Raw genomic sequence first — 40,653 nt, forward strand, 5'->3', positions numbered from 1 at the left:
TTAGCATTAGATATGGAAACGCCTAACGCAGTGCATAATAGAAAAGGCCAGCTTCGAGAGCTGGCCTAATAACTGTCAACCTATATTAGGACGACACATGTATTTTACGCTTAAATTAGCCCCAAATGTCCTGCATGGAACTCCAGGTGTTCTTCAATAAATGATGCAATAAAGAAGTAACTATGATCGTAACCTTCATGCATGTTAAGCGTAAGTTGCGTATCTGACTGTTGCGCAGCATGAACAAGTGACTGAGGTTTCAGCTGCTCGTGCAAGAACTCATCTTTTGTCCCTTGCTCTACTAGCATAGGTACGCTGTGTGTTTTGCTTGCTAATAGCAACGAGGCGTCGTAATCCTGCCATGCTGCCTTGTCATCGCCTAAGTATCGACCTAAGGCTTTCTCGCCCCACGGACAATCTGAAGGGTTTGAGATAGGGCTAAAGGCCGATACCGATACAAACTTATTAGGATTACGCATGCCAATAACTAAAGCACCGTGTCCGCCCATAGAGTGACCGCTAATAGCGCGCTCTTTGCTTACAGGGAACTCGCTTTCAATAAGCGCAGGTAGCTCGTTCACAATATAGCTATACATTTTGTAATGCTTATCCCACGGCGCCTGCGTAGCGTCAACGTAGAAGCCTGCCCCAAGGCCAAAGTCATAAGATCCTTCTTCGTCGTCTGGAACGTTCTCGCCACGGGGGGATGTATCGGGCGCTACAATAGCCATACCTAGCTCCGCCGCTAGCTTCATTGCACCGGCTTTTTGCATAAAGTTCTGGTCGGTACATGTTAGCCCTGACAGCCAGTAAAGCACGGGCACTGGCTTTTCTTTCGAGGCGAAAGGGGGAAGAAAAATTGCGAAGGTCATATCGCATTGTGTTGTTTCAGCTTTATGGGTATAGCGTAAATGCCGTCCCCCGAATGCTCTATTTTCGCCAATAAGCTCCATTTCAGCTCCTTAAATACGTAAATTTGCACCTTTATTGTGGAATCAGTAAAGGCTCTATCGGATTTTAGATCAAGTTCGTTTACACTAAGCGCCTAATTTTTGAGGTAAGTACAATGGTAAAAGCACTGTTGCATCATATTGTTGGCACTATTTCGGTCATCTGCTATTTCGTCAATACGGTAGTGTGGTCAACGCCTATTTTTATATTGGCTATTTTTAAACTTATACCTATTGCGCCGTGGCGACGATTCATTTCTTATTTACTCGACGCATGCGCGACTGCGTGGATCGGCGTTAATAACCTGAATCAGCGCATCAGCGGACGCACCAAATGGCAAGTAAACGGACTAGAAAAACTCACTCGAGATGATTGGTATCTCGTTGTTGCTAACCATCAATCTTGGGTCGATATCTTAGTTCTTCAACGTGTATTTAACCGAAGAATCCCATTTTTGAAATTTTTCCTCAAAAAAGAGCTTATCTATGTTCCCATTTTAGGTCTGGCTTGGTGGGCACTCGATTTTCCATTTATGCGCCGGTATTCCAAATCATTTTTGGCTAAAAACCCGCATTTGAAAGGAAAGGATATGGAAACCACGCGCCAAGCGTGTGAGAAATTTAGAAATAAGCCTGTAAGTATTATGAATTTTGTTGAAGGCACGCGCTTTACGCAAGCCAAGCACGACAAGCAGGCCTCGCCTTTCACTCATTTACTTAAGCCTAAAGCAGGCGGCATAGCATTCGTTTTGTCTGCGATGGGCGATCATTTGCATAAACTTATTGATGTCACAATTGATTACCCGAACGGCGTACCGTCTTTCTGGGACTTCGTTAGTGGTAAGGTTCGTGATATTCGTGTGAATATCAACGTAATGCCCATCAAAGACATTATGGAAAACGGCATTTTCAACGACAATTATTTTGATGATCCGCAAGTTCGAGCCCGTTTTCAGACGTGGTTGAATGAGCGCTGGCATGCCAAAGATCAACTTTTAGATTCACTAAACGCAACACAGAAACCATTATGATTCGCGCAGTACTCGCTCCTTTTATTTTCGTAATACACACTTCACTACAAATTCTCAATCTTGCGTTGTGGGGAGGCCTAATTATCTTACTGGGCTTGGTAAAACTTATTATGCCTAACGGAAAGATAAGAACGGCATGGAATAAAGTGATGCACGGGCTAATGTTTAGCTTCGGTCGGGTCAGCGTTCTCATGATACGCTTGTTTAACCGCGTCGATATTGAGTGTTCGGTACACGGCGAGCTGTCAAAAGACCGTTGGTATCTGATTATTGCCAATCATTTAAGCTACCTCGACATTATTCTGCTCATTGAATTCGCAACGAACCGCATTCCTGCACCCAAATTTTTCCTTAAGAAAGAGCTTATTTGGCTGCCATTTGTCGGACTGGGTGCCTGGGCACTTGATATGCCGTTTATGCACAGATACACCCGTGCGTATTTAGAAAAGCACCCAGAGAAAAAAGGAAAGGATCTCGAAACCACCAAAGCGTATTGTGAGAAGTTTAGAACGGTGCCCACAACGGTCATTAACTTTGTAGAGGGAACTCGATTTACTTCATTGAAGCATCTGTCAAAGCAAAGTCCCTATGAAAACCTCCTGCCCCCCAAAGCCGGCGGCGTTTCCTTTACGCTCTCAGCTATGGGTGAATTATTTACCAACGTGTTAGATATCTCGCTGCTCTACCCGGAAAATAAGCGTCACCCTATGATGGCAATGCTTAGCGGTCAGATGACAAAAATCGTGATCGATGTGAACGTTACGCCGGTACCTGAATTACAACAGCATTCAGAACGCACTGAGTCTGAGTTTCGTCTTTATTTCCAAAACTGGTTGAACGGTCTATGGGAAAATAAAGACAACCGTATAAAGAAAATGTTGGAGTCGTAATTAATGGAAGTCAGTGCTTCAGTACGCGATAACTTTATTCACATAGTTAATGATATTTTCCCGAATCTTACTACTGAAGATCCGCTGTATAACGTCATCGCACTAAGTAGTATTTTAGTGGTGTCGGCGGTAATCTATATTATCGCAAGGCTATTGGTGCGCCCCCAGATAGCCAGTTGGGTATACAAATCCAATAACCTCTGGGACAACGCCTTGCAGCAGCACGGATTTTTCCGTCGCTTAATGCACCTGTTTCCTGCCCTGTTTATTTACTTAACCACACCGGTACTTATTAGCGATGAAGCCGTGATGCACGGTATGGTGATAAAGAGCGCTCAGCTATACATGCTATATAGCGGCCTTCTTGCCTTATATGCCATGTTGAGCACAGTGGAAGACGTTTATAACGCCTCAGCGCTTGCTAAACGCGCACCTATCACTGGCTTTATTCAAGTTACCAAATTGGCATTTGCTATTGTCACCATACTATTAAGTATTTCATTAATTGTAGACAGAAGCCCGCTACTTATTGTGTCTGGCTTAACCGCCATTGCCGCTGTTTTACTATTGATATTCAGAGACACCATTCTGGGCTTTGTTGCCGGCATTCAAATAGCCGCTAACCGCATGTTTAATACGGGCGACTGGATTGCCATGCCTAAGTATGAAGTAGATGGTGAAATACTCGAGATAGGCCTTACCAACGTCAAAGTACAAAACTGGGATAAAACCATTTCTACGCTGCCGACTTACAGCCTTACTACAGAAGCAGTTAAGAACTGGCGCGGTATGCAAGAGTCTGGCGGACGCAGAATTAAGCGCGCCATTTATATTGATGTGCACTCTATTAAGCTCTGTGACAACGATATGCTAGAGCGCTTTTCGAAAATTCGCTATATCAACGAATATATCGATAAGAAGAAAAATGAGCTCCGCGCTTATCACCGAGATTACTCCATTGATGAGTCGGATCTGCTAAACAGCCGTCGCCTTACCAACATCGGCACTTTTAGAGCTTATTTAGAGGCATACTTGCGCAAGCACCCGGATGTAAACCAAGAACTGACCCTAATGGTTAGGCAGCTACCGCCTAATGAGCTTGGTTTACCTTTAGAAATTTACTGCTTCAGTGCACAAAAGGAATGGGTGAGGTACGAAAAAGTACAGGCGGATATTTTCGACCACGTTATGGCTATGCTGGATTTGTTCGATTTACGCGCTTATCAACGTGATGGACATTTGTCGCTGCTTGCCCATCGCGAACAAAGCGCTTATAGAAATAGTCCCGAAAGCGACAATGCGCCTGAGGATGCTCAGGAGAAGAGCGAAACTAATCGATAAGGCAGTGATGAATAAAGACTTGTTCAAGACGAAAAAAAACCGGCTGAGATAGCCGGTTTTTTTAATGCTTATCGCTTAAGCCAATGCGTAGGCCATCAGTAAGCAAAGTACTAAACCAGTAACGCCAAAAAAACCGTACTCGATTTTTTCCTGCATACCTTCAGCACCTGCTTTAGCAGTCATAAAGCCCATAACGATGCTGCTTAGCCCTAGCGTAAAGGCAATTAGCGCAACACCAAACATAATTGCATTAATCCAATCAGCCATTGTGATAACCCCTTAAAAATATTGGCGGTATTATGCACCAATAAATAAGATTTAACCATGCTTGGATTGGCTTAAATGTACCGCTATCGGTATTAATTGATCTTAGTCAAAACTACTAATTAGTTGGTAATCTCACTAAATAGTGTATTTAGCAGAGCATAAAGAAATCATCAAATATCACTAACCATTTGAAAGATATAGACTTTAAATATTGGCAAGGCCATTGCTCTACCTTAGGTATAACAGCGAGTATCGTTAGCGTCTATTTGACAGTGACACTACAACGCATTGCAGTTTGCTTCGAGCACTTTCGTTAACGCGTCACACGTAAATTAAGGAATGAACAATGTCTAAGAAACTATTACTTTCAGTTGCCCTTACCAGTACTTTAATGAGCGGCCACGCATTGGCGCATGACAGCAGCTTTCAAAACAACAGTTGTGACATGGAGCTTGATGGTCATATTCAATATTACCAAGGTGATCTAACGGTACAGATGGACAATGGCTCAGTGATGACGATTGACTCCCATCACAATATGACCATTAACGGCGAACCAGTATCGCTTGACAGCGAACAACAGCGCTGGGTAAGTGAATATTACAACAACATTGATATCGCCATCCCTATGACCTTGAATATCGCCAGTGAAGGGCTGCAAATTGCCAACGTGGCAGTAACTGAAGTCTTTACTGAACTGTTAGGCGGCGATCAAATGGGTGACGATTTTCGTGAACTGTTCGACTCACTTGAAACCAAACTAAACACTTCATTCTATGATGACGCAGGGAATATTCGCGTTGATTCAACTAAATTCGATGAGCCAGGTTGGTTTGACGAAAGCTGGGAGCAAGAATTCGAAGCGCAAATTGAGTCTTTAATCAGTGAGTCTATGGGTAGAATACTTATTGCCGTAGGAACACAAATGTTGTGGGAAGGCGGTGATATGTCTGAGTTTGAGCAAAAGATGGAGCGCTGGGGTGAAGATTTAGAATATCGCTTAGAAAGCCAAGCGGCTGCGCTGGAAGAAAAAGGCGATGCATTGTGTAAGGTACTGAAGAAAGCGGATTATGCCGAAGGCAAGATGCAGGCATCCATATCGGGGCTAGATGACTTGAACCTGCTAGATATTGATCAAGACAACCACCATGACCACAACGACGAAATGAAAATGTAGTTGGAACATTTAGCGAACTAAACGCGCAAAGCGAAACGACTTGCAACGCTAACCACTCACCTTTGAAAAACCGACTGTAACCCAGTCGGTTTTTCATTTTTACAGTTAACGACAACCGCCCTCCAATTAATGTACTCTTAAGCCCTAAACAAAGGGGTATTTAATCGATGACTCAAAATGTAGTAATTAGTGGCTACGGCTGGTTAGCCAGCTATGTGGGCAACGCACTTTCAGGAAAGGTCAATATTGTTGGCACCACTCGAAGCCAACAGAAACGTCTCGCGTTACAAGACCAAGGTATCACCGCAATTGAATATGCCCTGGGCGAAGATACATCAGCGCTTTGTAACCATTTGCCAAACGCTACCTTGTTGCTAAATATTCCCCCTGGCAGGAGAAACACAGATCTCGCGTCATACACCAACAATATGCTGCAGTTGATAGACGCAGCCATCAGCGTAAAGGTGGCGCATATCGTGTTTATCAGCACCACGTCGGTTTACGGCGATGCAACAAATGAGGTAGTGTCCGAAGTCAGCACTACACAGCCGCAAACAGCCTCGGCCAAAGCCCACGTGACTATTGAAGACTATTTATTGTCTAAACGAGGTCAGGTTGATATCAGTATTGTTCGCCTAGCCGGTTTAGTAGGCCCAGACCGTCACCCCGCCCGCTCGTTAAGTGGAAAACAGTTAGATGCAGGAAATAAGCGAATAAACCTTGTACATGTGTACGACATTGTATCTGCGCTGACGACCATCATTTGTGGCAAGCCGCTTAACGATGTTATTCACCTTTGCAGCTTGTCTCATCCTAAGCGCGGTATTTATTACGTGGATGCAGCGAAGGCGATGGATATTGATGCTCCTCGCTTTTCTGATACTGAAGCGGAACCTGCTGGCAAAGTGATTGACGCCGCACAAAGCTGGGCAAGGCTAAATATTACACCAGAGCATAGCGACCCCTATCGCATGTTTTAGGCTTTCACTTAGTGAAAATACATACTCTGACACAAACAAAAACGGCAAGCTTTAGGCTTGCCGTTTTTAAGTTGAGCTCACTGCTAGCTCACGTCATTTCTTATAAAACCTGACTATCCGAATAGGCTCAACCCGAAGTATTTTACCGCTACCGTGTTTACAAAAATCACGAGTAAAATAAGCGGAATAAAGGTTTTAAGCGAAATATCCACGTACTTTTCAAACCAGCTGCCTTTGTAACCACTGCTGCCCTCTTCCAAAGACGCATTGAAGTTTGCACTCTTCCAACGATAAATAACAAACAAACAAATTAGCAAGCCGTTTAAAGGCAAAATCGTGTCGTAGAACACATCGTAAATGACATCAAATAGTGATTTATCTGCGCCAGCGTAGTGCATAAACGACGTAAGCATATCAACTTTACCGAATGACAACGCACTTAGGATGGCTAGCAAAATCATAATGCTTCCTAGCGACCCAAGCGCCCATTTACGGCTTACACCTTTTTCATCCATAAGCGCCGCAACAGGTACTTCAAAAATAGACACTAGCGACGTAATTGCCGCAAAGAACACTAGTAAGAAGAACAAGCTAGCGACAATCGATGCGCCCATATATCCAATCGAGTCTTGTAACGCTAGAAAGATACTAGGCAGGTAAGTAAAAATCATGCCCACTGACGATTCACTTAAATCATCAGGGTTAATGTCTGGGTTAAAAGAGAAGATGGCAGGAAGGATCATCAAACCCGCAGTGAACGCCACGGCCGTGTCTGTTAACGCCACCAGCTTGGCAGCGCTCGGTACATCTGCACGCTTATCAATGTAGCTACCATAGGTAATAAGAATACCCATACCCAACGATAGAGAGAAAAAGGCCTGCGATAGCGCACCATTCACCACTTCAGCAGTGATTTTTGAAAACTCAGGAACGATGTAGAACTCAACGCCAGCCATCGCATTTTCGCGGGTTAATACGAAGATAACGAGACCGATAAGCATCACGAAAAGCGCAGGCATGAGCAGCTTTGCCGCTTTTTCTATCCCTTCTTTTACACCGCCTTGAAGGATGAGGTAGACCACACCAACAACGGCCGCCATATATAAAAAGATGGCTTCTGAATTAATAAACAGCCCAAAGGTTTCTGGGTTAGCTAACTTGTCTAGATTTCCGCTTACTGCTTCGAACAAATAGCCGAAAAGCCACACAGTAATAACCATGTAGAAAACGGCAATCATGAACGGCGTAGCAATAGCTAGCCACCCCGCGACTTTCCATTTCTTTTCATTACCGCTTATATCACTGTATGCACCAAGCGGGTCTTTTTTAGCATGGCGACCAACTGACATTTCCGCCAGCATTACCGGTAAACAAATGGCAAAAACGAAAATAGCGTACATTAAAAGAAATGCACCACCGCCATTTTTAGCTGCACCGACAGGAAACCCTACCAAATTACCTATGCCTACCGCAGAACCTGCAGCAGCCAAAATAAAACCTATGCGCGATCCGAACTGTTCTCTGGCCCCGCTCATATCCCTTCCTCTTGTTGAGTTATTGTTATAGCAGTTCGCCGTATCACGCCTTGTGATGCACAAACACGTCGTGAGCTCACAATTTATGCTGGTTGTCGGTACTTACTATTCGTAAGAATCAAGCCGAGCGAACTGGTATTATTTATTATCAGGATGGCGTTTGTTGTTATGACTCACGTGTGGCGTCAACGCGTTGTATTGCTACCTCTATGGGCTTATCAATACGCTGCACCATTCCCAAAAATAGCATGGTAACAGCAGTGAAATAAAAAGTCTTGATGTTGGACTTGCTGAAATGATGTTAGACCGTATCACCAAGTTACCACTTCGCCATTCCAGTCGATAAAATGACAAGCTTGGTCTCGATTAAGCGCCGAAAGGTGATGAATAAGCTGTTTAGCGGTAAACTCAGGCGTGAACAGTTTCTTGGCGGCAACGTTCTTTTGAAAAGGCTTAGAAAGCCCCGTATCAACCGTCCCAGGGTGATAACAAACAAGCATCACGTCTTTCAATCTGCGCTTGTATTCTACCGACGCCGTTTTAACCAACATGTTGAGCGCTGCTTTCGACGCGCGGTAGCCGTACCACCCGCCAAGTCCATTATCTGAAATACTCCCTACTCTCGCGCTTAAGCAAACAAGGGTTGAGCCTTCTTTACTCATAATATTCACCAAATGCTTGAGCCACATTGCGGGAATAATGCTGTTAGTCGAAAAATAAGCCGCTAAGGCCTGCTCGCTGACATCTTCCAAACGTTTCTCAGGATGAATGCCATCGCTTTCGCGGTGTAGAAAACCTGTTGTGATAACTACCGTAGTTAACACAACCTGCCGTTCAGCCAGCTGTTCAACAAATTCGCTTATGTGCCTATCGTCCTGTTCGGCCAGCTGATGATAGGTAACATCCCCAGAATGATTGGTGTCAGATATAGGGGCGCGACTAACCGCGAACACCCTAGCACCTTCACTGCTATATTGCTCAATAAGCGCAGACGCAATACCGCCCGACGCGCCCACTATAAGGACGTTATTTTTCACTGGCTTCTCCTGGTATGCAGCGATCGCACTGGCGTTTTTTACCTGTTAACAGGTATGAAATGGTGTATCTATGCTTTGCGAATACATTGTAGAAAGCATCGGCTACATGACGAATAACAGGCCAGCGAAGCGGTGCATATAGCCAACCCATGCCCACGGCTTTCCATGCTTCATGAGTGACATCAAGGCCAGTTATCAACGTCCCGTCTTCACGAAGTCCGTGAATTCTTGCATTGAGTGCATGCCAATCCATGGTTGGATAACGGTTCGAAAAATCGGGGGCCTGAATATCTACCAATGTTAATTTGTTGTGCTTGTCTCTTTTTCTTAAATGACGCATTTCAGCGATACACAACGGACAATACCCGTCATAGAAAATAATCACGACTGAATACCTCTGCCAAATTTTGAACACGTTTATACGCATTCTTACCAGTTGCAAACTGCTTGAAAGAAAGCAGCTAGCCTCACATGTTAAAACCTTTCACTCAGCTCGCACATTATTCTTATTTAATATTCGTTTATACGATAAAAAAACACGCTTGGATGACTTGTGTTGTGACCTACCCGCACCCACACTACAGACAAAGATTAAGAGAGGTTTTTACTATGGCAAATTTACAAGTCGCCACGTTGGCAGGCGGATGCTTTTGGTGTATCGAATCAGCGTTTAATAGCGTTGAAGGCGTGGAAAAAGCAATTTCTGGCTATGCTGGAGGCGAAAAGGCCGATCCAACCTATGAAGAGGTATGCAAAGGAAATACTGGCCATGCTGAAGTGGTACAAGTGACGTTTGATGCCGACAGCATTAGCTACCGAGAGATACTAGAAATTTTCTTTGCGCTGCACAACCCTACACAGCTTAACAGACAGGGCAATGATGTAGGCACACAGTATCGCAGCGCGGTTTTCTATCACGACGATACACAAAAAGCTGAAGCAGAAAAAATTATCGCAGAAATCACAGAAGAAGAGATTTGGCCCGATCCCGTAGTGACTGAAATAGTAGCAGTAAATAACTACTACGACGCCGAAGACTACCACCAAGATTACTTCAAAAATAATCCACAAAACCAATATTGCTCTATGGTGGTGGCGCCTAAACTTGCGAAGTTCAAAAAAACCTTCGCTTCTCGACTTCGCAGCGACGCATAAATAAAACAGCGATATTAAGCGCGCTATCAATAGCGTTAGCCAACAATAAAAAGGGTTGCTTAAAAGCAACCCTTTTGTTTTTCAATCTATTCGTTTTCTTATTATTCAAACCAAACGCTGTTAATTTCTAATGGAAACAATAAAGGCGCTAAGTCTTCATAACGCTTCTTATGAGCTTCGCACGTCGCGTTTTTAAGGTAGTTTTTCTCCCAAGGATCGTTAATGATCCACAAGGTATTTTCAATGGTCACTAGTCCTTCCATCGACGAATTATCCATTGTGTATTGTTCGCAACTCTGATCGCCGGCAACGTCGAAAGTAATAGGGATACGCTTTGTTGGCTTACTGCCACTCACATCAATTACCCACAGTTCATTGTCGTTTCTTGCTGCGCCAAACAAATAGGATGCGCCCGCTGAATGAGTATATAACGCCAGTCCATTGATAGGATGATTACCTGAAGTAAACGAAGGAAGTTGAAGGTTAGGCTCGCTCACTGTGGCAAAATCATTCGACGAGAAAAAGTCTTCATCAACAGCCAATGTAAAAATTCTTGGCTGTCCTGCTTTATCTTTCTCTAGCGCCAGATATAACGTGCCGTCTTCAGCCATCGTCAACCCTTCAATGCCGTCGTTAGGAAAATTACCTACTTCAAAATCGTTGGGAAACTGAAGAGGTCGCACATCCGACATTTCAACCGAGCCATTATCTTTTCGTGTCAATTTTACCAACAAGGTAGGGTAATCTGTTGACCCTGTTTCCTCGTATTTGGTTTCACAGCGAGGGCTTAACGCGCCGGTACGGGTAGCATCTTCGGTAACCGTATAAATTACGTTAGTGTCTCTGGGGTCTACGGCTAGCGCTTCTAAATCAGGTTGCTCGCTCAAATAGCTATAAAAGCAGCTTCGGCGCACGGTATTGGAAAATGAAAAGCGTTCGCTCGATGCGCTCAGCGTTGCGGTATCTGGTGAAATGCTATGAAGTTTCAACTGTTGAGTGGTATCAGCGCTAGCATCTGCGATAGTGACAAGTTGACCGTCTAGCACCACTAACCCTGAGGTTTGAGGATCAAACATAACGTTGCCTTTTTCATCAAGGATCCATTTACCCACAGTGACTTCTGTTAAGTCTTGAGGTTCAGGAGTGATAACAACGTCTTTCGGCTCGCTACAGGCGCTTATCAGTAAAGTGGTTAGCACAGCACTGGTTAAATATTTTAGCATAGTGTGAAGTCCTCTCTCCGTTTATTAAGACGAGAGCAAAAGGTAAAACTGAAAAAATTGTAAGGGAGTATATCGAGCATACCGTTTATTCACAAAAAAGAGTAAGGTTATGCGATAGACATCAGGTTTGCTGAGTACATATATGATTTGGCAACGTTAAATAGTCGTGCTGTCATCATGTTTTCGATTAATGTGCAGCATATTTAGTTAACACGCTTACGTGTATTAATATTGACGAAAATTAAAGGAGAGCGTCATTTCTACGCAGCACTTGCCCCAAGTTATTGCAGGTCCGATAGTAAGAAAGGTGACATCTACAGAATGTCATATTTGGGTAGTAACCAGTAACGCCGATTCACCTACGCTAAATCTATCTGCAAATGAAGTCGTCGTCAGCGGCAATTGTCAACGCGAAACCATACGCGTAGGTAAGTACGCATTTATACACTTGCTCTCTTTCACTTCGTCAGAGCCCTTCGAAGATACTGCGCGGATAGGTTACTCGCTATCTTTTAGCGACGATGCTCAGCAGGCTTCATGGGAAAATGAACAACGCGGGCTTCTTTACGATGGGCAGTCTTCCTTATGTTTCCACTACACCGAGACTCCCGAGACCATATTGCACGGCTCATGCCGTAAGCCTCACTTTCACAGTGATGATGCCCTAGCACAAGTAGATGTACTCCATAAAAATGCGTTCAAAAAGCAAAATGATTTTCCCGATCTCCTGTTGATGACGGGCGATCAAATTTACGCTGATGATGTCGCAGGTCCTATGCTTAAAGCCATACACAGCGTGATTGACCGTTTAGGTCTTTATCATGAAGCACTGGAAGGGGCAGTAGTAACCAACACTAATGAACTTGCCACACATGAACATGGGTATTACGAACGAGAGCAGCTTCTGCCACAAATTGCGACCAATACGGTACTGTCTTCAATATTCTTTGGTGCTAAGAAAAAACCGGTATTCACATCAGTAAACGCGCAAAACCATTTGATTGGCAGTGCGGAGATCATCGCTATGTATTTACTGGTGTGGTCCGACACGCTTTGGGCTGATATCAATATAGATAAAGATGGGATCCCCCCAAAATACCACGCTATTTTCGACAAAGAACACGAATCGCTTAACGGCTTTGTAAAACAGCTACCGCAGGTACGTAGGGCCCTGGCACACATTCCTACCTATATGATCTTTGACGATCACGATGTTACCGACGATTGGAACTTAACCCGGGGCTGGGAACAAGAAGTCTATGGAAACCCTCTATCAAAACGCATGATCGGCAATGCGCTTATCGGCTACTTGCTTTGCCAAGGCTGGGGAAATGCACCAAAAAAAGTAGCGCCATTAATTGCTAAAGTACAAGAATCAATGGGAGAAAGCGGTTTAAACTCGCACGATGAAATCATTGATGAGCTGTTGGATTTTGATCAGTGGCATTACCGTTTAGATACCACACCACCTATTGAGGTTTTAGACACCCGCACGCAGCGTTGGCGCAGTGAATCTAATATGAATAAGCCCTCGGGGCTAATGGACTGGGAAGCACTGTGTGATTTTCAACATTCCATAATCGGCAAAGAATCTGTCATCGTTGTCTCTGCCGCTCCCATTTATGGCGTAAAGGTTATCGAAGCCATTCAAAAGGTGTTTACGTTTTTTGGCAAGGCGCTTACTGTTGATGCTGAGAACTGGATGGCCCACAAAGGCACCGCGAACGTTATATTAAACATATTCAGGCATTACAAAACGCCCCCCGATTTCATCATTCTATCTGGCGATGTGCACTATTCCTTTGTATACGATGTACGCCTGCGCTTTAGGCGCAACAGCCCTCACATCACCCAGTTCACCTGCAGTGGATTAAAAAACGCCTTTCCGGATGGATTGATCAAATGGCTAGATAGATTAAACCGCGTGCTTTATCGCTCTAAATCGCCTCTAAACCTTTTCACAAGACGTCGAAATATGTCAGTAAAAGCGAGAGAGCCAAGTTTGGGCTATGGCGAATTATTCAACGGTTGCGCCATTGGTGTATTAAAAATTTCACAGAAAAACACCGATGTTCAGTGCAAAGCTTTGTTGAGCAACGGTAAAGAGGTAGAATTCCCAGCTTCTAAAGACGATTAGTTCAAAAGAGGTATCTAATGAGTGATAGCGCACTGTCCATCGGATTATTTTACGGCTCAACAACCTGCTATACCGAAATGGCAGCAGAAAAAATCCAAGCGCAGCTCAATAGCCTTTTCGACGAAGATATTGTTGACCTTCACAACATTAAAGACGTTAACCTAACGCGCACGGCCGAATACGACATTATCATTTTTGGTATTTCAACGTGGGACTTTGGCGAGCTCCAGGAAGATTGGGAGTCTCATTGGGAAGAAGTGCACGGTTTGGATTTATCAGGGAAAACCATCGCCTTATTCGGACTTGGCGACCAACTTGGTTACGGTGAATGGTTTCAAGATGCATTAGGCATGCTTCACGATGCAATATTGCCATCAGGCTGTAAGATCGTGGGTTATTGGCCAAACGAAGGCTACGAATTTACCGCCTCAAAAGCGTTAACCGAAGACAAAACTCAGTTTGTTGGCCTGTCTCTTGACGATGAAAACCAATACGACAAAACAGACGCGCGCATCGAAGCATGGTGCGAACAGTTATTGGTCTCGATGGCTTAACGCCTATAAATTTCGGATGTCAGTGTTGGAAAGTAAAGGCCGTATTCATCAGCAGTTTTATCGCAACGGCCCAAGCCACAGGGACGGCGCTGATGTTTCATTTCAAGATATTCGCAAACTGTTTAATTTCGCTACGATCACTGTGGGTAGATGGGTAACAGCAGAAGAACAACAGATCGCTGCCAACCTCTTTTTCGATGCGCTTTACGATCTGGTCGCGATCTTAAATATCAATGAACAGGTGTTATCGTTAAACGGATCCCTGTCACTGGCTTTTGGCAGTGGCGGTCAAAAACACAGCAGTGCCCACTACAACAGTGCGAAAAGACAGCTTGCGCTAGCAAAAAATGCAGGAGCCGGAGCGCTAGCCCACGAATGGTTTCACGCTTTCGATCATTATATTGCGCCGCGCATGTTCGACGGTATTGCCGCCGGCAGCTTTGCTACACAGGCCTGGCTCGACAATGCCCCGATGAATCCTCATCCGTTGAATCAAAAATTGAGCGATTGTTTCTCGCTATTGTTCCTAAATGATCAAAAAAGACCAAATGAGTACTTTGTGCGATCCGTAGAAGCTGATCGCGCGTTAAAAATGTATTATTATGCTATGCCTCAGGAGATGGCTGCCCGCGCATTTGAAGCCTGTATTCAAGATCACGAGATCAAAAACGCATTTTTGGTGCAGGGGACAAAAAAATCAACGGAAGCTAGACTTGGCATTTATCCTCATGGTAACTTGCGTACATCACTCAATCAGGCATTGATGTTGTATTTTTACCAATTAGGTGTCGCTATTTCACATAAACAAACCTAGTTTGTTGTTTTATTACTGTGAAACTGAGTATTTTTTCAACAACAAGTGTTAATGAGCACGCTGTTTTTGTACAAAACCCTGTATATTTTTGTAACAAGCAGTATACTAAAGCGCTCGAACGTAACAGAAGAAAGAAGACGAGATGAAAAGAAAGAAGCATACCTCGGCTGAAGACGAGGCTCAGATTGATATGACCCCCATGTTGGACATCGTGTTCATCATGTTGATTTTCTTCATCGTAACGACCTCGTTCGTGAAAGAGAAAGGTTTGGACGTAAACCGTCCTGAAGATAATCAAGCGAAAAACGATAAGCCTTCAAAAGCGCTTTCTATCCGTATTGATGCTGATGGCACAATTATGATGGGCGGCCGCGAAGTTGATATTCGTCGTGTGGTTGCAAACGCGCAAACATACCTAGCGGAAAACAACACGGATTCAGCTGCTATCCAGGCTCACGAAGACAGTGAGCACGGTACTGTGGTAGAAGTTATGAACCAAGTTAAAATTGCAGGTATTGATAAAGTATCTGTTTTGGTTAAAAAGAGCAGCTAAAACGCCTTTCTGACCACGCAAAATAAAGAAAGCCACCTTCGGGTGGCTTTTTTCGTATAAGACCTTATACCAAAGTATCTCTTGTGCTATCGCATGAATTTTGTTCAGATCGTACCATTCGGTGTGTCTGGAAAATCCATGTTGAAACTCGGTTCCAGACTCTGATGTCACTGGAGCCATTATGCACAAAAAAATACTCTACACTGCTGTACTTGCAGCGGTTATGTCAGCACCACAAGTGTCTGCCGCCAAAATTGAATTGAGTGAAGCGTTTGAATACAACGCATTCATCTTCGATAGCTTTACTGGCCAATCTTCCGATGTTGAAGGAAGACTAGCTGTCGGTGGCGAAATGAACGTAACCGATTTCAATGTTGGCTTACTGTTATCGCCAGATATGTCTGAGTCTGCTCTTGCCGTAGGCGGTAACCTTCATTTCACGCGCGGTGATGTTCACGGTGGTTCAACTACCGTGTCAGGTATGGTGTTTGGATCTGAACTCACATTCGATAAAGCGGTTAACGCTCAGCAGACTGTAAATCTCATTAATTCTACGGTGAAGTCTGGCGGTATCTCATCCAAAGGTGATGTCAAACTAGGTAACTCAAATGTTGTATCAGGTGATGTGCACGCCAATACTGTGAAACTTGGTGGGCCTAATAGTGTTTACGACAGTGTGAGCAACCCTGCTTTATATGGCTCCCAAGTTGAAAACGGAAACGTATTTGCTGAGTCTAGCGTTGAACTTGATAGCAGCGAAGTTAACGGTACCGTAACGCTTAACGACGTTAACAATTACACCGCTATCAATGGTTCGACAGCAACATCTGTTGAACAGGGCAGCGTGAGTAAGGCTAACGTTAACAATATCGACTTTAATGCTATTGCTGCCGAAGTAACAGCGCAGTCTCAGGAGTTTGCGTCAATGTCGGTGAATGGCACAACAACATTGTCGTGCACTGACGCTAACGATTCGGATCAAGCGGTTGCTTGTACCGACGCTAGCAAGGATGTATTAAATACCATTACCTTCTCTGGCTCTGATGATATCAATATCTACAATATTGACGCTAGTTGGTTCAGCGCTGCTGATAAAGGCATTGTTTACGATTTCTCAACCACCAGCTACAACATCATCAATGTCTACGGTGAATCAGTTGAGTTATTTAACACTGGCTTCTTTAATACGGCCTTTACGCAGGAAAATGAATATTTCAGAGAAAATGGCCAGTACAGAGACAATGACAACAATGTAGGTCAGCGTCATGATGGCCTTTATACCAACAACATCTTGTTTAACTTTGTTGATGCTGATTTTCTTACACTACATAGTGTGGGTGTTAAAGGTAGTGTACTGGCGCCATATGCAGAGCTAAGTTTCTACAATGGCCATGTAGACGGTAATGTCATTGCTAATAGTTTGGTCACTCCGTTGGTGCAACTGATTAATGACGACGGCGAAACCTACAATGCGCCGACAGGCCAAGTAAATAACTATCAGTTCGGCGCTATCAACGTAAGTGAACCTGCATCAATCGCCCTTTTATTTGGCGCTGGATGTTTCATGCTAGCTAGACGTAGAAAAGCGAATTAACGCTTTAAAAAGAGAGTGAATCTTCAGGCAAAAGCGGCTTTATAGTGCAAAGCCGCTTAATCTTGGCGAAGACAGCAAAAGCTCATCGCTTGTTACACCAGCACCTCGCCCTTCTCGCCACCTTATCTGAATACCCGCTTCAAATGCTTGGTACTCAACCGCAAATGCTTTTCCTATATACCCAGCCACAATCCAGTTGTGATTGATTCGATACTGACCTTCAGCCATAAAATTTCCGCTTAAACCCGTATCTGAGCTTTCACCAAGGGTCGCGTTCTCGTCTGCCGTAGGAAATGCACCTCCAATCGGAAAGCGCAGATCATCGTCTTGTTCAACACGTGAAAGCGCAAGTGAACTTCGAAGTTTAACTTGCCAGTTTAGCGCCTCAAGCGTTAACAGCTCTGAATAGCCCCCGATGCTGACAAACTGACTGGGGCTAAAGTAGCCACCATTGCCGACCGTAAAGCCGCTTAAATTTTTATCGTAGCTTGTATAGCTCAAGAATGGCCCTACGCGCCAATAATCAAGCATGGGAGATATCATGGTAGCAATATCGTAACTCACATCACCCCGTAGAGAGAGTGCGCTATTGTCGTCAACCTGCTCGCCTTCTAAGCGACTAACCTGAGCAGTACCTGCAACAGACCAGTTGTCGGCCACTGCATGCGCTACTAACCCTCTTATGCCACTTTCTATCACGTAGCCCCAAGGTTTCGCGTGATCAGCATTGAAGGTTCCGGTTTGGCTTAATAAGCTGTCTTCTTTTGCCTTTCTAAATAAGGTTGCAGCTACCGTTGTACTGGTAAGAAATTTGGTTGCAGATATCTGCCCCGTTACTTTAGCGCCGACGGGTTGATCGAACATGGCATATTCAAGGTTAGCGTAAAAATTGAAATCAGGTGCCTGATAATGCGCTTCGGCGCGAAGCCCCTTATCTTCAAAGCCGCTTATTCCCGAAAATGCTCCACTCAATTGGTCGTTACCAAACCAGTCACCAACTTGAGGACTACCGCTGTAGAATTGCTTATAGTCGAGTGATACTTGCCACAGCCAGTTTTCATAACCGCTGCCAATACCAATATATTGCGACAGAACATCGAAATTACCGAGTCCCTCGCTCCCGCTTCGACTGCGAGTATTAATACCGTAGACTGCACTTAGGCCATCTTTAGTTTGTGCTGTAACTCCCCGCGCATCGCGATTTTGATAGGCTAGCCAAAACTGTTTTCTGGGCCAGGCGTTACGTGTGGTGCGTTCTTGCAATATGCTTTTTACCGCACTGTATCTCAGCGACAATCGGTTCAGTGTGGCTTCGTCGTCTTGATTAATTGTAACCAATTCATTGGCAATTACCGCATCGGTTGGCGTCTTCGCGAGCACTCGCTCGAACGCCGCGGTGGCGGTTGTGGTGTCTTGTATCTCTTTAGCAGCCCACCCAATTAGTGCTTGCTCATCTACACTTAACGATCTCAAACGGGCGAGTGCTTCGCCTGACTCAATACTTTGCTTGTAGCGCCGTGTATCGTAAAACTGAGCCTGTCGGCTAGCCAGACCATCAGCACAGCGTCGAATGAAAACCTCAGTATTGACACTACATGCTAGGTCGAACGCGCTTTGCTTGGCCGTGTCGCTGCTTTGCGCGCTAAGTGACAAATACCTGCCTTCATTACCGTTCACCAAACTAAATAGCGCGTCGGCAAAGTCGTAATTTTTCAAGTCGTATTGTTGCCATGCCGCACCCTGCAGCACTTCTTTCACGTAGCCGCTGTTATCAGATTTGAGAAATTGCTCCAGCGTTGTCGTATCGCGCAAAGACAATGCCTGCTGTAGCTTAATACCAGTGACACTGTTAAGGCCTTGTTGAGCGGATTGTTTATCGATATCACGAACTGCCGATTGTTGGGCCTGAGAGAACTGCTGCGTTGCCATTTCTAACATGCCTTTATCAATGGCCGTCCACCCCATAAGCAAGTAAAAATCAGTTCGCTTAATTTGATTGCTCAATGCAATAAGCGTTTCTACTTTTTGCTTCGACGTATTTGCTCTGGCTTTCGGCGTTAACTGAGCAAATTGTTCGAGCGGGAGGGCTTTAGAAGCGGGCTTATCTGGCTGCTTTTTTAAAGCCTGAAACGATTCTCTTGGCTCTGAAACTACAGGCTTGTTAGTACCTTTTAAGCGGCCGTTTATTCTGTTTAGTTCGGTTTCGACTTCTTGTGGCACCTGCCACGTAGGGTAACGAGCTTTTAAACGCGTAAACTCTTCATTGGCTTGCTGAATCTGTCGCTCATTAATATGGTACCAAAGCCCTGTTAAATCCGGCTGATCTTGTTGTGCAGGTAATATACCCAGATCTTTTTCTTTGTACGTTGTTTTAGCTTGTCCGTATGCCTGCACCGACACAAGTGACGTGGCCAAAGCGCCTAGTGCCAGATACAAAGAGGTGCGAGTAAACCGAGTTTTCACGATGCGTTATCCAAAACTGCTAGCATAGAAAGCAGCGTTAAACTTGCCGAGTAATAATCCATGTTTCGATTGATCTCAGGCCACTCTGGCCTTTGCTTTTCTTCTGATTTCATCAAGCTGTTTACGGCCATCTGCACTGAACGCATTCCCTTAGACATTTCGTACTCAGCGGTTTCCTCGTTTAACAGGTTGATGGTAGCTGGCGTAGGCGTTATCGCCCACCATGCATTGTAGGGGGAAAGTAGCTTCTCAGTTAACCTAGCGTTTTGGCGAAAACGTGGGGACCATGCAAGCTGAAGCGGTATACGGATCGCATTAAAACCAAACTCAGGCGATATCACATTATCTAAACTTAACGCACCAATCTTACTGTTATCGGACTCAGTACTATTAGGGGTGAAACGCACCCAATCACTGGGCAATTGGTAGGTAGAAAACTGCATATTCGACAGCAAGATCAAGCCCGACTCGAACAGACTTTCCCAACGTGACGGAGTATCCGACAGCGAAGACAGGTCAGTTATGGCGGGAAAAACCCAATAGGACAGATTTAGCTGAAGGCTGCTATTTCCTGTTTGGTCAGATGCAAATCCGTATTCCCCAGGCAAGAGCACTACACTGTTATTATTCACCACCAGAAGTTTCTGCTCTACAGCACGTACAATATTCCTGGCGTCCTCCTCATACTTACCAACGCCCCACTTTTCACTTGCACGCAATAATGCCCACGCAATAAGAATCTCACCATCAGAGGCATTATTAGGGTCATCGATACAAGAAGATGAATTATCCACACAAGGTCGGTAGCGCCAGCTAAATAGCCCGTCTTCGCGCATGAGCGTACGTTGGGTCCAGTGCCATAATGCATCAAAGGTGTCTTTGTCGTTGGCGGCGACGGCAAAGAGCATACCGTATCCTTGCCCTTCGCTGTGAGACACATCATCATTTCCTGTGTCTACCACGCGCCCGCCGTCAACAAACAATGCCTTATACGCTATATACTGAGACTTGAATTCGCTATCTTCCTTGGTAGAGCACGACGCCAACAGGAACAAAAAACCTATCACTAGCGTCGCTTTTGTAGCGTAATGCAGCTTTACCATGAGTCTTGCACTTGTTTATTTCTGCGTTTAAGCAACAGGTAAATAAGTAGGCTTACAACAAATACAACCAATATAAAGCCTATTAACCAATACCACGGGTTGTTAGACAGCCATAGTCGTAAATGCAGCCAGCTGTCGTCGGCTTCACCCACTTCATATTTATCGCTTACCTGCATGATGAGTGATGGCGAAAGACCATCTTTCCATGCGAAGAAATCCCCTGCCATCTGCCCCCACATCGACAAACTAACCAGATCCTCGACTCTAGCTTGAAGAAGTTCCGGCGTCTGCGCTGCAACAATGAACAAGGTATCGGTTTGTGATGAAACAGGGTGTGCCTGTGCAGTAAGTACTGCTTGCTCACCTAAGTCACTTTCTTGAACGGTATGACCGTCTATGCGCATTTCTTTGAAAGACTGATCGTCAGTCAGGTTTCTTACGCGATTGTACAGATTGTTCTGTAACCGATAAGACCAGCGTTTCGTTGCCTCAATGGCCGTACTGAATTCAGACTGCTCAATATTCGTTAAGCTTTCAGGGGTACCTAGAACAATCACAGAACCTTCGGTTGTAATGTCGTTTCCAGTTGCTATTTTCACGTTCAATAAAGGCACTTGGGCTACTTGCGCTAATTTCGCTGAAAGAGTTAACGCTGTATCTAAATAGTCATCTGACGGAATAGCAATGGTTGACGATGGTGCTGACTTAAAGCGCGCAAACGGGTAAGCCGTTTCTGAAAGCAAGACGAGATTAGGTTGAACTGCCACGTTTCCTGCATCAGGTAGCTTTATTGCCGAAGAATCATCAAGCTGGAACACGAGGTGGGAACCAGGAATATCATCACAAGGCACACCTGCTAACGGCGCTCTCATGGTTACCGCAAAGTCTAAATTATTCGTCCCGCCTTTGAAGAACCGTGCAGGTATTCTTAGCTGATAGTCTCGGTAGGATTGTCCGTTAATATTATTAAGAGACAAACCGTGTACAAGTTCGTCATTCACGCTTACATTCATAACCGAACCTGGCCCAAAACCTGCGCCATATCCAAAGTCTAAGAGCAAGCTCACGCTCGCGTTTTCAGGTACATAAAAATCTGCAGGCAATCTGAATGACACCCGTTTGGTGAAGTTCCCCTCATCCCTAAACTGAGTGGTCGCCACACCAAAGTCTTGGAATGTGTAGTGATTGTCTGGGTTCAGAATGCGATGACGCTGCAGCGTTTCCGCCTGCATTTGTGACTGTGAAAGTACGGTAACTTGTGAAATAGGGTTAATCGCATCGTCCATTACCGCCAAGGCTTTCGCTGCCTCAAGTACTTCATCTTGCGTAGTACCGCTGACAATAAGGCGGTAACTAGCCGGTACAATAACGTTGCTGTCCTTAACAAACGCAGGTGTGCGCTGTGCTTTTAGAAACGCGCCATCAATGTCGTTAATCACTTCGTCAGATAATACCGGTGATAACGCGTCTACTGTACCAACTAGAATATGAACAGGCTGTTTTTGCTTGGCTTTGAGATACCATGCAGCACGCTCGTAGCGAGCAACATTTTGGTCGTTCCAAAAACTATTTTCTGTGTCTTCTAGCTGGGGCAAAACGTAACCATCATCAAAGCTGTCATGCTCGATAATAAGCGGCTGATATTGATTCCTAAGAGACAGTGCTTGAGCAACAATGGGAAGTGTCTGATATTTAATTTGATCATCAGCTTCTCGCGCCGTGTAAAGCTGAACGTTTCGCTGTCCGCCAATTCCTGGATTAAAGAATCCGCTCAGCTCATCTAACGTGAAGCGCTTTTCATTCACCGACGTCGCAATTTTTAGCGTTGAGTTGTATGCATTAATTTCGCTCCACAATTCAGGCGCACTGCCGTCAACACATTGCTCGGCATAGTGCTGACTTACCGCTAGTGTCAGAGAGTTAAACCCGGCTCGCCACAATGAAGTAGGGATCGCAATTTCAGATACAAGAGAAGGTCTGTCTGGGTCGAACGCAATCTGTCCAATGGTCGCATTATTGAATCTCACATACAGCTGAGAACGTTTTTTGATTAACGCCTGCGAGCTGACCACTTCTAATGTAAGTAGCGCGCTGTCCACATCAGTTACTGAACTAAGGGGAATTGGAATATCAATGGAGGCAGATTTTCCCTGCAAGCGCACAGTACTTTCACCGCCAAAAAAGTCGGTTAATCGATACGTGTCAGTTTGCGCCGCTAGGGTAAAAGGCATGCACAAACATACGATGAACATAAGGTATTTTTTTATCATTGATTTTCCTTTGCCGGTTTAGCAAGCAAACCTAATTTCCCGGCGAACTTCCCCATTAATACAAGCATATGCAATAAAACAGGCTTTAACCCAACTTTCAACACATGTTTTGCGCCGAACCAGTATGAGATAGCCCTTGTTCTTCTTCGTTGAAACGACATCCAGCGCAGACTATCACACAGTGAATAGGCGACGACTTCGTTTTCTTGTTCTTCGGTTTGAGGCATAAAGCGTACTCGAAGAATTTTTGACCTATTGTCGTAATGCAGAACGCTAATTGGCAAATGAACGTTCTTATTCAGTGCGTGACTCCACGATGTGAGCGTGGCATTTTCAGGTACTAACGCTCCCTCACCTTTCAAGCGTAACCGAGCTCCACCTAGCGAAAGATCGACCAAATCTCCAACCCAAGCTTCATCACTTGTAGTCTTAATAACGACACTGTTCGTAGCTGGTAGGCGTGCCTGACTACGCACCTGTTTCCGCTCTAATAACACACTAAGAACAGACAACAATAGAATCAAATTAAATACATTCCACAACATGACCACCACAGTAAGTTCGCGTGTAAGAGGCTCTGTTATGAACTTATAGACACCGCTCCCTAATGCGAATGTGATTACCAATATTAGCCAGTAAAACACGCTCGATAGTGGCGATACAAAGGTTCTGTCAAGACTCTCTCCTTTTGGTGTTACAACAAATGAAGGTGCCCGCGGCTTTAAGAAAACCTTGATTAATGCGTTTAGCGTAAATGCGCACTGTAGTATTTCATATAACTCTGACACTAAGGGCCATCGGGTTCGCCCAAAGAGCATGGTGGATATCATGTATGTGGCAATAACGTGAGGCAGGGTGAAGGCAAAAATTTCCAGCATCGATGCATGGTAAACCTGAAGCCCAAAGACCAAATACGCCAGTGGCATAAGCAAAAAGATGATGCGAGCAAACGGGAACAGCCAAAACATGATTGAACTCATGTAGCCCACTCGCTGATACCATTTTAGTCCTTGCGCTTTAAAAGGCTTTTTGAGTAGTAAAATTTGCGTCATGCCTTGTGCCCAGCGCATACGCTGCTGAATAAACGCATCAAACGTTTCTGGCGCAAGGCCGCTTACCATAGGTCTGTCCACATATACAGACTCGTAGCCCATTTTGTGAAGATCTAACGCGGTTTCTGCATCTTCAGTGATAGAGTGGCCGGAAATGCCCCCCACCAAATCGAGGTGCTTTCTTCTCATCAATGCGGCTGATCCACAGAAGAAGGAACTCCCCCAGTAGTCTAAGCCTTTCTGTATAGTGCCGTAAAACATGTCGTTTTCTGAAGGCATGCGAGTAAACGCAGAGAAGTAGTTACGCTCAACAGGATCTGGGTTAGCCATAAAATGAGGGGTTTGAACGAGAAAGACCTTCTCGTTTTTAAGCATCCACGGCACGGTTCTATCAAGAAAATCCGAAGTAGGAACATGGTCAGCATCCAAGATAACAATCAAATCACCCGTGGTATTTTGTATTGCACTGTTCACATTACCCGCCTTGGCAAACTCATTTTTTGCTCGAGTGTGGTAGGTAATGTCTAAACGTTTGCACAGTGCTTGCAAATCTTGTCGCCGCTGTTTTGCAGTGGCCGCTGACACAGGGTTTTCAGCGTTAATTTTCTGGTCGGTTCCGCCATCGTCAAGCAAATGAATACGAAGCTTTTCTTTAGGGTAATCGAGCATTTTTGCAGCGCGGATAGTAACTTCTAATATCCCTTCATCTTCGTTATAACTCGGGATCATGACGTCTACGCTGGGCAGAGTTGATTTATCTACCCCTTCCAGGGACAAAAGCGGTCGACTGAGCGGAAACGCGTTAACGATCGCCCCTAACACTGAAGTGATCCCCGCATAAATTTCAGCGCCAAATAATAGCCAGACGGCAATCATTGAAAGAAAATCTGAGTAGGTTAGCGTGTAAATACCACGCCACAGCAAATACCTGACGCTAAGCGCAATGGCTAGCACCAGAGCTAAAATGCGAAATAAATGCTGGTATTTTTGCGTGTGTCGCGCTTCTTTGCTGCACAAGGATATTGCAATGAGGATAACGATTGAAGAGAGAAGCTGGCCCAATGCATCCATGGGTGCCAGCAGTAGCACCCCAAGAATAAAGGATGCTACTAACAGAACAATAATGAACTGAGAGGTGTAGTGTTGTCTACGAGTTTGCGATCCAATACGTGTATTTGCGTTACACTTGCATAGTTCGCCCTGTTAATTAACGTAATTTTACCGTCCGACATTTCAATCTCGTGATTACTTTTATAAAACAAACGAGAAATGTCATCTCTCTGCTTTTTATTGCTTTTAGACGCTAACAACCACGCCGGATACGTTGCCATTCCAAATGCAGCTACAACAATAAGGCCATAGAACAATACTGGCGACATTGTTGGCGCTATGTACAGGGAAAATAAAAACATAGCCATACTTGCAACGGTAAATATACCAGTAATTTTGCGAAAACGTATAACTTTCATAAGTTTATTTTCTGCATCAAGCAGCATCGAAAGACGCTTCTTCCACAGCTGCTCTGTCTCTAAACTCGTGCGTTCTTCAACCAGTTGAGGTTTTTTAAAAGCAGGATTGGTATTTTTAAACTGTTGAGCAAGCGCAAACACGTTTACCGCAGCGCCTTCATTAATAGCGCTCTGAAACGATTGTTCAAGCGTAGGTGATTGGTCAAATTGTTGTGAGTTATCTACTAATTTCACTGCGCACACTCCCCTCATTACTACACACTGAGTCTACTTCCGTACATTCAGAGGAAAAATTGCTGAAACCATACTTACTGATTAATAACGATACGCTTACATACGCAAATTGATATTGAACTTTAGCTCATTGAACTTTGGTATAAGTCATGTAGGGCAAGGCCTACAAGGGTGTGAAGACTATATGAAAAGCCATATAGCAGGTAACGTAAGTCGCAGAAAAGCAGCCCGACTAAACGGGATTAACGTGGGCAAATTAGACTAATTGATAAGGTGAGTTTTATTGCTAAAGCGTTAGGGCTTGCGCAGCTTACTTAAAATACTGATCAAGTTACTTACATTAAATACCGTTCCAAAAATACTGCCCACGGAAATGGCATATAACAGCCCCAAAGTTTCAGCAACAAGAAAAACCTTTCTAATAGTGTGCGTATTGCGGATAACCAAAGATCCCACTGTAAAAATAAGTGAAGACGCATAGGCAATGAAGATTATCCAGCTGTGCTCTAGCACAAACCACTCATAAGCGAGGAAGCCTAGATTCACCGCAACAAAGAAAAATAAAATGGCATTGCTTCTATGTTTAATGGCAATAAAGTTACGAACGCTGGCAAGCAGTGTTCCAATGCCTGCGGCCATGGCATCTAGCATAAAAAAATGCATGCTAAGTGCACTTAAGGCAAACGCAGAAATAAGCAAATACTTGTCTACGTTAGTTTGGCGATACCCAATAAAATTTAAAACAACGGCTATTGCGCCAAAGCCTTCTGCAACTATGTTCATTAATATAAGCTCATTAAAATTTAAGGTAGAAAGGCTGACAAAGGGCTTTGTATTCACTGGTATATTCGCCCTTTTGATCCCTAATTATCAGCTCATTTTTGATTGCATTTTTCGCTATTAAGCTCGGCCATTCCCGATGTGCAGTAACGTTTTTAAGATTATCACTTGCGCCCTCCATTACTTTTTTAAAGTGGAACGCGCAAAGATAAGGCGATTTGTTAGATGTATGCTTTACATAAAGAATATCTGCCAGCGATAGGCCATAACCTTCAGCCGTTTCGATAACCGAGGCTTCCATCGACGCTGGGTACACACAGTACATTTGCCCTTGTTCTATTAACAACTTGCTGCTTGCACTAAAAAGTTCATCTGGGCCCAATGCAGACGTTTGCCTTGCCACGGAGCGAGATTGGCTTTGCTTGCTGTACGCATTTGAAAGTGTAGCTGGCGTGTTAAAGTAAGGTGGATTAGAAATCACTAGGTCATACAAGTGGGGGGAGGTGTAGCCAGTTACATCACAGCAGTAAATAAACAGCTGTTTGGCCCATTTTGCATTTTTAAAGTTGGTAGCGGCCTGCGCTGCGGCTTGCTCATCTATTTCTATCGCGTCAATTCTGGCTGCGCCATTATCGAACGAGCTGATGTCAATTGAACTGCTTTGAACATTCTGCTCTTCACCGTTCGGATTGCAAAAGTGCGCTGCTTTTTGGGCCATCATCAACGCTAAAATGCCACTGCCGGTGCCGATATCCAAGATGCGTGGGGCATGGCTGAGGTTTGCGCGAAACTGTGCCCAACTTCCTAAAATCAGACTGTCGGTATTCACTTTCATCGCGCATTTGTCCTGTGCTACGGTGAATTGTTTACAGCGGAACATAAGGAAGTCGTATTACCTAGTGCGTTAAAAGGCGCGCATTCTATATCAAGTCGGGTTGTGCTTCACGTTAAGGTTGTGACATTTACTGTGAGCGCTTATTTCCAGCGCTGCAGCGACATCATATTTCTGGCAACGTCAACGGCATGAACGGGTCGGTATTTCTTTAACGGGCCTTTCATTATGCTTTGCCATATGGGCGCCGTTTTCTGCGCTATATCTTCTAGCGTCCGCGACTCGTCGCGATTGCCTAACAATAACGAAGGGCGTACGGCAGAGGCATGGGGTAACTGAGGCATTCGCATAATCGCGTTTTCTAGCTCGCCTTTTACTCGTAAATAAAAGTTACTGCTTTTAGCATCAGCGCCTACCGATGATATCCATACAAAACTGTCCGCGCGCTGAGCTCGGGTCAGCTGTGCGGCAACATGAACATATTCAAAATCAACGCGGCGAAACGCTTGTTTCGATCCCGCCTTTTTAAGCGTGGTGCCCAGACAACAGTACACATGATTTACGCTAAAGTAGCCTTGATAGTCCTGTAGATTGTCGAAGTCGATAACCACGGGCTTTAGGCGATTGTGAGGGTCGTTAAACATACTGGAGGAGAGCGGTTTTCTGACTAAGCAGGTTACCTCATTGTACCGTCTATCCTGTAACAGCATATTTACAAGCGTTCGTCCCACTAAACCTGTCGCTCCTAGCACCATTGCGGATTTCATATGTCGCACCTTGTATCATAAATTGATATAACTACAATCAAACCTTCGACAGTCAAATATGCAGATAAAAATGAAAAAAGCCCTTTTAATTGGAGCCGCTATGCTCTCTACTGCTTTAAACGCTGAAACGCTCACTATTGAGCGTATTTTCTCTTCTCCTTCACTCGATGGCAACGCACCCCGTTCGTTAAAAGTATCACCTGACGGTCAACGGGTAACATTTCTTAAAGGTAAGCAAACCGACTACGAGCGCCTAGATCTATGGGAATACCATATTGAAAGTGGCCAAACTCGCATGCTTTTCGACTCAAAGGACCTACAAAGCGGCGAAGAAGTGCTTTCTGATGAAGAGAAAGCGCGACGCGAGCGTATGCGTTTATCTGGCAGCGGTATTGTAAGCTACCAGTGGTCGGACGATGGTAAAGCATTACTTTTCCCATTAGGTGGCGATGTGTTTTATCACAAGCTGGGCGAAAAAGGGGCGAAGCAACTTTTAGATACTGACGCTTTTGAAACTGATATTAAATTATCACCAAAAGGTAACTACATTTCCTTCATTCGCGACCAGAACCTTTATGTAAAACACATTGAATCGGGTAAAGAAACGGCAATTACCAAAGAAGGTGGCGACAACATTAAATTTGGTATGGCCGAATTTGTGGCGCAAGAAGAAATGGGCCGTATGACCGGATACTGGTGGTCGCCAGATGAGACTAAAATTGCTTTTACCAAAGTTGATGAAAGCCCGGTAGATGTGATCACGCGTTCTGAAATCTATGCTGACGACATCAAGCTTATCGAACAAAAATACCCGAAAGCGGGCACGCCAAACGTCTTGGTGGAACTTGCTATTCAAGACATCAACTCTGGCGATCGCACTTGGGTAGATTTAGGTGAAGATAAAGACATTTATTTTGCTCGCGGTAAGTGGATGCCAAACAACACCACCTTCACATACCAATGGCAGACACGGGATCAGCAAACGTTAGAGCTGCGAGCGTTCGACCTTAACAGCAAAAAAGAAAACGTGCTGCTTACAGAATCAAGCAACACGTGGGTAAACCTGCACAACGACCTTTACTTCCTAAAAGACAAAGGCCAATTTATTTGGGCGTCTGAGCGCGACGGTTTTAAACACCTTTACCTATTCGACAACAGCGGCAAGCTGGTTAAGCAATTAACCAAAGGTGATTGGGTTGTAGACAGTGTTGAAGCTATTGATACAGCGAACAACCGTTTGTACTTCTCTGGCCGCAAAGACACTCCACTAGAAAGCCATGTTTACAGCGTGCCTTTAGATGGCGGCGAGATTTCACGTATCACTGAACTAGGCGCGTATCACAGCGCGGCATTTAGCAAAGATGCCTCTATCTTTATTGACCGTTTCTCAACGATTAACTCTCCTGCACAAGTTAGCCTAAATAGCGCCACCGGCGAGCGAATTACCTGGCTTGAAGAAAATAAAGTTGAAGAAGGCCACCCTCTGCACGCTTACATGGATAGCTGGACGGCACCTGAGTTTGGTGACATCACCACAAAAGATGGCGCAACTCTTAAGTATCGAATTTACACGCCTGACACTGCCAAGCAAAACCCTAAACAGAAGCACCCTGTTATTGTTTACCTTTACGGCGGCCCGCACGCACAAGTGGTAACAAACAGCTGGGCGGGTAACCGTGGCTTGCTTTTCCAACACTGGGTTGACCAAGGTTATGTGGTATTTACGCTAGATAACCGTGGTTCTAACTATCGCGGTAAAGGCTTTGAAGATCCTATTTATAAAAAAATGGGCTTTATTGAAGTGGACGATCAGGTTGCAGGCGTAGAGTTCTTGCGTACGCTTGACTACGTTGACGCTGAGCGTATTGGTGTTCATGGCCACAGCTATGGCGGCTACATGACGCTGATGACCATGTTCAAAGCGGGCGATTACTTTGCAGCGGGCGTGTCAGGTGCTCCGGTAACTGACTGGCGCTTATACGATACCCACTACACTGAACGATACATGGGCAACCCAAATACAGATGATGATGCTTACACTGCGTCTTCAGTATTCCCTTACGCAAAAGATCTGAAGGGTGACCTTTTGATTTACCACGGCATGGCAGATGACAACGTGTTGTTTACCCACTCGACCATGCTATACAAGCATCTTCAAGACTTGGCAATTCCATTTGAAACTATGGATTACCCGGGCAAGAAGCACAGCATCCGTGGTAAGCAAACGGGCATTCATTTATACAAAACTATTACTAACTTCTTTAACCGTAACTTGAAAGACTAATACGGTTAGAGCCTGGGGCCTGTTGATCTCTACTGTACATCCAAGCTCGACAAGCCCTAGAAAGAAGTAAAAAGCAAAAAGCGATGCTTATGAAGGCATCGCTTTTTTGTTTGGTCAGTTTAATTAACGCTTATTTTGTACATGTTTGCGTTGTAGCGCTTTGTGCACTTGCAGGGTGATTAGACTTTCTTCACTTGCTACTTCAAAGCATCAATCAAATATGACAAATGCAGAAACTAGCTAAACATCTGGGTTGCTAGGTTTTGCTGTACCGCCTGAGCAGACGATGCACTTAGTTCAATCTCAATAGGATCGGCTTTGCCCGACAGCCAAATTTTAAGCTCGGCGTCAGTATCAAAATGCCCTGCCGTCTCAACGATAAACTGCGTAATAGATTTATAAGGTATTGAATGATAGTTCACTTTGCGCCCGGTAAGGCCTTGCTTATCAATAAGGATTAGGCGCTTGTTTGTGAATACACTTAAATCGCGCACTAGCTTAAACGCAGAGGTAACGGTTTCGTTAACAGCAAGTATAGGCGTAAGCTCTTCTTGAACATCTGAAGCGCTAGTCTCGCTTGCATTACCCATGATGGTATCAAATAAACCCATGACATTTCCTTTTAGGCAGAGGCAAGTTTAACTCGCCATTGAACTCTATGCGCCAGTGGCTTGGGTTTATCCAAAGCAAAGCCTTGACCGAAATCTACTTTAAGCTCTCGTAAAACTTCGGCGGTCGCATTATCGACCACAAACTCTGCCACGGTCTGTTTACCCATACTGTGCGCGATATTATTTATCGCAGTTACTGTAGCATGATCGATAGGATCGTGAACGATATTTCGCACAAAGGAGCCGTCGATCTTAACGTAATCAACATCTAGGTTTTTCAGGTAGGTGAACGAGGACATACCAGCACCAAAGTCGTCTAAGGCAAAGCTACACCCCAAATCGCGTAGTGTAGAAATGAAATGTTTAGCAGCGCTTAAGTTAGTTACCGCTGTTGTTTCTGTAATCTCAAAACAAATTTTCTCAGCAGGTACAGAAGTACTTTGCATACGCTTGGCAATCTTATGCAGCGCCATTTCATCACCCAATGTAATACCCGATAAATTAATCGCGACTTTGCCCACGTTATCGATGTGAGCGGGGTTACGTTCAAGGGTTTTAAGGGTGTTATCTACCACCCACATATCCACTTTGTTCATTAAACCGTGACGTTCTGCCAACGGGATGAAAAGCCCCGGGCTTATAAGACCACTGTCTTTTGCATTTAGACGAAGCAAAATCTCGTAATGCTGAAGTTGGGCGGCCTTTTCTTGGTTGGGCACGTTAAGCGGCATGATAGCTTGGCTATACAACTCAAACCCGTCGTTTTGTAATGCGTGATGCAAGGCATGTAACACCTGGTTTTCACTGTCATCAATGGCCATTTGCGAGTCATTATCATGAAACACAAAGTAACGGTTTCGACCCAAGTGTTTGGCTTTGTAACACGCGTTGTCAGCAGCTTTAATTAACGCTTCTGCACTTTGTGTACTCTCGTTTATTTCAATAACGCCAATGCTTGCCCCTACAAAGAACAACTTGTCGTCATAAACAAAACGATAATTTGAAATCGCCAATAAAAGCTTGTCTAGGCGCTTGGTCACCTCATCCAAACTTTGATTGCGAAATATAATGCAGAACTCGTCTCCCCCTATTCGGGCAAGCAGATCTTGCCCATTCACGTATTGCCTAAATATGGTGGAGATTTCTTTTAGTAGCTTATCGCCGGCTGGATGACCACAGCTGTCGTTTACTAACTTGAATCGATCCATATCGATAAAGCACATCACGCTTTGCTTGTGGTAAGCGCGAGGCGAATTGATACTCGCCACTTTTTCAAAATCAACGTGGTTTAAAGTCTTGCTCTCGCCCTGCTGACCAGCCGCTTTATGCGTTTCATCAAGGATCGCTCGCAGTTTCTCATCAAATGCATAGCGATTAAACAGCCCGGTTAACTGGTCATGGTTAGCTTGAAAATACACTTCTTCCTGCAGCGCCAGCTCTTTCGTCACATCGCGAGCTATGCCTTCAACGGCAACCAGTAATCCTTGCTCGTCGACAATGGGCGTGTCTGAAAATTCAATCGCTAACGGCTCGCCGACCTTGCCTTGATAATGCACAATATAAGGCTCGGGCTTTTCGCCACGGGCAATGGTTTGGCGTATCTCAAACGTCTCGTCAGGTACTTGGCGAACGTACTTCGACTCGTTCGCACAGAAGTCTTCTGCGCTAAACCCTAAAATCTTTTCAATACCCGCGCTCACATACATAAAGTTGTGCTCAACGGTCTTGGTGTAAACAAAATGGCGGTGCATACCGTCAACTAAGCGGCGATACTTTTCTTCGCTACGCTTTAAATCATGCTGGGCGCGAAAACGTTCCGTCACGTCCCTTACGGTCACCGCAATATTGTCACCAGCTTTTACCACCTGAACTTTTATCCATTGAGGCGCAATCTTATCACTATGAATGGCAAGGTGAGCTTCATAAGGCACGCCAAGTTCAGCAACGTTTTTGGCGTTTTTAAATTCATTGCTTAAGTCTAAATATCGCGTTTGCTCGGCTAAGCTCATGGACCGCAATACATCACATGCACCGCGAAATAGATAGCGACTGTATGAGTTTGCTTCTACTAGAGAAAAGTCGTCATCTGTTGGCTGATAAATAAGAAGCGCATCAAGGGAGGCTTCGCTAGCGGTGAGGTAACGCTGCTGACTCAAAGACAAATTAACCGCGCCTTTAAGCTGCTTGTGCAGCACATAGCTAACTAGCGCTGACATCAACAGTCCAATCATAATAATTAACAAGCCTGCGTTATATGGGCTTAGCTGAGACTGCATGGAAAGGTAAAAATCGCGTTCTAAAAAACTGAACGGCAAAAGCGACACAATGGTGCCATCGTTGACTAACTCACCGCTTTGAAAAAGCGTTGCACTGTCGGCGTTAAGCTGAAAGTTAAACTGTGGGCCTACTAACTCGCCTAACATCACGGTTAATATGGTTTGTACGTCGAACCCCGCCACCAGAAATCCGTGCTCAGGCTCTTGAGGGCTTATGGCCCTGCCCACAATGATAAAGTGATGTTGAGCAGCATCTGAATACAAAAGCGTGCTTTCCAAATCCTCGGACAAACGCGATATGTTTAAGCCCAACGCATCCATAGGATGGCCAATGAGGCTGTTGTCTATACGGGTTTTGATACCGGAAGATGGTGTTGCCACCCACGCTATCTCACCGCTCGCATCGACAAATACCAACGATGAAAAGCCTCGCTGCATGCCCATCAATGACAGGGCTTGCGCATTAAACCAGTCTACTTGGTTTGGCTCAAAGGTGGGCCAGTTTCGCATCAGGTTGTGCAGCGCTTGAATACGTTCGCTTGAGAAAACTTCAAGACTAATTTTTACCTGCTCGGCAACCGACTGCGCCTTAGAAATACGTGCTGCGCGTTCATCGTTTTGAATAAAAACACCAGCAGAAACAAATAAAAAGGTGAGAAAAAGAAACAAAACCGTAGGTAAGGCGTAAATACGATGGTTGTGTTTGCTTAACATGTGCCTGTCTCCGGTAACTAGCGCCGGTATACTAAAGTAGAATTATTAAATAAATATGAATTGTCTTATGTGGTATAGGCTCTGGCGTTATCTAATAGTATCTGGCACTGTAAGGCTTCCGATTTTCTTTTAGTGCGTAAAGGCCCTTGTCGGCGCTACCCCATAAAAAAACCAAAATGAAAAGAGCGTTACTTAATGAGTATTTCCCCAAATTTCGAAGATATAAAACAAGCCTATGAACGAATAAAAGGCGACGTAAAGAAAACGCCAATTGTTGAATCTTCGTTGCTCAACAAATGGATGGGCAACCGCATTCTGTTTAAAGCGGAGTGCTTACAGACCATTGGGGCATTCAAAATTCGCGGCGCCATGAATTTTTTAGCCCGCTTGAAAGAGGAAGGTCGGTTACCGAAGCATGTGGTTGCCAATAGTTCTGGAAATCATGCACAAGCGGTAGCTTATGCAGCAGCTCACTTTGGTATTAAGGCCACTATTTTCGCGAGCGAGACCATTTCGCCGATTAAAGCTGCTGCTACGCAAAGCTATGGTGCTGAATTAAAACTATTTCCTACCCGTCCAGAAGCAGACGCTGCTGTCGAGCAAGCCTCAAAAGCACCAGACACGGTCTGGATACCGCCGTTTAACCACAAAGATATTGTGGCAGGACAAGGCACGGCAACGTTAGAAGCGCTTAACGAAATTGGTGAGGTGGATGCTGTCTTTGCGCCCTGCGGAGGCGGAGGGTTATTGTCAGGCTCATTGCTGGCAACTCGCGCACTACAGCCAAATGCATTGGTCATTGGCGCTGAGCCTGCCGAGGCGAATGATGCCTCTATGTCGTTGCAAGCTGGTGAGATCATTGCCTTAGACTATGCACCAAATACCTTAGCAGACGGCGCTGCCACGCCTTCTGTTGGCGATGTTACGTTCCCTATATTGCAAGAAATAGATGATTTCTATGAAGTGGACGAGCTGCAAATTGCTTATTGGACCCAATGGCTACATCATTTATTAAAGCTTCACATAGAGCCCACATGTGCGATGACCATGGCTGCAGTAGCGGCTTGGGCTGCCAACACCCCGCCTGGGCAAACCGCTCTTGTTATATTGAGTGGTGGAAACATAAGTCAGGCGAGTATGGCTAAGATTTGGGAGAGAGATTTTTTGCTGCAGCCTCCTATCCTTGACCTTGATGACGAAGATGAACTTGAAGAAACTGAGCGTGTTGAGGCATAGCGTTTTGTTAGCGCACAGCTATCGAAATTTGGACAACTCGGTATAAGAACAAAGAATAAAACAGAAATAAAAAAGGCAGAAACTCACTATGAACTCTACATTGTCGGCACTGACATTTAAAAAGCACTCGCTTTCAAAATTGCTAACCGCAACGTTTGCAACAGCGGCAACGTTAGGTGCTATGACCACCACGCTTACGGTAGATGCTGCAACGCTAGTCGAGAACGTAAAAGGCTATACGTTAAATGAAAGTGGCAAACTGATTACGTTTAAAAACCTTGTCATTGATGAAGGCAAAGTGGTTGCATTAGATATCGACAAAGATAACACGCCTGTCGATAGCACTATTGATGGCAAAGGCAAAGTCATGCTACCCGGGCTTATCGACGCTCACGGGCATTTGCTTGGCTTAGGCGCAAACTTGTTGGAAGTCGATTTACGAGAAAGTAGCAGTGCACAAGACGCGGCCAAGACAGTTGCCGAATACGCATTTGCGAATGGACAACAAGCTTGGATTACCGGGCGCGGTTGGAACCAGGAATTGTGGTCTGACAGAGCGTTTCCAACAGCGGCTGACTTGGATAAAGTCATTTCTGACCGACCTGTGGCACTAGCTCGCGTAGACAGCCACGCTACCTGGGTGAACAGTAAAGCGATGGAAATTGCGGGTATAACTAAAGACACCCCATCGCCTGCAGGTGGCGAAATCATTAAAGACGCCGACGGTAATCCTACCGGTGTTTTCATTGATAATGCATCGCAATTAATTGAAGCGCATTTGCCCAAAGCTAGCAGCGCTATTTTCGAGCAACAATTACATGCAGCAGGTGAGCACTTACTAGCAAATGGCGTTACGTCAATGCACGATGCTGGCGTAGGCAGAGACGTTTACGATTTCTATTTAAAAGAAGCGGTAGAAGGTGACTTGCCCGTGCGTATTTATGCCATGGTGAGTGCGACAGACCCTGACCTCAGCACCATGCTGGGCAATGGTACTATTCGCGACAAAGACGACTTTTTATATATTCGTTCGGTAAAAGCCTATGGCGATGGCGCACTTGGTAGCCGAGGCGCAGCATTGCTTGAACCTTATTCAGATGCACCGCATCAACATGGTTTGCTGTTAACTCAACCAGAAGATATGACCCAACTGTTTACTACGGTAATTGGTGCGGGCTTCCAGCTTAACTACCATGCCATTGGTGATAAGGCTAACCATGTTGCACTGGACGAGTTTGAAACCACGTTTAAGAGTATTGGTGGCAGCGAACTGCGCAACCGCATTGAGCATGCACAGGTGATTGCGCCTGACGACCTAGCCCGCTTTGCTTCGCTAAAGGTGTTACCTTCCATGCAGCCTACTCACGCCACTAGCGATAAGAACATGGCGGAAGATCGTTTAGGCAAAGATCGTATGAAAGGCGCTTACGCGTGGAAAACGCTACTCGATTCGGGCATTGCACTGCCCTTAGGCTCTGATTTCCCTGTAGAGCTTGCTAACCCATTTTACGGGCTTCACGCTGCGGTTACGCGACAAGACAGAAACAATCAACCCGTAAAAGGTTGGTATGCCCACGAAGCGTTAACCATTGAACAAGCCTTTAAAGGATTTACATTAGATGCTGCCTACGCAGGGCACATGGAAGATACCTTGGGCACACTGACGCCAGGAAAATGGGCAGACTTTATCTTGGTCGACCAAGATATTTTTACCATTGATGCCAAAGACATTTGGAAAACCGAAGTACACGCAACTTATGTGGCTGGAGAAGAAGTTTTTTCTAAATGAGTAGCGAAAACAAAAGCCTGTTAACCAAAGGGATTGGCGGCATTGGCGCTGCCCTTTTGGTGTTAAATGGCCTTATTGGGGCGGGCATTTTTGCTCTGCCCGCTAAAATGGCCGCTGAGCTCGGCGCTTTCAGCCCTTACATCTTTTTGATTTTTGGCACGCTAATGCTGGCCATTGTGTGGTGTTTTGGGCAGCTAGCGGCGCTGTACCAAGAAACCGGTGGACCTGTGGTGTACGCTCAAAAAGGCTTCGGCGACGCAGCGGCGTTTCAAACTGGCTTTATTTACTACTTAGCTCGCGCAACCGCGATTGCCGCCAACATGCACGTGTTATTGCTGTACGCCGGCTATGTGTGGCCCGAACTGAATGCGGGAATAGGCAAGTCATTCGCTATTATCGCACTTGCCACAGCACTAATCGTAGTGAATATTGTCGGCCTTAAAGCCGCCATGCGTTCACTCGATACTATCTCGGTGCTAAAATTGCTGCCTTTTGTGGCGCTTATTGCGGTTGGTTACTGGCAGCTCGATTTTTCTACTGCGCTAGTACGTTCTTCGGAAACCGTTGTGCCTGCATTTGACACCATTTCTGCCGGTGCCCTACTTACGCTTTACGCTTTTATTGGTTTTGAAACGGTAGTGGTCACGAGCGGCGAGACCAGTTCACCCAAAAAGACCATACCTCGCGCTTTAATGCTTACGGTTTCAGGTATTGCCATATTTTACTTTTGCGTGCAGTGGCTTTATTGGCACACCGTGGGGCCTGCAAAACCTGATAGCGCACCGCTAATTGCACTCGCCAATATGATATTTGGCGAAACCGGGGCCCTCATAATGACGCTTACCGCCGTAGTGTCGGTTGCCGGTAACTTGTTAGCGAATATGATATCTACGTCTCGACTTACGTTCTCTATGGCGCAGCAGTCACTTATTCCAGGTAAACTGGGACAGAAGTTAGGTGAGATTCACACATCCTTTGCTACCCCAGCAGTTTCCATATCAATACTGGGAATATTTGCCGGTACTATGGCGCTGAGCGGCAGCTTTGTGTGGTTAGCTATTTCAAGCGTGCTTGCACGGCTTGTGGTTTACGCCGTGTGTGTAGGGGTGCTGATGAAAGCCCAGCGGGCATCTTTCAAAAGGGCTTCCTCGCAGAGCGCTTCTTCACAAAGCAGCATGCAGCAAGATAATTCTGAGAATGACGCTTATTTTAACGGCTCTGCAGACGCATTTGCCAGCCCTGTAAACCTGTTTCGACGTCTGATACCCTTTGTCGCACTAGCGGTTTGCGCATGGTCTATTGCACAGTCGTCAACCAATGCGTGGCTATTTTTACTGGGTGAATTAGTAGTTGGCGCACTGCTTTATTTTGCGCTTTTTCATTTCGCTCCAAGCAACAAAGAAACAAAAGGTTAAACCGTGGAAATTCAAGTTATACCCGTTACGCCCTTTGCCCAAAACTGTTCATTAATTTGGGATTCATCCACTAACAAAGGCGCGTTTGTCGACCCAGGTGGCGACGTTGAAACGTTAATTGAAGCTGCTACAAATAAAGGCGTGAGTATAGAGAAAATTATACTCACTCATGGGCACTTAGATCATGTAGGTGGTACCGTCGCCATCGCAGAACATTACGGTGTACCTATTTTTGGGCCGCATATTGGCGATAAATTCTGGCTAGATGCACTTATGCAGCAAAGCCAGATGTTTGGCTTTCCACCCGCCCAGCCTTTTGCTCCCAACGAGTGGTTAAACGACAACGATACCATTTCAGTGGGCAATTTAACGCTAGAAGTGCTGCATTGCCCGGGTCATACACCTGGTCATGTGGTGCTGGTAGAACGCTCAAGTAATCGCGTTATTGTGGGTGATGTAATTTTCGCAGGCTCTATTGGCAGAACTGATTTCCCACAAGGTAATCATCAGCAATTAATCGACTCGATTAAACAGAAAATTATGGTGCTGCCGGATAATATGACGATTTACCCGGGTCATGGGCCAACCACTACGGTTGCAACCGAAAAGGCCACGAATCCTTATGTTTCGGGTCAATTCGGATAAAACTTCACGTCGTATCAGCAGTCAAAGAACAAAAAGGCGAGGTGCGTTGAACAAGCTTTTGCTTGTTTCGCCCTCGCCTTTCGCTTATTTAAAGCTTGCTATGCATTTGCTTAGCGTAATGTCTAAAAAGCGTTATTAACTAACGCTTATTCGTAAGCGCCGCTTGCATAATGCAACTCATAGCTGTGGCTATAAATTTCAAGGATGTTGCCAAACGGGTCTTCCATGTAAATCATGCGGTAAGGCTTTTCACCCGGATAGTAATAACGCGGCGCCTTCATCCGCTTTTTACCACCAGCAGCGACAATCTTCTCAGCCAAGCCTTCTACATCTGGGTCTTGAACACAGAAATGGAAGATACCGGTTTTCCAATATTCAAAGTTGTTTTCTGGGTTCTCTTGGTTGCTGAACTCAAAAATTTCAACGCCGACACGATCCCCTGTTGATAGATGCGCAATGCGGAATTTTCCCCAACCTGGACCAAATACATCGGTACACATTTCGCCAATCGCCGAGTCATCTTCAACAATCTCTGTTGGCTTCATGATGAGGTACCAGCCAAGTACTTCGGTATAAAATTTCACGGCAGCTTCTAAGTCAGGTACTGAAATTCCAATATGAGAAAACGTACGTGGATACGGTGTTTTTACTGCTTCAGTCATCACTTACTCCTATGTAGTGCAAGTTATCAAAATGGCTTAAGCGGCCGCCTCGTCAAGAAGGCCAACTCGAACACCGCTTAAGTGAATGTGCATACATAGTAGCTAGACAAAGATAAAACATGAAATTATGATATTTTCTAAATTTGATAAATTTTAATTATACCTTAATGATAAACCCTATTTGGCTCGACACCTTCATCACGTTAGTAGAAACGGGGAATTTTACGCGCACCGCAGAGCAACGGTTTATGACGCAGCCGGGCGTAAGTCAGCACCTTAAGAAACTGGAAGAGGTATGTCAGTGTGAATTAGTCGTCCGTTTAGGCAAGGGGATTCAGCTAACTGAACAGGGCCAGCGTGTGTACCACTATGCCAAGGAGCAGCAGGAAAAAGAGCAAGATTTTATTGCCAGCTTAAAGTTTGACGCCCCTTTTGAAGGTAAGTGCGTAGTAGCCTGCTCAGGCGCGATTGCTCAGCGTATTTACCCTGCTCTGCTGGCACTGCAAAAGCAGCATAGCGCGCTTAATGTTCACGTGGAAGTCGCACCTCGTCGTACTATTTTGTCAGGCATTGCGAACAATACGCTGGAGCTTGGCATTGTGACAAACCAGCCAGAGAGTGAAGATATACATAGTGAGTATTTAGGCGAAGAAGCATTGGGGCTTATTCTACCGCGTAGCCTAACTGACGCGCTTGCTGCGCAGGTTCCTGGGTTATCTGAAAACGCGCAGGGTATTATTTCGGGTTCGGGTTCGGGTTCGGGTTCGGGTTCGGGTTCGGGTTCGGGTTCGGGTCTGTCTCTTATACACATCT

At 45.1% G+C, this 40,653-nt stretch carries 34 protein-coding genes; 17 read left to right on the forward strand and 17 right to left on the reverse strand.

The features are described from left to right. Positions 1-110: 110 nt before the first annotated feature. Entirely contained in the window at positions 111-953 is an 843-nt protein-coding gene (gene fghA / locus MHM99_RS16210; protein WP_239220158.1) for an S-formylglutathione hydrolase, read from the reverse strand. A gap of 113 nt (positions 954-1,066) precedes the next feature. Between fghA and MHM99_RS16215 the strand changes: the two genes are divergently transcribed. Genes MHM99_RS16215 through MHM99_RS16225 form a run of 3 tightly spaced genes read left to right on the forward strand, consistent with a single transcriptional unit; the run spans position 1,067 to position 4,212 of the window. Further along, a complete protein-coding gene (locus tag MHM99_RS16215; RefSeq protein ID WP_069944970.1) occupies positions 1,067-1,981 on the forward strand; it encodes an acyltransferase in 915 nt (304 codons plus the stop codon). Continuing rightward, positions 1,978-2,871: an acyltransferase gene (locus MHM99_RS16220; protein WP_131138335.1), complete on the forward strand. Its 894-nt coding sequence runs from the start codon at positions 1,978-1,980 to the stop codon at positions 2,869-2,871. The genes MHM99_RS16215 and MHM99_RS16220 overlap by 4 nt, the downstream gene beginning before the upstream one ends. 3 nt (positions 2,872-2,874) lie before the next feature. Further along, positions 2,875-4,212, forward strand: a complete 1,338-nt coding sequence (locus tag MHM99_RS16225; RefSeq protein WP_239220159.1) for a mechanosensitive ion channel domain-containing protein — start codon at positions 2,875-2,877, stop codon at positions 4,210-4,212. 75 nt (positions 4,213-4,287) lie between these two features. Here MHM99_RS16225 and MHM99_RS16230 read toward each other — a convergent pair whose 3' ends face one another. Beyond that, entirely contained in the window at positions 4,288-4,479 is a 192-nt protein-coding gene (locus MHM99_RS16230) for a hypothetical protein (RefSeq protein WP_014950735.1), read from the reverse strand. A gap of 346 nt (positions 4,480-4,825) precedes the next feature. Here MHM99_RS16230 and MHM99_RS16235 point away from each other — a divergent pair, with 346 nt between their 5' ends. Further along, on the forward strand, positions 4,826-5,656 hold the full coding sequence (locus MHM99_RS16235; protein WP_049588733.1) for a DUF2884 family protein: 831 nt from the start codon (positions 4,826-4,828) through the stop codon (positions 5,654-5,656). 167 nt (positions 5,657-5,823) lie between these two features. Continuing rightward, positions 5,824-6,636 (forward strand): NAD-dependent epimerase/dehydratase family protein, encoded by an 813-nt coding sequence (locus MHM99_RS16240; RefSeq protein WP_239220160.1) that lies wholly within the window; start codon positions 5,824-5,826, stop codon positions 6,634-6,636. Between the two features lie 113 nt (positions 6,637-6,749). Here MHM99_RS16240 and MHM99_RS16245 read toward each other — a convergent pair whose 3' ends face one another. The 3 genes from MHM99_RS16245 to MHM99_RS16255 all read right to left on the reverse strand — a co-directional run bounded on the left by MHM99_RS16245 (position 6,750) and on the right by MHM99_RS16255 (position 9,593). After that, positions 6,750-8,171, reverse strand: coding sequence for a sodium-dependent transporter (locus tag MHM99_RS16245; protein WP_014950738.1), 1,422 nt, complete (start codon positions 8,169-8,171; stop codon positions 6,750-6,752). Between the two features lie 311 nt (positions 8,172-8,482). Beyond that, positions 8,483-9,208 (reverse strand): SDR family NAD(P)-dependent oxidoreductase, encoded by a 726-nt coding sequence (locus tag MHM99_RS16250; protein ID WP_187447113.1) that lies wholly within the window; start codon positions 9,206-9,208, stop codon positions 8,483-8,485. Beyond that, a complete protein-coding gene (locus MHM99_RS16255; RefSeq protein WP_014977428.1) occupies positions 9,198-9,593 on the reverse strand; it encodes a DUF393 domain-containing protein in 396 nt (131 codons plus the stop codon). The genes MHM99_RS16250 and MHM99_RS16255 overlap by 11 nt, the downstream gene beginning before the upstream one ends. 224 nt (positions 9,594-9,817) lie before the next feature. Between MHM99_RS16255 and msrA the strand changes: the two genes are divergently transcribed. Continuing rightward, positions 9,818-10,363 (forward strand): peptide-methionine (S)-S-oxide reductase MsrA, encoded by a 546-nt coding sequence (gene msrA, locus MHM99_RS16260; RefSeq protein ID WP_014950741.1) that lies wholly within the window; start codon positions 9,818-9,820, stop codon positions 10,361-10,363. 101 nt (positions 10,364-10,464) lie between these two features. On the opposite strand, the gene MHM99_RS16265 is transcribed toward msrA, so the two are convergent. Further along, positions 10,465-11,586, reverse strand: coding sequence for a hypothetical protein (locus MHM99_RS16265; RefSeq protein WP_049588730.1), 1,122 nt, complete (start codon positions 11,584-11,586; stop codon positions 10,465-10,467). A 271-nt stretch (positions 11,587-11,857) separates the two neighbouring features. Here MHM99_RS16265 and MHM99_RS16270 point away from each other — a divergent pair, with 271 nt between their 5' ends. The 5 genes from MHM99_RS16270 to MHM99_RS16290 all read left to right on the forward strand — a co-directional run bounded on the left by MHM99_RS16270 (position 11,858) and on the right by MHM99_RS16290 (position 17,238). Then, positions 11,858-13,723 carry an isoleucyl-tRNA synthetase gene (locus tag MHM99_RS16270; RefSeq protein ID WP_049588729.1) on the forward strand — a complete coding sequence of 622 codons (1,866 nt, stop codon included), beginning with the start codon at positions 11,858-11,860 and terminating at the stop codon, positions 13,721-13,723. A 17-nt stretch (positions 13,724-13,740) separates the two neighbouring features. Further along, the gene (gene fldB, locus MHM99_RS16275; protein WP_014950744.1) at positions 13,741-14,277 is read left to right on the forward strand and encodes a flavodoxin FldB; all 537 of its coding nucleotides are present in this window, start codon (positions 13,741-13,743) and stop codon (positions 14,275-14,277) included. A 25-nt stretch (positions 14,278-14,302) separates the two neighbouring features. Continuing rightward, positions 14,303-15,091 (forward strand): CLCA_X family protein, encoded by a 789-nt coding sequence (locus MHM99_RS16280; RefSeq protein ID WP_014950745.1) that lies wholly within the window; start codon positions 14,303-14,305, stop codon positions 15,089-15,091. A 142-nt stretch (positions 15,092-15,233) separates the two neighbouring features. After that, the gene (locus MHM99_RS16285; protein WP_049588728.1) at positions 15,234-15,644 is read left to right on the forward strand and encodes a biopolymer transporter ExbD; all 411 of its coding nucleotides are present in this window, start codon (positions 15,234-15,236) and stop codon (positions 15,642-15,644) included. 181 nt (positions 15,645-15,825) lie between these two features. Then, the gene (locus MHM99_RS16290) at positions 15,826-17,238 is read left to right on the forward strand and encodes a collagen-binding domain-containing protein (protein WP_049588727.1); all 1,413 of its coding nucleotides are present in this window, start codon (positions 15,826-15,828) and stop codon (positions 17,236-17,238) included. A gap of 39 nt (positions 17,239-17,277) precedes the next feature. On the opposite strand, the gene MHM99_RS16295 is transcribed toward MHM99_RS16290, so the two are convergent. From MHM99_RS16295 to MHM99_RS16330, 8 genes are all read right to left on the reverse strand, one after another. Beyond that, positions 17,278-19,701: a cellulose synthase subunit BcsC-related outer membrane protein gene (locus MHM99_RS16295; protein WP_239220161.1), complete on the reverse strand. Its 2,424-nt coding sequence runs from the start codon at positions 19,699-19,701 to the stop codon at positions 17,278-17,280. Continuing rightward, complete coding sequence (locus MHM99_RS16300) at positions 19,698-20,804, reverse strand: glycosyl hydrolase family 8 (protein WP_239220162.1); 1,107 nt, start codon at positions 20,802-20,804, stop codon at positions 19,698-19,700. The genes MHM99_RS16295 and MHM99_RS16300 overlap by 4 nt, the downstream gene beginning before the upstream one ends. Next, positions 20,798-23,074 (reverse strand): cellulose biosynthesis cyclic di-GMP-binding regulatory protein BcsB, encoded by a 2,277-nt coding sequence (locus MHM99_RS16305; RefSeq protein ID WP_049588724.1) that lies wholly within the window; start codon positions 23,072-23,074, stop codon positions 20,798-20,800. Before MHM99_RS16305 ends, MHM99_RS16300 begins: the two co-directional genes overlap by 7 nt. Beyond that, the gene (gene bcsA, locus MHM99_RS16310) at positions 23,071-25,197 is read right to left on the reverse strand and encodes a UDP-forming cellulose synthase catalytic subunit (protein ID WP_239220163.1); all 2,127 of its coding nucleotides are present in this window, start codon (positions 25,195-25,197) and stop codon (positions 23,071-23,073) included. The genes MHM99_RS16305 and bcsA overlap by 4 nt, the downstream gene beginning before the upstream one ends. 38 nt (positions 25,198-25,235) lie before the next feature. Beyond that, positions 25,236-25,829, reverse strand: a complete 594-nt coding sequence (locus MHM99_RS16315) for a hypothetical protein (protein ID WP_239220164.1) — start codon at positions 25,827-25,829, stop codon at positions 25,236-25,238. A gap of 294 nt (positions 25,830-26,123) precedes the next feature. Next, positions 26,124-26,612, reverse strand: coding sequence for a YgjV family protein (locus MHM99_RS16320; RefSeq protein ID WP_049588721.1), 489 nt, complete (start codon positions 26,610-26,612; stop codon positions 26,124-26,126). Positions 26,613-26,625: 13 nt separating this feature from the next. Then, positions 26,626-27,444 carry a methyltransferase gene (locus MHM99_RS16325; RefSeq protein ID WP_049588720.1) on the reverse strand — a complete coding sequence of 273 codons (819 nt, stop codon included), beginning with the start codon at positions 27,442-27,444 and terminating at the stop codon, positions 26,626-26,628. Between the two features lie 140 nt (positions 27,445-27,584). Then, complete coding sequence (locus tag MHM99_RS16330; RefSeq protein WP_014950755.1) at positions 27,585-28,208, reverse strand: NAD(P)H-binding protein; 624 nt, start codon at positions 28,206-28,208, stop codon at positions 27,585-27,587. Between the two features lie 70 nt (positions 28,209-28,278). Here MHM99_RS16330 and MHM99_RS16335 point away from each other — a divergent pair, with 70 nt between their 5' ends. Beyond that, a complete protein-coding gene (locus tag MHM99_RS16335) occupies positions 28,279-30,492 on the forward strand; it encodes a S9 family peptidase (protein WP_239220165.1) in 2,214 nt (737 codons plus the stop codon). 236 nt (positions 30,493-30,728) lie between these two features. Here the strand turns inward: MHM99_RS16335 and MHM99_RS16340 are convergent, their stop codons facing one another. Beyond that, the gene (locus MHM99_RS16340; RefSeq protein ID WP_039216362.1) at positions 30,729-31,103 is read right to left on the reverse strand and encodes a PH domain-containing protein; all 375 of its coding nucleotides are present in this window, start codon (positions 31,101-31,103) and stop codon (positions 30,729-30,731) included. Between the two features lie 11 nt (positions 31,104-31,114). Further along, on the reverse strand, positions 31,115-34,093 hold the full coding sequence (locus MHM99_RS16345) for a bifunctional diguanylate cyclase/phosphodiesterase (protein WP_239220166.1): 2,979 nt from the start codon (positions 34,091-34,093) through the stop codon (positions 31,115-31,117). A gap of 195 nt (positions 34,094-34,288) precedes the next feature. Here MHM99_RS16345 and MHM99_RS16350 point away from each other — a divergent pair, with 195 nt between their 5' ends. From MHM99_RS16350 to MHM99_RS16365, 4 genes are all read left to right on the forward strand, one after another. Continuing rightward, on the forward strand, positions 34,289-35,329 hold the full coding sequence (locus tag MHM99_RS16350; protein ID WP_239220167.1) for a serine/threonine dehydratase: 1,041 nt from the start codon (positions 34,289-34,291) through the stop codon (positions 35,327-35,329). An 88-nt stretch (positions 35,330-35,417) separates the two neighbouring features. Then, positions 35,418-37,118, forward strand: a complete 1,701-nt coding sequence (locus tag MHM99_RS16355; RefSeq protein WP_239220168.1) for an amidohydrolase — start codon at positions 35,418-35,420, stop codon at positions 37,116-37,118. Beyond that, positions 37,115-38,533, forward strand: a complete 1,419-nt coding sequence (locus MHM99_RS16360) for an APC family permease (protein WP_239220169.1) — start codon at positions 37,115-37,117, stop codon at positions 38,531-38,533. Before MHM99_RS16355 ends, MHM99_RS16360 begins: the two co-directional genes overlap by 4 nt. Positions 38,534-38,536: 3 nt before the next feature. After that, positions 38,537-39,178 (forward strand): MBL fold metallo-hydrolase, encoded by a 642-nt coding sequence (locus MHM99_RS16365; protein WP_239220170.1) that lies wholly within the window; start codon positions 38,537-38,539, stop codon positions 39,176-39,178. Positions 39,179-39,324: 146 nt separating this feature from the next. Here the strand turns inward: MHM99_RS16365 and MHM99_RS16370 are convergent, their stop codons facing one another. Continuing rightward, complete coding sequence (locus MHM99_RS16370) at positions 39,325-39,840, reverse strand: lactoylglutathione lyase family protein (RefSeq protein WP_014950763.1); 516 nt, start codon at positions 39,838-39,840, stop codon at positions 39,325-39,327. A 167-nt stretch (positions 39,841-40,007) separates the two neighbouring features. Between MHM99_RS16370 and MHM99_RS16375 the strand changes: the two genes are divergently transcribed. Next, positions 40,008-40,653, forward strand: a 646-nt coding sequence (locus tag MHM99_RS16375; RefSeq protein ID WP_239220171.1) for a LysR family transcriptional regulator, incomplete at its 3' end; no start/stop codon positions are given.

The organism is Alteromonas sp. MmMcT2-2 (assembly GCF_022348305.1).
Taxonomy (GTDB): domain Bacteria; phylum Pseudomonadota; class Gammaproteobacteria; order Enterobacterales; family Alteromonadaceae; genus Alteromonas; species Alteromonas macleodii.

What these genes read in the sequence shown, in the direction of transcription:
- MHM99_RS16265 (WP_049588730.1), bottom strand. Translation starts at nt 11,586, where the DNA reads ATGCTAAAATATTTAACCAGTGCTGTGCTAACCACTTTACTGATAAGC.
- MHM99_RS16230 (WP_014950735.1), bottom strand. Translation starts at nt 4,479, where the DNA reads ATGGCTGATTGGATTAATGCAATTATGTTTGGTGTTGCGCTAATTGCC.
- MHM99_RS16285 (WP_049588728.1), top strand. Translation starts at nt 15,234, where the DNA reads ATGAAAAGAAAGAAGCATACCTCGGCTGAAGACGAGGCTCAGATTGAT.
- msrA (WP_014950741.1), top strand. Translation starts at nt 9,818, where the DNA reads ATGGCAAATTTACAAGTCGCCACGTTGGCAGGCGGATGCTTTTGGTGT.
- MHM99_RS16370 (WP_014950763.1), bottom strand. Translation starts at nt 39,840, where the DNA reads ATGACTGAAGCAGTAAAAACACCGTATCCACGTACGTTTTCTCATATT.
- MHM99_RS16240 (WP_239220160.1), top strand. Translation starts at nt 5,824, where the DNA reads ATGACTCAAAATGTAGTAATTAGTGGCTACGGCTGGTTAGCCAGCTAT.
- MHM99_RS16220 (WP_131138335.1), top strand. Translation starts at nt 1,978, where the DNA reads ATGATTCGCGCAGTACTCGCTCCTTTTATTTTCGTAATACACACTTCA.
- MHM99_RS16350 (WP_239220167.1), top strand. Translation starts at nt 34,289, where the DNA reads ATGAGTATTTCCCCAAATTTCGAAGATATAAAACAAGCCTATGAACGA.
- MHM99_RS16245 (WP_014950738.1), bottom strand. Translation starts at nt 8,171, where the DNA reads ATGAGCGGGGCCAGAGAACAGTTCGGATCGCGCATAGGTTTTATTTTG.
- MHM99_RS16300 (WP_239220162.1), bottom strand. Translation starts at nt 20,804, where the DNA reads ATGGTAAAGCTGCATTACGCTACAAAAGCGACGCTAGTGATAGGTTTT.
- fldB (WP_014950744.1), top strand. Translation starts at nt 13,741, where the DNA reads ATGAGTGATAGCGCACTGTCCATCGGATTATTTTACGGCTCAACAACC.
- MHM99_RS16225 (WP_239220159.1), top strand. Translation starts at nt 2,875, where the DNA reads ATGGAAGTCAGTGCTTCAGTACGCGATAACTTTATTCACATAGTTAAT.
- MHM99_RS16355 (WP_239220168.1), top strand. Translation starts at nt 35,418, where the DNA reads ATGAACTCTACATTGTCGGCACTGACATTTAAAAAGCACTCGCTTTCA.
- fghA (WP_239220158.1), bottom strand. Translation starts at nt 953, where the DNA reads ATGGAGCTTATTGGCGAAAATAGAGCATTCGGGGGACGGCATTTACGC.
- MHM99_RS16340 (WP_039216362.1), bottom strand. Translation starts at nt 31,103, where the DNA reads ATGGGTTTATTTGATACCATCATGGGTAATGCAAGCGAGACTAGCGCT.
- MHM99_RS16345 (WP_239220166.1), bottom strand. Translation starts at nt 34,093, where the DNA reads ATGTTAAGCAAACACAACCATCGTATTTACGCCTTACCTACGGTTTTG.
- bcsA (WP_239220163.1), bottom strand. Translation starts at nt 25,197, where the DNA reads ATGGATGCATTGGGCCAGCTTCTCTCTTCAATCGTTATCCTCATTGCA.
- MHM99_RS16330 (WP_014950755.1), bottom strand. Translation starts at nt 28,208, where the DNA reads ATGAAATCCGCAATGGTGCTAGGAGCGACAGGTTTAGTGGGACGAACG.
- MHM99_RS16235 (WP_049588733.1), top strand. Translation starts at nt 4,826, where the DNA reads ATGTCTAAGAAACTATTACTTTCAGTTGCCCTTACCAGTACTTTAATG.
- MHM99_RS16215 (WP_069944970.1), top strand. Translation starts at nt 1,067, where the DNA reads ATGGTAAAAGCACTGTTGCATCATATTGTTGGCACTATTTCGGTCATC.
- MHM99_RS16325 (WP_049588720.1), bottom strand. Translation starts at nt 27,444, where the DNA reads ATGAAAGTGAATACCGACAGTCTGATTTTAGGAAGTTGGGCACAGTTT.
- MHM99_RS16320 (WP_049588721.1), bottom strand. Translation starts at nt 26,612, where the DNA reads ATGAACATAGTTGCAGAAGGCTTTGGCGCAATAGCCGTTGTTTTAAAT.
- MHM99_RS16335 (WP_239220165.1), top strand. Translation starts at nt 28,279, where the DNA reads ATGAAAAAAGCCCTTTTAATTGGAGCCGCTATGCTCTCTACTGCTTTA.
- MHM99_RS16290 (WP_049588727.1), top strand. Translation starts at nt 15,826, where the DNA reads ATGCACAAAAAAATACTCTACACTGCTGTACTTGCAGCGGTTATGTCA.
- MHM99_RS16360 (WP_239220169.1), top strand. Translation starts at nt 37,115, where the DNA reads ATGAGTAGCGAAAACAAAAGCCTGTTAACCAAAGGGATTGGCGGCATT.
- MHM99_RS16305 (WP_049588724.1), bottom strand. Translation starts at nt 23,074, where the DNA reads ATGATAAAAAAATACCTTATGTTCATCGTATGTTTGTGCATGCCTTTT.